The organism is Roseomonas acroporae, from assembly GCF_023223525.1.
Taxonomy (GTDB): domain Bacteria; phylum Pseudomonadota; class Alphaproteobacteria; order Acetobacterales; family Acetobacteraceae; genus Roseomonas_E; species Roseomonas_E acroporae.
This window is the reverse complement of the sequence record NZ_JALPRX010000006.1, coordinates 113,516-171,186: the sequence shown is the minus strand read 5'-3', so window position 1 is coordinate 171,186 and position 57,671 is coordinate 113,516. Positions and strand designations below refer to the sequence as shown.

Sequence of the window (57,671 nt, the reverse complement as noted above, 5' to 3'; positions counted from 1 at the left end):
CCTCTACCTCGCCTACGGCGTGCTGGGCGGGCTCGGCACCGGCATCGTCTATGTCGGCGTGGTCGGGCTGATGGTGCGCTGGTTCCCGGACCGGCGCGGCCTCGCGGCCGGCGTGGTGGCGGCGGGCTACGGCATGGGCGCGATCCTGACCACCTTCCCGATCGCCGCCACCATCGCCGCCAGCGGCTTCCGCCACGCGCTGATGGTGTTCGGCATCGTGCTCGGCGTGGTCGGCGTGATCGCGGCGCTCGGGCTGCGCCAGCCGCCGCCGGGCGGCACGCACCTGGTGCGCCCGGTGCCCACGGTGCGCGACACGCCGCCGGGCGCCATGCTGCGCACGCCGCTGTTCTGGCTGATGTTCGCGATGATGGCGATGATGTCCACCTCGGGGCTGATGGTCACCTCGCAGATGGCGAATTTCGCCGCCGACTACGGCCTCGGCAACGCCACCGTGCTCGGCCTCGCGGCGGTGCCGCTGGCGCTGACCGTGGACCGGCTGACCAACGGTCTGACGCGGCCCTTCTTCGGCTGGGTGTCGGACCGGATCGGGCGCGAGAACACCATGTTCATCGCCTTCGGCCTGGAGGGTCTGGCCATGCTGCTCTGGACGCAGCTGCTGCACGACCCGGTGGCCTTCGTGGTGCTCTCGGGCATCGTGTTCTTCGGCTGGGGCGAGATCTTCTCGCTCTTCCCCTCCACCCTGACCGACACCTTCGGCACCGGCCACGCCACCACCAATTACGGCTTCCTCTACATGGCCCAGGGCATCGGCTCGATCCTGGGCGGGCCGATGGCGTCGCTGCTGCACGACTGGACCGCGAGCTGGGTCTCCGTGTTCGGCGTGGCGATCGCGGCCGACCTGCTGACCGCGCTGCTCGCCATCGCCGTGCTGAAGCCGATGCGCCGGCAGTGGATGGCGGCGCGCGCCTGACTCCGGTCCGCACGGGTCCCGGCCCGTGCGGGCCGGCGCGAAACCGGCGTCGGCCGGCGCGGGTCGACGCCGGCGCGGAGCGGTGTCAGCCCCGCTCCGCCCGCCAGCGCGCCCAGGCCGAGATCTCCGGGATCCGCCGTGGCCCCGCCGCCGGGCCGGTGACGCGCAGTCCCAGGTCGGGGGCCGGGTCGGGCGGCGGCGACCCCTCGCCCCCTTCCCCCCCGCCGGGCCGCGCCGCGATCCGCAGGTCGAGCGCGCCGCGTCCGAGGTCGATCGTGCCGGACGCCGTCGCCGCCACCCCGCCCTCGCCCGTCAGCCGCGCCTCGGCCAGGGTGGCGCGACCATCCGCCAGCCGCGCCAGCAGATCGAGCGTGGCATAGGCTGTCTCGCCCTCGGTCAGGGCGCGCCGCAGCGCCGCCTCGGCCGCCGGCTGCTGCGGCAGCGCCGAGGCGGCGGCCGCCGCGCGCAGGTCCATCCCCGTCAGCACCCCGTCACGCGCCGAGAGGCGCAGCTCGCCGCCGAGCGTCGCCAGCAGCGCCGCCGTGCCGTGCCCCTCCGCCGCGGCCCGCAGCGTCACGTCGGCACGGCCGCCGGCGAGGTCGAGCGGCAGCCCGAACAGCGGTGCTGGCAGCGTCGCCCCCTCCAGCCGCCCGTCCAGCGCGAGGCGCGGCCGCGCCGCCGTGCCGTCGATCTGCAGCGATCCCTGCAACGCGCCGCCGCCGAGCTGGCCGCGCAGGTTGTCGAGCCGCAGCACGCCGCCCGCGAGGCGCAGCGACCCGGCCATGCCGGTGAGCGGCGCATCCTCGGCCAGGGCGATCTCGCCCGCCTCCAGCGCCAGCTCGGCGTCGAGCAGCCCGAGCCGGTCCAGGCCGAGCGGCTCGGCCGAGCGCCAGCGCCAGGGCGGCAGCGGCAGGCGTTCCGCCACGACCTTGCCCGTCAGTCGCGGGCGCTCGCCGCCCCAGCCCAGCGCAAGCTGCCCGCGCGCGCGCAGCCCGCCCGCCACCAGATCGAAATTCTCGGTCGCCAGGCCGTTGCTCGTGCCGCTCAGGCTGGCCACGAGCGACAGCGAGCCCTCGCCCAGCCAGCCTGCCACCCCCGGGCCGAGCATCGCCCCCAGCGCCCGGGGCGCGCCGGGATGGCGCAGCGTCAGCCGCCCGCTGCCGCGCCGCCCCGGCAGATCGAGCGTGGCGCCGCCCTCCAGCCGTGCCTCGCCCAGGTCCACCTCGGCCCGGAGCGCCAGCGCCTCCAGCCCGCCCGAGCCGCTGGCGCGCAGCGCCAGCGGCCCCGCCCCGCCTTCGGCGCCGGCATTCACCAGCCATCCCAGCCGCTCCCGCCAGGCGCCCGGCAGCAGCACCGCGAGCGGCGCCACGCTCGGGCCGCCCAGCTCCAGGCTGAGGTCGCTGAAGCGCGGGCTGGCGGCGAGCTGGGCCACGCCGGACAGGGCGAGATCGGCCCCCGCCACCCGCCCGGCCAGGCGGCGCAGGGTCAGCCGCCCGCGCTCCAGCGCCGCGTCCACCGAGGCGCGCTCCATCGTCGTGCCCTGCCAGGAGAGCGCGTCGGCGGCGAGGCGCAGGTTGGCGTCGAAGCCGCCCAGCCCCTGCGCCACCGCGCCCCAGTCCGAGGGCGCGGCCATCCAGGTGTCGAGCGCCAGCCGGTCCAGCGTCAGCCCCAGCCCCAGCGCCGGCCGCTCCCCGAAGCGCAGCACGCCGGCGCCGGAGAGGCGCGCCCCGTCCAGGCTGGCCTGCAGCTCGGCGACCGAGAGCTGGGTCTCCTCCAGCACCAGCCGCATCCGCCCGGTGGCGGCATGCGGCGGCGCCGGCCCGGCGGCCGGCAACGCGACCCCGAGGCCGCCCAGCGTCTCGCGCAGGTCCGGCGCGGTGAAGCGCAGGCCGATCTCCAGCCGCCCGCCGGCGGTGGCGCCGGCCAGTTCCACCTCCGCGTCGCCGGGCAGCAGCGCCGAGACGTCCGAGAGGGTGCGGCGCTCGCCTTCCAGGAAGACCCCGCCGCGCAGCCGGCGCAGCGTGATGCCGCGCAGCGTGGCGGCCTCCACCGACAGGTCGATGCCGGTGGGCGTCGCCGTCGCCGGGGCCTGCCGCAGCGCCCTGACCCAGGCGTCGAGATCGAGCCGCCCCGCGTTCAGCGTCACGTCGAGCCGCGCCGCCGGTGCGACGCGAAGCGTCAGCGCCCCGCGCGCCGGCACGCCGTTGAGGTCGAGCGCCAGCTCGTCGGCGGCCAGCAGGTCGGCGGAGGCGCTCAGCCGGCCGGTGGCGCGGAAGGGCCCGGAAGGGGCCGGCAGCAGCGCGCCGAGATCGCCCCCCGAGGCCTCCAGCCGGCCCTCGTAGCCGCCCTCCGGCAGCAGCGCGCCGCGCGCGGCGGCGGTGGCGCCGGCCGCCGCCACGGTGAGGTCGAGCGGCGCCACCATGTCGTAGCCCGCGCGCCCGAGCGTCGCCATGAAGCGCACGGGCTGATTGCGCCAGCGCAGCTCGCCCTCGGCGTGCAACGCGTCGGCCGGGCCGCCGGTGGAGAGACGCGCCGAGACGCCTTCCAGCGTCGCCGCGCCGATCGCCACCCGTGCCCGCTCCAGCCGCGCGTCGAGGCTGGTGAGCCAGGTGGGCGGGCGGGTCATCAGGTTGGGGCCGGGCGGCCAGGGCAGCCGCAGCTCGGCGCCCACCAGCGCCACCGCGCGCGGCTCCAGCCGCCCGGCCAGCAGGGCCGGCAGGCCGAGGCGCAGGCGCAGCGTCTCGGCGCGCACGAGCACCTCGTCGGCGGCCGCCGGCGTGCCGATCAGCACGCGGTCGGCCTCGATCACCGGCTGCGGCAGCAGCACCAGGTGGACCTTGCCCTGCAATTCGACCGGCAGGCCGAGCCGCTGCGCCGCGAGGTCGGCGAGGCGGTCGCGGTAATGGTCCCAGTCCAGCAGGCGCGGCACGTAGTACAGCGCGCCGCCGAGCAGGAGGCAGGAGGCGACCAGTCCCAGCGAGGCCCAGGCGGCAAGGCGACGCATCAGCGGGGGGTGGCGTCCGGAAGGCGGGGCGTGGCCGCCGGACGGGGAGGGCATAGCCCTCCCCGCTTGGGAGACAAGGTACGGGGAGGGCGTGGCCCTCCCCGGTGGAGGGACGGGGTACGGGGAGGGCGGGACGCGACGCTAGGCACCCGGCACCTTCTCCCAGCCGCCGCCGCCCGGCGTCTCCAGCACGAACACGTCGCCCGGTTGCAGCGTGGCGCGGCCGGAGCCGGCCAGCGCCTCGGTGGTGCCGTCCACCCGCTCCACCCATTGCCGGCCCGGCGCGCCGTCCGCCCCGCCGCGCAGCCCGTGCGGCGGCACGACGCGGCGGGAGGCGACGATCACCGCCTCCATCGGCCGCAGGAAGCGGATGCGCCGGCGCGAGCCGTCGCCGCCATGCCAGCGGCCGGCGCCGCCCGAGCCGCGGCGGATCGAGAATTCCTCCAGCCGCACCGGGTAGCGCAGTTCCAGCGTCTCCGGGTCGGTCATGCGGGTGTTGGTCATGTGGGTCTGCACCGCCGAGGCCCCGTCGAAGCCCGGGCCCGCCCCGACTCCGCCGCAAACCGTCTCGTAGTACTGGTACTGCGCATCCCCGAACAGAAGGTTGTTCATCGTGGCCTGCGCCGAGGCGCAGGCGCCGAGCGCCGCGAGCAGCGCGTTCACCGTCATCTGCGAGACCTCGGTGTTGCCCGCCACCACCGCCGCGCCCGGACGCGGCGAGAGGAAGGTGCCGGCGGGCAGCACGATGTCGAGCGGCCGCAGGCAGCCGTCGTTCAGCGGGATCGCCTCGCCCACCAGGCAGCGGAAGGCGTAGAGCACCACGGCGCGGCAGACGGCGGGCGGCGCGTTGAAATTGTCGGGCCGCTGCGGCCCGGTGCCGGTGAAGTCCACCGTGGCGCGGCGCGCGGCGCGGTCCACCCGCACGGCGACGCGCAGCGGCGTGCCGTCGTCGAGCGACGTCGCGAATTCGCCGTCGGCAAGCCGGTCGAGCACGCGGCGGACGCTCTCCTCGGCGTTGTCCATGACGTGGCGCATGTAGGCCTGCACGGTGGCGAGGCCGAACTCGGCCACCGTGCGTTGCAGCTCCTGCACGCCCTTCTCGTTGGCCGCGACCTGCGCCTTGATGTCGGCCACGTTCACGTCCGGCGAGCGGGCGGGGTAGGTGGCGCCGGCCAGCAGCGCCCGGAACTCCGCCTCCCGGAAGCGGCCCTGCTCGACGAGGAGGAAGTTGTCGATCACCACGCCCTCCTCCTCCAGCGTGCGCGAGCCGGGCGGGGTGGAGCCGGGCGTCAGCCCGCCGACATCGACGTGGTGGCCGCGCGAGCCGACGAAGAACAGGATCTCGCGGCCGGCCTCGTCGAAGACCGGGGTGATGACGGTGATGTCCGGCAGGTGGGTGCCGCCGTTGTAGGGGTTGTTCAGCGCCACCACGTCGCCCGGCCGCAGCGTGCCGCCGCGCAGCCGCAGCACGGTGCGCACGCTCTCGCCCATCGCACCCAGATGCACCGGGATATGCGGCGCGTTGGCGACGAGGTTCCCTTGCGCGTCGAACAAGGCGCAGGAGAAGTCCAGCCGCTCCTTGATGTTCACGCTCTGCGCCGTGTTCTGGAGCACGAGGCCGGTCTGCTCGGCGATGCTCATGAACAGGTTGTTGAACAGCTCCAGCATCACCGGGTCCGGCCGGTCGGCGGTGGCGGCGCGGGCGGCGGGGCGGGCCTCGGTGCGGCGCAGCACCAGGTGGTCGCGTTCGGTCACCTCGGCGGTCCAGCCGGGCTCGACCACGGTGGTGGCGTTGCTCTCGCGGATCAGCGCCGGGCCGGGCAGGCGGTCGCCGGCCAGCAGCGCCGTGCGGTCGTAGACTGGGGCGGCGTGCTCGGCGCCGCCGGTCCAGAGGGTGACGGTGTCGAGCACCGGCACGGCCTCGCCCGCGGGGCGGGGGGCGAGCGGCGCCTCCTCCACCGTCTCGCCGGCCGCCGTCACCTCGGCGACGGCGGCTTCCACGATCACCGGGCGCTCGGGCGTGGCGAAGCCGAAGCGGCGGCGATGCGCCTCGGTGAAGGCGGCCAGCACGTCCGCATGGCTGCCGAAGGGGATGGGCAGCGGCGTGTCGGTGCCGGCATAGCGCAGGTGCAGGCGAAGCGCGGCGCCGATGCGGCCGGCCTCCGCCCCCTGCGCGAGCAGGGATTCGCGGCCGGCGGCGGCGAGGGCGTCCAGCCGCTCCGCCAGCCCCGCCATGGCCTCCGGCGAGAGCGGCGCCTCCACCGCGGCCTCGCGGATCACGGTCTGGTCGGCCAGGCCCATGCCGTAGGCGGAGAGCACGCCGGCGAAGGGATGGACGAACACCGTCTCCATGCCCAGCTCGTCCGCCACCAGGCAGGCGTGCTGGCCGCCGGCGCCGCCGAAGCACTGCAGCGCGTAGCGGGTGGCGTCGTGGCCCTTCTGGATCGAGACCTGCTTGATCGCGTTGGCCATGCTGGCGACGGCGACGCGCAGGAAGCCCTCGGCCACGGCGCGCGGGTCCTGCGCCGGCTGGCCGGTGGCGGCCGCGATCCCGGCGGCCAGCGCCGCGAATTTCTCCCGCACCACGGCGTCGTCGAGCGGCTGGTCGGCGTCGGGGCCGAAGATCGCCGGGAAGTGGCGGGGCTGGATCTTGCCCACCATCACGTTGGCGTCCGTCACCGCGAGCGGCCCGCCGCGCCGGTAGCAGGCGGGGCCGGGATTGGCGCCGGCGCTCTCCGGGCCGGCGCGGAAGCGGGCGCCGTCGAAGCGCAGGATCGAGCCGCCGCCCGCCGCCACGGTGTTGATCGCCATCATCGGCGCGCGCATGCGCACGCCCGCCACCTCGGTCTCGAAGGCGCGCTCGAACTCGCCGGCGTAGAGGGCGACGTCGGTCGAGGTGCCGCCCATGTCGAAGCCGATGATGCGGTCGAAGCCGGCCATGCCGGCGGTGCGCGCCGCGCCGACGATGCCGCCCGCCGGGCCGGAGAGGATCGCGTCCTTGCCCTGGAAGGAGCGCGCCTCGGCCAGCCCGCCCGAGGACTGCATGAAGTAGAGCCGCACGCCGGGCAGGTCGCCCGCCACCTGCTCGACGTAGCGGCGCAGGATGGGCGAGAGATAGGCATCGACCACGGTGGTGTCGCCGCGCGGCACGATGCGCGGCAGCGGGCTCGCCTCGTGGCTCAGCGAGACCTGGGTGAAGCCGACCTCGCGCGCGATCGCGCCCACCCGCGCCTCGTGCCCGGGATGCGCCCAGGCGTGCATCAGCACCACGGCGACGGCGCGGATGCCGTCCGCGTAGGCGGCCTCCAGCGCCGCGCGGGCGCCGGCCTCGTCCAGCGCCTCCAGCTCGGCGCCGTCCGCGGCGACGCGGCCGCCGATCTCGGCCACGCGCTCGTGCAGCAGGTCGGGCAGGCGGATCGCCAGCTCGAACAGGCGCGGCCGCGCCTGGTTGCCGATGCGCGCGAGGTCGGCGAAGCCCTGGTTGACCAGCAGCAGCACGCGCTCGCCCTTGCGCTCCAGCAGCGCGTTGGTGGCGACGGTGGTGCCCATCTTCACCGCGTCGATCGTGCCGGGCGGGATCGGCGCGCCCTCGGCGACGCCCAGGATGCGGCGGATGCCGGCGACGGCGGCGTCGCGGTAGCGCTCGGGGTTCTCGGAGAGCAGCTTGGCGGTGGAGAGGCGCCCCTCTGGGTCGCGCGCCACGATGTCGGTGAAGGTGCCGCCGCGGTCGATCCAGAACTGCCACGCCGCCGCGTTGCCCGCCATCCGCCCGTCGGTCGCCTGATCCGCCATCGTCCGATCCCCGCTCTGCCTGTGATGCCGCCCCACCGGCCGCGCGGCAAGCGCGATCGCGGCGGGCACCGTCGTCGGGCGCTTCATTGACAAATCGACGACAAATCGTCAACGTTTTATCGGAATGGGGAGGCGGATGAATGCGACGCAGCCACGCTGGGGGAACCGCCGGCAGCCGGCCGGCCGGGACGCGGCAGCCGTTGCCCACGGGTGACGCGCCGATGGGTAAAGGGCTGGCGGGTAAAGGGCCGACGGGTAAAGGGCTGGCGGGCGGGACGCCGGTGGACGCCGCGCCGGCGGAAGCGGCGCCGTCCGGGGGCGACGGGCGGCGCGGTGCGGTCGTCTCCTCCGCCCATCTCGCCGCCGGTGCCTCGCCGGCGTTGTCGGAGGTGGAATACGGCCTCACCCTGGCGATGCACGGTTTCCAGCGCTGGGTGGTGCGCTGCATGGCCGCCGCCGGCATGGCCGGCCTGTCGCCGCTGGAGGTGCAGGTGCTGCACGTGGTGCGCCACCGCGACCGGCCGAAGCGGCTGGCCGACATCGCGCTGATGCTCGACATCGGCGACGCCCACCTGCTCACCTACGCGCTGCGCAAGCTGGAGGGCGCCGGGCTGGTCGCCACCAGCCGCGCCGGCAAGGAGAAGCTGGTGGCGGCGACGGCGGCGGGCGTCGCGCTCTGCACCCGCTACGGCGAGATACGCGAGCTGCTGCTGGTTCGCGCCCTGCGCGCCGGCACGGGCGGCGGGCCGGCCGGGCTCGCGGCGGTGCCGGGCGAGGCGGCGCTCTCGGACCTCGCGGCGCTGCTGCGCTCGCTCGCCGGGCTGTACGACCAGGCGTCGCGGGCGGCGGCGACCCTGTGATGCCGGCCCGCACAAGTCCTGACTTGTGCGGGCCGGTATCGCGCGCGGGGCGCGCCCGCCCGGCCGGCATGGCCAGCCCGAACCTCCTGCCCGGGGCTTCTGCCGGACCGGGCGCGGCGGGCAGCGGCGGGGCGGGCAGCGGCGGGGCGGCCGACCCGGCGGTGGGCCGCGGCCGGCGGTCAGTCGAACAGGTCGGGGTCGGAGCGGCAGACCGCGTCGTAGATCGGCTGGAAGTGCAGCCAGGCCATGAAGGGCGTGGCCAGGTGCTCGCGCGAGTGCAGGGCCGCCGCGCGCGGGATCAGCTTCAGCGGATGCCCGGTCGCCTCGGCCTTGAGCTGGATCTCGCAGGCGCGCTCGGCGGCGATGAACCACCACGCCGCCTCGTCCACGCTCTCGCGCCCGGCGCTGAACAGGCCGTGGTTCTGGTGGATGGCGATCTTGGCGCTGCCGAAGGCGGCGGCGACGTTGTGGCCCGCCTTGCGCTCCACCACCACCGCCCCCGCCTCGTCGGTGATCAGGGCCTGGTCCTCGTAGAAGCCGCAGGCGGTCTGGGTGATCGGGTCGAGCGGGCGGCCCAGCGCCGCCCAGGCCATGCCGTGCGTGGTATGGGCGTGGCAGGAGGCGAGGATGTCCGGATTCGCCTCGTGGATCGCGGCGTGCAGCACGAAGCCCGCGCGGTTCACCGCCCAGGAGCCTTCCAGCACCTTGCCGTCATGGTCCACCAGCAGCAGGTCGGAGACCCGCACCCGGCCGAAATCCATGGCGAAGGGGTTGGTCCAGTAGAGGTCGGGGCGCTCGGGGTCGCGCACCGTGATGTGGCCGGCGAAGCCGTACTCGTAGCCGTAGCGGGCGAAGACGCGGCAGGCGGCGGCGAGGCGCTGCTTGCGGTGCAGCCGCTCCTCGGCGGCGGTCGCGAACGCCGGCGGCGTCGGGAAGTGCAGGCCGGGCTGGTCCGGCTGGTAGACGGATCGTTTCCGGACGGCGACGTTCATCGGCTCGATCCCTTCCCGGCCCGCTTTCCCCGGCGGGCATCATGGCGGCGGGCCGCCGGCCGCGTCCACCCCGCATCTCGCCCTCCCCCGAGCGCGGCTCCCTTGAGCACGGCCCCTGGGGCGCGGACCCTGGGGCGCGGACCCTGGGGCGCGGATCCTGGGGCGCGGATCCTGGGGCGCGGATCCTGGCCGGGGTCCGGGAAGGGAACGGGGCATGCAAGCCCCTGCCCCGTTAACCGGCGCCATGCTATGTGCCTCGCGGAATTCAGGAGGTCCGGTTGGGCTACTGGGGCAAGATGATCGGCGGCTTCGCGGGCTTCATGGCCGGCGGACCCTTCGGCGCCGTGGTGGGCGCGGCCCTGGGGCACGCGGCCGACGAGGGCGCGCTGTCGATCATGCAGCGCGCCGGCATGCAGGGGCTGCTCTCCGGCAACGGCGCCGACATCGCGGCGATGCTCGGCTCGCGCGAGACGCTGTTCGCGATCTCGGTCGTGGTGCTCTCGGCCAAGCTCAGCAAGTGCGACGGGGCGGTGAAGCGCGAGGAGATCGACGCCTTCAAGCGCAGCTTCCGCATCCCGCCCGAGAACCAGGTCGAGGTCGGCCGGCTGTTCGACCAGGCGCGCAGCACCGCCGAGGGCTTCGAGCCCTTCGCCGAGCGCCTCGCCCAGGCCTTCGCCGACAACCGCGGCATGCTGGAGGACGTGCTGGCCGCGCTCTTCGCCATCGCCCGCGCCGACGGGCCGGTGAACCGGGCCGAGCTCTCCTTCCTCGCGGCCGTCCACACCCGCTTCGGCCTCGGCCCGGCCGCCTGGGAGCGGGTGCGCGGCGCCCGCTACTTCCGCGCCGAGGACACGGCCGGCGACCCCTACGCGCTGCTCGGCGTCAGCCGCGCCGCGACGGACGAGGAGGTGCGCCAGGCCTGGCGCAAGCTGATGCGCGAGAACCACCCGGACAGCCTCGCCGCGCGCGGCGTGCCGGCCGAGTTCGTGCAGCGCGCCACCGCCAAGGTGGCCGAGATCAACGCCGCCTGGGACCGGATCAAGCGCGAGCGCGGCCTGTGAGGGCGCCCCCGTGAGGGTCGGCGCGTGAGGACGGGTCGGCGGCGCCGGTGCCCGCCATGCTGATCCGCGACCTGCCGAGCCCCAACCACGATGCCCGCCCGGAGGGCGTGCCCGTGGACATGCTGATCCTGCACTACACCGGCATGCGGGACGCCCGCTCGGCGCTCGACCGGCTGCGCGACCCGGCGGCGCTGCCGAAGCCGGTCTCCTCACATTACGTGGTGGAGGAGGACGGCACGGTCTGGCGCCTCGTGCCGGAGGCGCGCCGCGCCTGGCACGCCGGCGTCTCGCACTGGCGCGGCCGCGAGGCGCTGAACGGCCGCTCCGTCGGCATCGAGATCGTCAACCCCGGCCACGAATTCGGCTACCGCCCCTTCCCCGTGCTGCAGATGGCGGCGGTGTGCGACCTCTGCCTGGAGATCCTCGGCCGCTACCCGATCGCGCCGATCGACGTGGTCGGCCACAGCGACGTGGCGCCGGACCGCAAGCAGGACCCGGGCGAGCTGTTCCCCTGGGAGGAACTGGCCGCCAACGGCGTCGGCCTCTGGCCGGCGGCGCTGCCGGCACCGCCCGCCCCGCCGGCCGGGGCCGCCCCCGCGGCCATGTGGCCGCGCGCCGCCGCGCTGCTCGGCCGCATCGGCTACCCGCTCGCCACGCCCTCCTCGGCGGCGCTGGCCCTGGTCGCCTTCCAGCGCCACTGGCGGCCGGAACGCGTCGACGGGATGCCCGATCCCGGCACCATGGCACGGCTCGAAGCCGTGGCGGACGCCGCCGGGGTGTAGGCCCACGGCGCCAGGGCCGCGCGCGAGACCGCCGGGGCCCATGCGAGAAAGGCGTGGTACGGGGCACCGGTCCCGCACGAGCATTCGTTTCCGGCCCCGATGCGCCTTGCCCCGATGCGCCTTGCCCCGGTGCCGCGACGGCCATGGCCGGGCCGCCGCCGTCCCCGCCCGCCCTCGCTTGCAGAGGCCATGGTGCATCGCAATATCGGCTGGGATGGCCCCTTCCCTGGACGGGCCCCCCTCCGCGGCGGCATCGCGCCATCGGCGCCCCGGCCCGCCCCAAGAGAGCCACGCCGATGATCCCGGAATCGTTCCATGCCGCGCGATGACACCGGCCCGGACGCCGCCCGCGCCGGCGCGTCCGACCAGCACCGGCCGGGGCCGCCGCCAGCCGGAGCCGTGTCGGACCGGTTGCCGCTGCTGCTCGGCGCCTCGGGCGGAGCCCTGGTCGCCAACATCTACTTCGCGCAGCCGCTGATCGCGCCGATCGGGCGCGACATCGGGCTCAGCCCGGCCACGGCAAGCCTGATCGTGACGCTGACGCAGCTCGGCTACGCCGGCGGGCTGCTGCTGCTCGTGCCGCTGGGCGACCGCCTCGACAGCCGGCGCCTGGTGCCCGGCACGGTGCTCGGCACCGCCGCCGCCGCCGCGCTCGCCGCCCTCGCGCCCGGCGAGGCGGTGTTCCTGCTCGCCTCCCTGCTGCTCGGCCTGTTCGCCGCCTCGGCGCAGATGCTGGTGCCGATCGCCGCGCGCAACGCCGGCGAGGCGGTGCGCGGCCGCGCGGTCGGCAACGTGGTCAGCGGCATCCTGATCGGCATCCTGCTGGCGCGGCCGGTCGCCAGCCTCGTCACCGACCTCGCCGGCTGGCGCGTGGTGTTCGGCCTCTCCGCCGCCGCCATGCTCGGCATCGCCGCCCTGCTGCGGCGCGGCCTGCCGCCGCACCGGCCGGTGGCGCAGGGCTCCTACGCCGCGCTGCTGCTCTCGCTCGTCCGGCTGTTCCGCCACTCCGCCGTGCTGCGCCGGCGCGCCTTCTACCAGGCGCTGCTCTTCGCCAGCTTCATCATGTTCTGGACCGCCGTGCCGCTGATGCTGGCCGATCTCGGGCTCAGCCAGCGCGGCATCGCGCTGTTCGCCCTGGCCGGCGCCGCCGGCGCGGTGGCCGCGCCCGTCGCCGGGCGACTCGCCGATCGCGGCTGGACGCAGCCGGGCAGCGCCGCCGCCATGCTCGCCGTGCTCGCCGGCTTCGGGCTGATGGGGCTGGGCGGCGACAGCATCCCGGTGCTCGTCGCGGCGGCGCTGCTGGTCGATATCGGCGTCACCGGCAACCTCGTGCTCGGGCAGCGGGTGATCCTCTCGCTCGGCGCGGCGCAGGCGAGTCGGATGAACGGCCTCTACATGGCGACCATCTTCGTGGGCGGCGCCAGCGGCGGCGCGCTGGCCGGGCTGATGCACACGCTCGGCGGCGCGGCGCCGGTGGCCTGGGCGGGCATCGCCCTCGCCCTGGTCGCGCTGCTCGCCTTCGCCATCGAATTCCTCAGCCGCCCGTCACGAGTCGCTTGACGGGGGGGCCGGCGCGGCGCATCTGGGCGCCGCGCCAGACGGCTGGACGGCCGCTGGCCCCGGAGCGATCCGGGGCTGGAGGAAAGTCCGGGCTCCACGGGAACACGGTGCCGGCCAACAGCCGGCGGGGGCGACCCCAGGGACAGTGCCACAGAGAACAGACCGCCCGGACTCGGCGGCCGGAAGCGATTCCGGCGCGGCCGCCTCCAGGCAAGGGTGAAACGGTGCGGCAAGAGCGCACCGCGCCCCCGGCAACGGGGGCGGCAGGGCAAACCCCACCGGGAGCAAGGCCGAATAGGGATGGCCGGCGAGGCCGCGCGAGGGGCGACCCGGAAACGGGAAATGCCGGCGCGCGGCGGACGCGGACGCGTTCCCGCGTCGCCGTCCGGGTTGGCCGCGTCAGGCCCGTCGCGAGACGGGTCGCAGAGGAATGGCCGTCCCGCCCCGCAAGGGGCGGACAGAACCCGGCTTACAGGCCGTCTGGCGCACCGTCCGGCCGCATCGCCGCGCCGGGAAACGGGGCCGCGCCGGCCCCGCGGGCATCGCCCCGGGCGCCCGTGCGGCGACCTCCGGACCGCCGCGGCGGCGGTTCGCCGACATTCCGATACCCCGAATGGAGGACGTGCCCGCCGATTGCCGGCGGGGGCGAATCGGCTGCTTCGAGTCGATTCGAGGTTCCTTCCTCAGCACTTTGATTTTTCGAGGTTCCCAGGGGGTCTGGTTGCGCTCGTTGGCCGGGATTTCCCTTGCTGTCCCAGATTGGCCCGTGATATCCCATGGCATCCCGTAAGGAACCGGATCGCGGGGGGCGACATGGTTCCATGACCGGGATGGTCGGGCGAGCCGGCGAGGTCGGGGGGCCTCGCCGGCGCGCTTAGCCGGAGCAGGGGACTGCGCCGAAGCCAGCGGTCGCCATACGTGGCGCCGCTGGTCCGGTGAGGTGGCCTAGGGGGGCTACGGCGGCGCGATGACCCGGTTCGTGGGCACGCATGTGAGCAAGCTGGATCGCAAGGGGCGGGTATCGATCCCTTCCCACTTCCGGCACGCGCTCGAAAGGTTGTCCAACAACCAGATCATCCTCAATCCCTCCTTCCTCGAACCCTGCGTCGACGCCTGGCCGCAGTACCTGTTCGAAGAGCTCGTCGACCGCGTGAACGAGATGGCGAAGTTCTCCGAGGAGCACGAGGACGCCTCCTTCACGCTGTTCGCCGAGGCGAACGAGCTCAGCGCCGACGCCGAGGGGCGCGTGGTGCTCACCGAGCCGCTGATCGGCCACGCCAACCTGACCGACTCCGTCGCCTTCATCGGCCGCGGCGACTATTTCCAGCTCTGGGAGCCGCTGGCGGCCAAGGCGCGCGCCCAGCTTGGCCGCGAGCGTTCGCGGCTGCGCGGCTTCACCCTGCCCGGCACGCCGCGCCCCGAGCGCAAGGCAGGCGAGGCATGAGCGGTCACCTTCCCGTGATGCTGGCCGAGGTGCTGGCCACCCTCGCCCCGCGCGACGGCGCCCGCTACTGCGACGGCACCTTCGGCGGCGGCGGCTACGCGGGCGCGATCCTCGATGCCGCGGACTGCACCCTCTGGGCGATCGACCGCGACCCGGACGCGATCGCGCGCGGCGCGGCGCTGGCCGCGCGCCATCCCGACCGGCTGCACCTCGTCGAGGGCCGCTTCGGCGACATGCTCTCGCTGCTCGCCGCGCGCGACGTCACCGCGCTGGACGGGGTGGTGCTCGACCTCGGCGTCTCCTCCTTCCAGCTCGACCAGGCCGAGCGCGGCTTCTCCTTCCGCGCCGACGGGCCGCTCGACATGCGCATGGAGCGCAGCGGCCCCTCCGCCGCCGACCTCGTGAACGGGCTGCCCGAGGGCGAGCTGGCCGGCCTGCTGGCGACGCTCGGCGAAGAGCGATTCGCCCGCCGCATCGCGCGGCGCATCGTCGAGGCGCGGGCCGAGGCGCGGATCGAGACCACGGCTCAGCTCGTCGGGATCATCCACCGCTCGGTGCCGCGCGATCCCTCCGGCATCGATTCCGCCACCCGCTCCTTCCAGGCGCTGCGCCTCTCGGTGAACGACGAGCTGGGCGAGGTGGAGCGCGGCCTGGCCGCCGCCGCCGCGCTGCTCGCCCCCGGCGGGCGGCTGGTGGTGGTGTCGTTCCACTCGCTGGAGGACCGCATCGTGAAGCGGTTCATGGCCGGCAAGGCCGGGCGCAACGCCGGCGCCTCGCGCCACGACCCGGCCTCCCTCGCCGGGCCGGCACCCGCCGCCGGCTTCCGGCTGATCACCCCGAAGGCGCTGCGCCCCGGCGACGCCGAGACCGCGACCAACCCCCGTGCCCGCTCCGCGCGGCTGCGGGCCATCGAACGTGTGAGCGAGGCCGCATGATCCGTCCGCTGACCCTGCTCTGCCTCGTCGCCGCCGGCGGGGCCGGCCTGTACCTCTACCAGGTCAAGCACCAGGTGGCGGTGCTGGAACGCGAGCTGCGCGACATCCACCATGCCACCGAGCAGGCGCGCGACCGCACCAAGGTGCTCGGCACCGAATGGGCCTGGCTGAACGAGCCCGGCCGGCTGCAGCAGATGGCGCAGCGCATGCTGCCGCTTGAGGTGATGCAGCCGGGCCAGTTCGTGCGCTTCTCGGACATGGCGCGCCGCCTGCCGGGCGCCGTCAGCTTCGCCGGCGCGCCCTCCCTGTTCGGCAGCGCCGGGACGGCGGTGGCATCCCGCGGCGCCGCGGAAGGGGCCGCCGCCGGATCGCCGGCAGGTGCCCCGGCGGAGGAGCAGCGGCCCGTCCTGGCGGCCGCGGCCCCGGCGGCCATGGCCCCGGCGACGCCAGCCCCGACGACGGTAGCCCCGGCCGCCGCGCCCGTCGCCGTCCGGCCGGCAGAGCCCGCCAACGGTCTCGCCGCCGCCGGTCCCGATGCCGCGCCGGCCGCGACCGCGCCGGCGGCGCAGGCGATGCCCCCCGCCCCGGCCGTGGCCGCGGCGCGCGAGCCGGCGCCGCATCCGCTGCCGCGCCCGACGCCGGCGGGGGCGCGCGAGGCCACCGCCGCCCTGGCTGCCACGGCCGCCCGGCCGCCGGTCATCCTCGCCACCGCCCAGGCCGCATCCCAGCTCCCCTCCGGCCGCGCCGCGCCGGCCGAGCCGCCGCGCCCGTCCCGGCGCGCCGCGCCGCGCCTGGTGCAGGAGCTGTCCTCCCCGCCGACGCCGCCCGCGCGCTCCGGCCAGTCCGGGCTGGTGCCCGGCAGCGCCCTGCCGACGCCGACCGTCCGGCCCGCCATCCACCTGCAGGCGCCGCCACGCCCTGCCGCGCCCGTCGCGCCGGCCGTCAGCGGCAGCCGCGCCGATCCCGCGCTGCTGGCCAGCGGCTCGGCGCTCGGCTCCGGCCAGGCGCTGCTGCCGCCGCCGGTGCCCTTCGGCGCCACCTCGCTGCGCTGAACCGAGCGGCATGACCACGACCCCGGACGATCCGAGCCCGCCGCCGCCGCCCGACGCGGTGCCCTTCCGCCGTGCCGCGGAGCCCGCGCCGCCCACCGTCTCGCGGCAGCGGGCGCTGGTGCGCGTGCCGCAGCCCGACCGGCTGCGCCAGGCGCAGCTCGAGCGCACCCGGAGCCGGCTGGTGCTGGCCTCGGGCGGCTTCCTGCTGCTCTTCGCCGCCGTCGCGGCGCGGCTGACCGTCGCCACGGTGATCTCGCCGGTCGAGTCGCGGCAGGCCTCGCTGCGACCGCCGCGCGCCGCCGCCACCACGCCGAGCAGCCAGGGCGTCGAGGGCCGCGCCGCCATCACGGACCGCAACGGCGAGATCCTGGCCGCCTCGCTGCCGATCACCGCGCTCTACGCCAACCCGAGCCAGATCGACGATCCGGCCGAGGCCGCCGACCGCCTCATCCGCGTGCTGCCGCAGCTCGACCGGGAGCGGGTGATCGCGCGCATGTCGGGCGAGGGGCGGCACTTCTCCTACATCGTCCGCGCCCTGACCCCGCGCGAGCAGCAGCGGGTGAACGACCTCGGCATCCCCGGCCTCTACTTCGAGGAGGCGGAGCGCCGCTACTATCCGCAGGGCCGCACCGCCGCGCACATCGTGGGCGGCGTGGACGTGGACGGGCACGGCGTGGCCGGCGTCGAGAGCCGCTTCGACGAGCGGCTGCGCACCGACGCGACGCCGCTGCGCCTCTCGCTCGACATCCGCATCCAGTCCGTGCTGCGCGAGGCGGTGCTCGCCGCGATCAACGACTTCCGCGGCATCGGCGGCGCCGGCATCGTGATGGACGTGGACACGGCCGAGGTGCTCGGCATGGTGTCCCTGCCCGACTACGACGCCAACGACGTGGGCGCGGCCACCGCCGAGGACCGCTTCAACCGCGCGACGGTGGGCGTCTACGAGCCCGGCTCGCAGTTCAAGCTGCTGACCACGGCGATGGCGCTCGATTCGGGGCGCATCAACCTGCGCTCGATGTTCGACGCGTCGCGCCCGATCCGCTTCGGCCGCTTCACCATCAACGACTTCGAGGGGCCGCGCCGCGCCATCCCGCTGGCGCAGGTGGCGCAGTACTCCTCCAACATCGCGGCGGCGCACGTGGCCGAGACGGTGGGCATCCAGGGCCACCGCGAATTCCTCCGCCGCATGGGCCTGTTCGGGCGGATGCAGATCGAGCTGCCGGAGACGGCGCGGCCGCTGATCCCCTCGCAGTCCACCTGGTCGGTGCTCAGCACCATGACCATCGCCTTCGGCCAGGGCATCGCGGTGACGCCGCTGCACGTCATCACCGCCACCTCGGCGCTGTTCAACGGCGGCATCCTGCGCCAGCCGACCATCGTCGCCGTGCCGCGCGGCGAGACGCGCGAGGGGGTGCGGGTGATCTCGCCGCAGATCTCGGCCGACCTGCGCCGCGTCGCCCGGCTCGTGGTCACCGACGGGGTGGGCAAGAACGCCGAGGCGCCGGGCTACTTCGTCGGCGGCAAGACCGGCACGGCGCAGAAGGCCGGGCCGCATGGCGCCTACATGCACGGCAAGCGCATCTCGGCCTTCGTCGGCGCCTTCCCGATGCAGGCGCCGCGCTACGCCGTCTACGTGATGGTGGACGAGCCGAAGCCGAACGCCCGTTCCTACGGCTACGCCACGGCGGGCTGGGTGGCGGCGCCGGCGGCGCGCACCGTGGTCTCGCGCATCGGGCCGATCCTCGGCATGGTGCCGGACATCGAGCGCGGCGCCGAGATCCAGGCCGGCCTCGCCATCCCGCCCTATTCCAGCCCCTGGCGGCCGCCCCGGCCGGCGCCGGGCGCCGCCACGCCCCCCGCCACCCCGATCGCCCAGCCGGCGACGCCGCGCGGCACCGCTCCCGCAGCCTCGGCCACGCCGGCGGTGCGGCCGGTCCCGGCGGCCGGGCCGGCCGGCGCGCCGCCTACCGCCCCGGTCAGCGCCCCTGCCGGCAGCGCCCCCGGCGGCAACCGCCCGCCGCCGCCGCGCAGCGCCGACAGCGCCGCGCCGGTGCGCACCACCGATGCCGCCTCTCCGCAACGCGAGGACCTGCTCGCCACGCCCATGCGGGAGGCTGCCCTTGCCCGCTGAGCCGCGCCCCGCCGGCCGCCGCGCCCCGGCCGCGAGCCTCCCGTGTCGCGGCGGGTCCGCCCGGCGGCATGCCGCCGCCGGGCATGCCGTCGGGCGCCCGGTGCCGCGCCGGACCGGCGGCGCGGCCTGATGGCGGGCGAGGCGCAGGCCCGCCGCGTGCTGCCGGGGCTGCCCGCGATCAGCGGGCTCGCCGTCGACAGCCGCGCCGTGCGGCCCGGCTTCCTGTTCGCCGCCCTGCCGGGCGCGCGGGCGGACGGGCGCGCCTTCATCGCCGAGGCCGTCGCGCGCGGCGCCGCCGCCGTGCTGGCCCCCGCCGGCACCGAATGGCCGCCGGACGTGCCGGCACGGCCGCTGCTGGCGGTGGCGGATCCGCGCCGCGTGCTCGCCGAATGCGCGGCCGCCTTCCACGGCGCGCAGCCGGAAACGGTGGTCGCGGTCACCGGCACCAACGGCAAGACCAGCACGGTCGACTTCCTGCGCCAGCTCTGGACGCAGGCCGGGGCGCGCGCCGCCTCGCTCGGCACGCTCGGGCTGGTGGCGCCGGGCTTCCCGCCCGGCCCCTCGCTCACCACGCCCGACCCGGTGGCGCTGCACGCGACGCTGGCGGCGCTGTCGGCGGCCGGGATCGACCGGGCCGCCATGGAGGCGTCGAGCCACGGGCTGGAGCAGCGCCGGCTGGACGGGGTGCGGCTCGCGGCGGCCGGGTTCTCCAACCTGACGCGCGACCATCTCGACTACCACGGCACGCTGGACCGCTACCGCGACGCCAAGCTGCGCCTGTTCGACGCGCTGCTGCCCGAGGGCGCCGCCGCCGTCGCCAATGCCGACATGGAGCCGGCGACGCTCGATGCCCTGCGCCGCATCGCGGCGCGGCGCGGGCTGCGGCTGCTCACGGTCGGCGAATCGGGCGAGACGCTGCGCCTCGTCCGGCACGCGCCGCTGCCGCACGGTCAGTCGCTCACTCTGCATGGCTGGGGTGCCGAGCACACGCTGGAGCTGCCGCTGCCCGGCCGCTTCCAGGCCGACAACGCGCTGATGGCCGCGCTGCTCGCCGTCGCCACCGGCATGGCGCCGGAGACGGCGCTGGCGCTGCTGCCGCGCCTGGCCGGCGTGCGCGGGCGGATGGAGCTGGCCGCGCGCCTGCCCAACGGCGCCGCCATCTACGTCGATTACGCCCACACGCCGGACGCGCTGGAGCGTCTGCTGCTGGCGCTGCGCCCCCATGTCGCGGGGACGCCCGGCGCGCGGCTGCACGTGCTGTTCGGCGCCGGCGGCGACCGCGACCCGGGCAAGCGGCCGCTGATGGGCGCCGCCGCCGCGCGCCTGGCCGACCGGGCGATCGTGACCGACGACAATCCCCGCTCCGAGGATCCGGCTGCTATACGCGCCGCGATCCGCGCCGCCTGCCCCGGAGCCGAGGAGATCGGCGACCGGGCGGCGGCGATCGCGTCGGCGGTCGGCTCGCTCGGCCCCGGCGACGTGCTGGCGGTGGCCGGGAAGGGCCACGAGGCCGGCCAAACCATTCGAGGTGTCACTCTGCCTTTCGACGACGTTTCCGTTGTGCGCGCGGCCGCGGGATGCGGCACGCACGACCAGTCCCGCCCGGATGGCCCAGGGGATGGCCTAAGGAATGGCGGCGCATGAGCGCGCTCTGGACCGCGCCCGAGCTGCGCGCCGCCACCGGCGGGACCCTTCCGGACGGGCCCGTGGTGACCGGCATCGCCATCGACAGCCGCGCCCTGCAACCCGGCGACCTGTTCGTCGCCCTGCGCGACGCGCGCGACGGGCATGAATTCGTGGCCGCCGCCCTGGCCGCCGGCGCCGCCGCCGCGCTGGTGGATCGTGATCCGCCGGGCGTGGCGACCGATGCGCCGCTGCTGCGCGTGGCCGACACGCTGGAGGGGCTGCGCGCCCTGGCCCGCGCCGCGCGCGCTCGCTCAACCGCGCGGGTGATCGGCGTCACCGGCAGCGTCGGCAAGACCTCCACCAAGGAGATGCTGCGCCACGCCCTGGGCGCCCTCGCCCCGACCCATGCTTCGGCCGCCAGCCACAACAACCACTGGGGCGTGCCGCTGACCCTCGCCCGCCTGCCGCGCGAGGCGGAGTACGCCATCGTCGAGATGGGCATGAACCATGCCGGCGAGATCGGGCCGCTTTCGCGGCTGGCAAGGCCCGACGTCGTGGTGATCACCACCGTCGCGCCGGCGCATATCGGCCTGCTCGGCTCGATCGAGGCGATCGCCGACGCCAAGGCGGAGATCCTGGAGGGACTGGCTCCCGGCGGCACCGCCGTGCTGCCGGCCGACAGCCCGCTCTACCCGCGCCTCGTCGCGGCGGCCGAGGCCGCCGGGGCCCGCGTGGTCGGCTTCGGTGCCGCCGAGGGCGCCGTGGCGCGGCTGCTCGACTATGCCGGCACCGCCGAGGGCGGCGAGGCCGAGGTCGCGCTGCACGGCAGGCGCCTGCGCTTCGCCATCGCGGCGCCGGGGCGGCACATGGCGCTGAACGCGCTGGCGGCGCTCGCCGCCGCCGAGGCGGCCGGGGCCGATCCGGCGCGCGTCGCCGCCGCCCTGGCCGGCTTCGGCGCCGGCGCCGGGCGCGGCCAGCGCGTGACGCTGCCGCTGCCCGGCGGCGGCACGGCGCTGCTGCTGGACGACAGCTACAACGCCTCCACCGCCTCGGTGCGCGCCGGGCTCGCCGTGCTGGCGGCGCAGCCGGCGAAGCGCCGCCTCGTGGCGCTCGGCGACATGCGCGAGCTGGGCGAGCACGGCCCGGCCCTGCACGCGGCGCTGGCGCCGGATGTGGCGGCGCAGGCCGACCTCGCCTTCTGCTGCGGCGAGCTGATGCGCCACCTGCACGACGCGTTGCCGGAAGGCCGGCGCGGCGCCTGGGCCGCGGACAGCGCCGCGCTGGCGCCGCGCCTCGCCGCGGCGATCCGCCCGGGCGACGCGGTGCTGGTGAAGGGCTCGCTCGGCAGCCGCATGGCCGTGGTGTTGCGGGCGCTGAAGGCGCTCGCCGCCGGGGATGCGGCCGTCGATGCCCCCCTGGCCGCCGGAGAGGCGGCATGATCTACAACCTCTTCACCCCCTACGCGGACGATTTCGCCCTCTTCAACCTCGTCCGCTACGTCACCTTCCGCTCGGGTGCCGCCTGCCTGACGGCGCTGGTGCTCTCGCTCGCCCTCGGGCCGCGCATCATCCGCTGGCTGCGCTCGGTGCAGCGCGGCGGCCAGCCGATCCGTGCCGACGGGCCGGAGCGCCACCTGCTGGAGAAGAAGGGCACGCCCACCATGGGCGGCGTGCTGATCCTGCTCGGCACGGTGCTCTCCACCCTGCTCTGGACCGACCTGCGCTCGGGCTTCGTCTGGGCGGTGCTGGCGCTGACCGTGGGCTACGGCGCGCTCGGCTTCGCCGACGACTGGCTGAAGGTGACCAAGCGCAACACCAAGGGCGTCTCGGCCCGCGCCAAGCTGGTGGTGCAGGCCGGGCTCGGCCTGCTGGTGGCGGTCTGGATCTACCTGCTGAGCCCGCCGGACCTCGCCGGCGTGCTGGCGGTGCCGGTGGTCAAGGACGCGCTGATCCCCTTCGGCCTGCTCTTCCCGCTGGTCGGCATGCTGGTGATGATGGGCGCCTCCAACGCGGTGAACCTGACCGACGGGCTGGACGGGCTGGCCATCGTCCCCTCGATGATCGCGGCCGGCGTCTTCGCGCTGATCGCCTACCTCGTCGGCAACCGCGTCTTCGCCGAGTACCTCCAGCTCAACGCCGTGCCCGGCGCGAGCGAGCTCGCGGTGTTCTGCGCCGCGCTGATCGGTTCGGGGCTCGGCTTCCTGTGGTTCAACGCGCCGCCGGCGGCGGTGTTCATGGGCGACACGGGCAGCCTCGCCCTCGGCGGCGCGCTCGGCGCCGTCGCGGTGGCGACCAAGCACGAGGTGGTGCTGGCGATCGTCGGCGGGCTGTTCGTGGTCGAGACCGTCTCGGTCATCATCCAGGTGTTCTGGTACAAGCGCACCGGAAGGCGCGTCTTCCTGATGGCGCCGCTGCACCACCACTTCGAGAAGAAGGGCTGGGCCGAGCCCACCATCGTGATCCGCTTCTGGATCATCGCCATGGTGCTGGCGCTGGTCGGCCTCTCCACGCTGAAGATCCGATGAGCGAACCCGCCGCCTTCCGCCCCTTCGCGGGGCAACGCATCGCCGTGGTGGGGCTCGGCAAGGCCGGGCTGCCGGCGGCGCTGCGCCTGCGCGACTGGGGCGCCGAGGTCGTCGCCTGGGACGACAAGGCGGCCGCGCGCGCGCCGGCCGAGGCCGCGGGGCTCACCGTTCATGATCCGTCCCCTGGGCAGTCCCCTGGGCCGTCCCGGGAGGCGTGGCGCTTCGACGCGCTGGTGCTCTCGCCCGGCATCCCGCACCACCGCCCCCGCGCGCATCCCGCCGCCGCCGCCGCGCTCGCGGCCGGCGCGCCGGTGCTCAGCGAGATCGAGATGCTGTACCGCGCCGTGCGCGCGAGCGGGTCACGTGCCCGCTTCGTGGGCATCACCGGCACCAACGGCAAGTCCACCACCACCGCCTTGATTCACCACGTGCTTCTCGCCGCCGGGAAGCGCTCCGAGGTGGGCGGCAACCTCGGCCCTGCCGCGCTGTCGCTCGAAATGCTGCCGGATGACGGCATCTACACGCTGGAAATGTCCTCCTACGGCCTTGAGCGCCTGCATTCGGTACGCTTCAACCAGGCGGTGATGCTGAACCTCACGCCCGACCACCTGGAACGGCACGGCGACATGGCCGGCTACGCGGCGGCCAAGCGCCAGGTCTTCGCGCGCCAGCAGCCGGAGGACCTCGCCGTGGTCGGCATCGACGACGCGCCGAGCCGCGCCATGCTGGCCGCGCTGCGCACGGCACCCGCGCGCCTGCTGGCGGTCTCGGGCGCCGCCGCCGCGCAGGCCGGCGAGCAGGCGGCGATCTGGGCCGAGGGCGGCGTGCTGCGCGACGCGGCGGGGCCGATCCTCGACCTCGCCACGGCGCGCGCCCTGCCGGGCGCGCACAACGCGCAGAACGCCGCCGCCGCCGCCGCCGTGGCGCTCGACCTCGGCGTGCCGCGCGACGTGCTGGCCGAGGCGCTGCGCACCTATCCCGGCCTGCCGCACCGGCTTGAGCGCGTCGGCGAGAGCGACGGCGTGCTGTTCGTCAACGACAGCAAGGCCACCAACGCCGACAGCACCGAGCGCGCGCTGCTCTCATTTGAACGCGTCGTTCTGATCGCCGGCGGCGTGCCCAAGGCCGGAGGCATCGCGCCGCTCGCGCCGCTGTTCGGCCGCATCGCGCAGGCCTTCCTGATCGGCGAGTGCGCCGAGGAATTCGCCGGCGTGCTCACCGCGCACGGCGTGCCGAACGCGGTGGCCGGCACGCTGGAGGCCGCCGTGCCGGCCGCCGCCGCCGCCGCGCGCGCCGGCGCGGCGCCGGTGGTGCTGCTCTCGCCGGCCTGCGCGAGCTGGGACCAGTTCACCGGCTTCGACGCGCGCGGCGACCGCTTCCGCGAGCTGGTGCGCGCCCAGTCCGCCACCCGCCGGCCGGGAATCCACGACCATCCGGGGCACGCCCCGGCCGGGGAGAAGCGCTGATGGCCCTCTCGCGCGCGGACAACTCGGTTCTCGGCCGGTGGTGGTGGACGGTGGACCGCTGGACGCTGGCGGCGCTGCTGATCCTGATCGGCTTCGGCTACGTGATGCTGCTGGCCGCCTCGCCGGCCGTCGCCGAGCGCATCGGCATGGCCTCGCGCTACGGTTTCATCTTCCGCCAGGTGACCTACCTGCTCATCGCGGCGGCGATCCTGTTCGGGACCTCGCTGCTCTCGGTCAGGGGCGTGCGCCGCGTCGCGCTGCTCGGCTGCGTCGTCGCCATCCTGTTCACCGGCCTCACCCTGGTGATGGGCGTCGAGATCAAGGGCGCGCGCCGCTGGCTGAACCTGCCGCTGCTCGGGTCGCTGCAACCGTCGGAGTTCCTCAAGCCCTGCTTCGCCGTCACCGCCGCCTGGCTGATCGCCGAGGGCAAGACGGCGGCGCTGCAGCGCGCCGCCGGGCTGCACGCCCGCTTTCCCGGCATCGCGCTCGCCATCGCGCTGTTCGGCCTCATCGCGCTGCTGCTGAAGTCGCAGCCCGACATCGGCATGCTGCTGGTGGTCTCGGCGGTGTTCCTGGCGCAGTTCTTCGTGGCCGGCCTGAACCTGTTCGTGGTCGGCATCGTCGCGGCGATGGGGGCGGCCGGCGCGGTCGGCGCCTACTTCCTGTTCTCGCACGTGCGCAGCCGCGTGGACCGCTTCCTCGATCCCTCGACCGGCGACAACTACCAGGTGATGCGCGCCATGGAGGCGTTCGGCCATGGCGGGCTGTTCGGCGCCGGTCCCGGCGAGGGCCGCGTCAAGAACGTGCTGCCCGACGCGCATGCCGACTTCGTCTTCGCCGTCGCCGGCGAGGAGTTCGGGCTGGTCGTCTGCCTCGTGATCCTGTCCCTGTTCGCCTTCGTGGTGATCCGCGGCCTGCTGCGGCTGCTGGCCGAGAACGACCTGTTCGTGGTGCTGGCCTCGGCCGGGCTGCTGACCCAGTTCGGGCTGCAGGCCTTCGTCAACATGGCCTCCTCGCTGCACCTGATCCCGACCAAGGGGATGACGCTGCCCTTCGTCTCCTACGGCGGCTCGTCGGTCTTCGCCATCGCCCTCGGCATGGGCATGCTGCTGGCGCTGACGCGCCGGCGCGGCGGCCGGCTGGCCGGGAACGAAGCATGAGGAGGCGCGCATGAGAGGCCCCAGCGTGCGCCCCGTGGTGATCGCCGCCGGCGGCACCGGCGGCCACCTCTTCCCCGCCGAGGCGCTAGCCGCCGAGCTGGTCGCGCGCGGCGAGCGCGTGGCGCTGATGACCGATGCCCGCTCCGGTGCCTTCGAGAGCCCGGCCTTCAGCAACGCCGAGCGCTTCGTGCTGCAGGGCGCGGGCCTCACCGGCCGCAGCCTCCTGCGCGCGGCGCGCGGCGTCGGCGCGCTCGCCGCCGGCACGGTCGCGGCGCGGCGGCACCTCGCCGGGCTCGATGCGGCCGCCGTGGTCGGCTTCGGCGGCTACCCGAGCGTGCCGCCCCTGCTGGCCGCGCGCCTGCTCCCGGCCCGGCGCCGGCCGGTCACGGTGCTGCACGAGCAGAATGCCGTGCTCGGCCGCGCCAACCGGTTGCTGGCGCGCACCGCCGACGCGCTGGCCCTCTCCTTCGCCGGCACGGCGCACCTGCCGCCGCCCGGCTCGGGCGGCCGGCCGGTGACGGTGGGCAACCCGGTGCGCCCGGCGCTGGCGGCGCTGGCCGGCGCGGGCTACGCCCCGCCCGCCGAGGGCGGCGCCTTCCGCCTGCTGGTGCTGGGCGGCTCGCTCGGCGCACGGGTCTTCTCGGACGTGGTGCCGGCCGCGGTCGCGTCGCTGCCGGCGGCGCTGCGCGCGCGCCTCGTGGTCTCGCAGCAGTGCCGGCCGGAGGACATCGCCCGGGTGCGGGACGCCTACGCCGAGACCGGGGTGCCGGCCGAGCTCGCCCCCTTCTTCCCGGACGTGGCGACCCGCCTCGCCACCACCCATCTCGTGATCGCCCGCGCCGGCGCCTCCACCGTGGCGGAGCTGGCCTGCGCCGGCCGCCCGGCCGTGCTGGTGCCGCTGCCGCACGCGATCGACGACCACCAGACCGCCAATGCGCGCGCCCTGGTCGAGGCGGAGGCCGCCTGGCTGCTGCCGCAGCCGCAATTCAGCGCGGCCGCGCTCGGCACGCTGCTCGCCCGCTTCGCCGGCGAGCCCGCCATCCTCCACGCCGCCGCCCGCGCCGCCAGCAGCCTCGCCCGCCCGGAGGCGGCGCGGCAGCTCGCCGATCTCGTCCTCTCGCTGGTCCAGGCCGCGCAGCGCGATGCCGCGGTGCCTGCACCTCACAAGGTTGCCCCCTGATGCGCGCCCTGCCCCTCTCCATCGGCACCATCCACTTCGTCGGCATCGGCGGCATCGGCATGTCGGGCATCGCCGAGGTGCTGCGCAACCTCGGCTACCGCGTGCAGGGCAGCGACATCGCCGAGGGCTACAACGTCGAGCGGCTGCGCCGCGCCGGCATCCCCGTCACCATCGGGCACGACGCGGCCAATCTCGGCGACGCGCAGGTAGTGGTGATCTCCTCGGCCGTGAAGCGCGACAACCCGGAGGTGCAGGCCGCCCGCAAGCGCCTGATCCCGGTGGTGCGCCGCGCCGAGATGCTGGCCGAGCTGATGCGGCTGAAATGGTCGATCGCGGTCGGCGGCACGCACGGCAAGACCACCACGACCAGCCTGATCGCGGCGGTGCTGGAGCAGGCGCGGCTCGACCCCACCGTGATCAACGGCGGCATCATCAACGCCTACGGCACCAACACCCGCCAGGGTGCCGGCGACTGGATGGTGGTGGAGGCGGACGAGAGCGACGGCTCCTTCCTGCGCCTGCCGGCGGTGGTGGCGGTCGTCACCAACATGGACCCCGAGCATCTCGACCACTGGGGCACCGCCGAGGCGATGAAGGAGGGCTACGCCCAGTTCGTCTCCAACACGCCCTTCTACGGCTTCGCCGTGCTCTGCGCCGACCACCCGGAGGTGCAGGCGATGATCCCGCGCCTCTCCGACCGGCGCCTGATCACCTACGGCTTCTCGCCCCAGGCCGATGTGCGCGCCGAGCGCCTCATCACCGACAAGCTCGGCGCCTCCTTCGAGGTGGTGGTGCAGGACCGCGCCACCGGCCGCGCCCGCACCATGAAGTCGTTCCGCCTGCCGATGCTCGGCCACCACAACGTGCAGAACGCGCTCGCCGCCATCGCCGTCGGCATCGAGATGGAGGTGGGCGAGCACGTGATCCGCGACGCGCTGGCCGCCTTCAAGGGCGTCAAGCGCCGCTTCACCCGGGTCGGCGAGGCGGGCGGCATCACCGTGATCGACGATTACGGCCACCACCCGGTGGAGATCGCGGCGACCCTGAAGGGCGCGCGCCAGGCCGGCGCCCGGGACGTGCTCGCCGTGGTGCAGCCGCACCGCTACTCGCGCCTCGAATCCCTGTTCGAGGATTTCTGCAAGTGCATGAACGACGCCGGCACGGTGATCGTGGCCGATGTCTACGCCGCCGGCGAGCAGCCCATCCCGGGCTTCGACCGCGACGCGCTGGTGGAGGGGCTGCGCGCCCGCGGCCACCGCTCCGTGGTGCCGCTGCCGGGCCCCGAGCACCTGGCCGAGATGGTGTTCGCGATCGCGCGGCCGGGCGACTACGTGGTCTGCCTCGGCGCCGGCTCGATCACCAACTGGGCGCAGGGGCTGCCGGCCCAGCTCGCGGAGCTGCAGGCCAAGGCGCAGGGCGCGCGGCCGAACGTGCAGCGCCTGCCGCAACGCGGCCTCGGTGCCGCATGAGCGCCCGCCCCGCGATGACGGGAGATCCCACGGGAGAGCCCGCGGGCAGCCTCGCCCCGCCGCCGATCCGCGGCCGCCTGACGCGCGACGCCCCGCTCGGCCCGACCAGCTGGTTCCGCGTCGGCGGCACGGCCGACTGGCTGGCGCGCCCGGCGGATGACGACGACCTCGTCGCGCTGCTGCGCGGCCTGCCGCCCGGCTGGCCGGTGACGGTGATCGGCGCCGCCTCCAACCTGATCATCCGCGACGGCGGCGTGCGCGGCCTCGTGATCCGCCTCGCGCGCGGCTTCACCGCGATCGAGACGGCGCCGGACGGCGTGGTGGCCGGGGCCGGCGCGCTGGACGCGACGGTCGCCGAGCACGCCGCCGCCGCCGGGCTCGCCGGCCTCGAATTCCTCTCCGGCATCCCGGGCAGCGTCGGCGGCGCCGTCGCGATGAATGCCGGTGCCTATGGCGGCGACGTGGCCGCGGTGCTGGACTGGGCCGAGGTGGCGACGGCGGACGGCGTGCGGCGTCTGCCCGCCGCGGCGCTCGGCCTGTCCTACCGCCACGCCGCGCTGCCGCCCGGCGGCGTGGTGGTGCGCGCCCGCTTCCGCGCCAGCCCGGGCGACCGCGACGCCATCGCCGCGCGCATGGCCGGGATACGCGCCTCCCGCGAGGCGACGCAGCCCGTGCGCGCGCGCACGGGCGGCTCCACCTTCCGCAACCCGGAGGGCGAGAAGGCCTGGGCGCTGATCGATGCGGCGGGCTGTCGCGGTCTGCGTCACGGTGGTGCCATGGTCTCCGAGAAGCATTGCAACTTCCTTATCAACACCGGCGAGGCCACCGCCGCCGAGCTGGAGGCGCTCGGCGAGACGGTGCGCGACCGCGTGCGGGCGCGCAGCGGCATCGAGCTGCACTGGGAGATCCGCCGCGTCGGCGAGCCGGCGGCCGCTCCGGGCACGGCCTTCACGGGAGGCGCCGCATGAGCAAGCGCGTCGTCGTCCTGCAGGGCGGGCTTTCCGCCGAGCGCGAGGTGAGCCTCGCCTCCGCCGCCCAGATCGTGCCGGCGCTGCGCGAGGCCGGCTACCACGTCACGCCGGTCGATCCCACGCGCGACCTCGGCGCGCTGGCCGAGGCGCTGCGCGCGGCGCGGCCGGACGCGGTGTTCAACGCGCTGCACGGCCGCTTCGGCGAGGATGGCTGCATCCAGGGCGTGCTGGACTGGCTGGAGATCCCCTATACCCATTCCGGCGTGCGCGCCTCGGCGCTGGCCATGGACAAGCAGGCGGCCAAGGCGGTGTTCCGCGCCGCCGGCCTGCCGGTCGCCGACCACCGCCTGCTCTCGCCCGCGGAACTGGCCGCCGCCGATCCCTTCCCGCGCCCCTACGTGCTCAAGCCGGTGAACGAGGGCTCCTCGGTCGGCGTCACGATCATGCGAGAGGGCGACAACCGGCGCACCGCGATCGCCGCCGAATGGCGCTTCGGCGAGGCGATCATGGCCGAGCCCTACATCCCCGGCCGCGAGCTGACCGTCGCGGTGATGGGCGACCGCCCGCTCGCCGTCACGGACATCGCGACCCATCTCGCCTTCTACGACTACGAGGCGAAATACGCGGAAGGCGGCTCGCACCATGTGCTGCCGGCGCGCGTGCATCCGGCGATCGCCGAGCAGGCGATGCGCGTGGCGCTCGACGCGCATCGCGCGCTCGGTTGCCGTGGCGTGTCGCGCGCGGATTTCCGCTATGACGATACGGCAGGGGAACCGGGGCGAATCGTGCTGCTCGAGGTGAACACACAACCTGGCATGACGCGCACCTCGCTGGTGCCCGAGCAGGCTGCGCATCTCGGCATCGGCTTCCCCGCGCTCTGCGCCTGGATGGTGGAGCAGGCACGGCATGGCCCGTAGTCGCGCCGACGCCCGGATCCCGGATCGGCCGAGCCCCGTCCGGCTCTGGCTGCGGCGCAACCGCGCGCTGCTGCGCCCGGCCGGCTACGGCGTCGCCGCGCTGGCGGCGCTCGGCGTGCTCGGCTTCGGCCTGTACGCGCTGGCGCCCGCCGAACGCCTCGCGGCGGCGACCGACGGCATCGCCGCGGCCGGCGCGCGGCTCGGCCTCACCGTGCGCGAGATCGCGGTCGAGGGCCGCCGCTACACCGCGATGGATCTCGTGCGCACCGCCGTCGGCGCCAACCGCGGCGATCCGCTGCTCGACTTCTCGCCGGCGACGGCGCGCGAGCGGCTGGAGCTGCTCGACTGGGTGGAGAGCGCCACGGTGGAGCGCCACCTCAACGGCACCATCGTGGTCCGCCTCGTCGAGCGCACGCCCTTCGCGATCTGGCAGCACCAGGGCCGCTTCGCCATCCTCGACGCGCAGGGCAAGGTCGTCACCGCCGAGGGCATCGGCAATTACGGCCCGCTGCCGCTGGTGGTGGGCGCCGGCGCCGACCGTGCCGCCGTGCCGCTGATCGCCCAGCTGCGGACGCGCCCCGAGATCATGGTGCGCACCCAGGCGATGGTGCGCATCTCCGAGCGCCGCTGGAACCTGCGCCTGCACAACGGCACCGACGTGCTGCTGCCCGAGGGGCAGGAGGCCGCCGCCCTGTCGCGGCTGGCCGAGCTGCAGGCGGGCCAGGCGCTGCTCGACCGGCCGCTGGCCGCGATCGACATGCGCCTGCCCGACAAGCTGGTGCTGCGCCAGCAGGGCCAGCCCCCGGCCCAGGACGCCAACCCCGCCCCGCGCGGAAGGAGCAGCCGCGGATGAGCGTCATGGCCAGGCTGCCCCGCCGCTCCGCGCGCGTGCCCAGGGATGGCGGGAGCGCGGGCGACAGGAACCGGAACGACAGGGCCGGGACCGACAGGACCGGGGAGGACAGGGCGCCCCGGTCCGGGACCGAGCGCGCGCCCGACCGGCCGCCGCCCACGCCGCCGGACCGCGAATCGCCGCCCGAGCGCCGCCGCGGCCGCCAGGGCCCGTTCTGCGTGCTCGACATCGGCACCAGCAAGGTGGTGTGCATCATCGCCCGCATGGAGCCGACGCCGGAGGCGGGCCCGCAGCCGCGCGTGCTCGGCTTCGGCTGGCAGCGCTCGCGCGGCGTCCGCGCCGGCTCCATCGTGGAGCTGGAGGAGGCCGAGCGCGCGATCCGCGCCGCCGTCGGCCAGGCCGAGGACATGGCCGACACGCAGGTGCGCGGCGCCATCGTCAACCTCTCCTGCGGCCAGCCGGCGAGCCAGGGGCAGAACATCCAGTGGCCGATCGGCGGCCGCGCCGTCACCGACGCCGACCTCAACGCCATCCTCAGCGAGGGCCGCCGCCGCTCCGCCGAGGACGGGCGCGAGACGGTGCACGCCTTCCCGCTCGGCTTCACCGTGGACGCGACGCCGCACGTCGTCGACCCGCGCGGCATGATCTGCGAGATGCTCGGCGCGCGGCTGCACCTCGTGGACGCGGCGCAGGCCTCGCTGCGCAACCTCGGCGCCTGCCTGATGCGCTGCGACCTGGAGGTGGAGGAGCTGGTCTCCGCCCCCTACGCCGCCGGCCTCGCCTCGCTGGTCGAGGACGAGAAGCAGCTCGGCGCCACGGTGATCGACATGGGCGGCGGCACCACCTCCGTCGCCGTCTTCGCCGAGGGGACCCTGCTGCACACGGCGCAGATCCCGGTCGGCGGCTGGCAGGTGACCAACGACCTCGCCCGCGTCCTCTCCACGCCCATCGCCTACGCCGAGCGGCTCAAGACGCTGCACGGCGGCGTGCAGGGCACCGCCGAGGACGAGCGCGACTGGCTGCCCGTGCCGCTGGTGGGCGAGGAGGACGGCCACATCTCCCGCGTCAACCGCGCCCACGTGCTCGGCATCATCCGCCCGCGCCTGGAGGAGACGTTCGAGCTGGTGCGCGACCGGATCGAGGCCGCCGGCCTCGGCCGCGCCGGCAGCGGGCGCGTGGTGCTGACAGGCGGCGCGAGCCAGCTCGTCGGCGTGCGCGACCTCGCCGCGCGCGTGCTGGACCGCCAGGTCCGGCTCGGCCGCCCGCACCCGCTGGCCGGCCTGCCCGAGCCCGCGACCGGCGCCGCCTTCGCCGCCGCCACCGGCCTGCTGCTCTGGGGCGGCGGCGAGGGGCGGCCGCTGATCACCCTCACCCCCGGCGCCGACCACACGCGCGGCGTCTTCCGCCGCTTCGTCAACTGGCTGCGCGACCGTGTCTGAAGCCCCCCGCCGCCGGTCGCGCCGGCCCCCGCCACGACCGATCCCGCCCCGGCCCTGCCGGCGGTCGCCGATCGGATCCCCGCAACCCCGTCCCCGGCCGGCCGCCCCGGCCGCAACACCGCCGTCGCCACAGGAGGCGCCTCCATGACCCTGAACCTGACGATCCCGGCCCAGCAGCACACCGACTTCAGCCCGCGGATCACCGTGATCGGCGTCGGCGGCGGCGGCACCAACGCGGTCAACAACATGATCGCGATGAACCTCGACGGCGTGGACTTCGTGATCGCCAACACCGACGCACAGTCGCTGATGCACAGCCGCGCGGAGCGGCGCGTGCAGCTCGGCCCGCACCTCACCCAGGGTCTCGGCGCCGGCGCCAAGCCCGAGATCGGCCGGGCGGCGGCCGAGGAGGCGACGGACGAGCTGGCACGCCACATGGACGGCGTGCACATGGTGTTCGTCACGGCGGGCATGGGCGGCGGCACCGGCACGGGGGCGGCGCCGGTGATCGCGCGCATGGCGCGCGAGCGCGGCATCCTGACCGTCGGCGTCGTCACCAAGCCCTTCGACTTCGAGGGCCCCAAGCGCAAGCGCTCGGCCGACCAGGGCATCGAGGAGCTGCAGCAGTTCGTGGACACGCTGATCGTGATCCCGAACCAGAACCTGTTCAGGCTGGCCAACGAGCGCACCACCTTCGCCGAGGCGTTCAAGCTGGCCGACAACGTCCTCTACATGGGCGTGCGCGGCGTGACCGACCTGATGGTCAACCCCGGCCTCGTGAACCTCGACTTCGCCGACATCCGCACCGTGATGGCCGAGATGGGCAAGGCGATGATGGGCACCGGCGAGGCCGAGGGCGACGACCGCGCCGTCAAGGCCTCCGAGGCCGCGATCAGCAACCCGCTCCTGGAGGACATCTCCATGCGCGGCGCCCGCGGCGTGCTGATCAACATCACCGGCGGCTACGACATGACGCTGTTCGAGGTGGACGAGGCCGCGAACCGCATCCGCAAGGAGGTGGACGAGGAGGCCAACATCATCTTCGGCTCCTCGATCGACGAGACGATGAACGGCCGCATCCGCGTCTCCGTCGTCGCCACCGGCATCGACGTCGAGACGAAGAAGGAGCAGGCGGCGCAGGAGGAGCGGCTGCGCCTCGTCGCCGTGGGCGGCGGCGCGGCGCAGCCGGCGCGCGGCCCGGGCGGCCCCGCCCAGGGCGCGGCGCCGACCGTGGCGCAGGGCGGCGCCCCGGCCGGCCAGCCGGGCCAGGGCGGCATCGGCCACGCCGGCGGCACGCCGCCGCACGCCTCGCATCACGCCTCGCATCACGCTGGGCATCACGCCGGCCCGATCGGCGCGCCGGTGCTGTCCGCCATGCCGATGGGGGCCCGTCGCTCCGTGCTCGGCGCCCCCGCCGTGGCGCTGCCGGCCGAGCCGGTGCAGGCGCCGGTGGCCCAGGCGTCGGAGCCGGTGGCGCCGCATCTGCCGGCCCAGGCCCCGATCGGCGCCGTCGATCCCGCCGCCCGGCCCGCCCCGGTCGCCTCCCGCCCCGCCCCGGCCGCGCGCACCGGCAGCAGCCTGTTCGGCCTGGCCACCGGGCTCATCAAGCGCACCCTGCCCGAGACCGCCCACGCCGCTCCCGCCCCGGCGCCGGCCGCGCCGCGCACCGAGCCGCAGGCCCCGGCGGCCCGCCCGGCCGTCCGCCCGGCCCAGCAGGAGGAGGCCGCGCTCGACATCCCGACCTTCTTGCGCCGCCAGAGCAACGGCGGCTGAGGCAGCCCGGGCTGCGCCCGCGCGGCGCGGCCCTGGCACGGCCCCGCAAGGGGACCCGCCGCGGGATTCGCCCGCCGATACGGGCCGGACGTCGTTGCAGAACGGCGTTCCGGCCCGTTTTTGTAATGGAATTTCCCAATCAAATCAGACACTTGCGACGAAATATTGAGAAATAAGCGTTGACTGGCCTTCGGCCCGCGAGCGTTGCACACCAGCCTCAGGGGGAGGCAGCCGCTTCGCTGCCCCAGTGCAGGTTTCCAGGGGCACGCATGGACGGTTCCATCTCGATCGATCTGCCGCAGCGCCGGACGCTCAAGGCGTCCATCGGCTGCGTCGGCGTCGGTCTGCACAGCGGCCGGCGCGTCGCGCTGACGCTGCGCCCGGCCGCCGCCGGCACCGGCATCGTGTTCCGCCGCACCGATCTCGGCATCGAGATCCCCGCCCTCTACGACCACGTGGTGGAAACCCGCCTCTGCACCATGCTCGGCCTGCCGGGCGACCGGCGCGCCACGGTCGGCACCGTCGAGCACGTCATGGCGGCCCTCGCGGGCTGCGGCGTCGCCGACGCGATCATCGAGCTGGACGGGCCGGAGGTGCCGATCCTGGACGGCTCGGCCGCTCCCTTCGTCTTCCTGCTCGACTGCGCCGGCCTGATCGGCCGCCCCGCGCCGATGCGCGCGATCGAGGTGCTGCGCCCGGTCCGCGTCAGCGAGGGCGGCGGCGCCGGCGCCGCCTGGGCCGAGCTGCGCCCCGCCACCGGCCCGCACTTCGACGCCGAGATCGAGATCGACTTCCCCGGCACCGCCATCGGCCGGCAGTCGGCCGCGCTGCGCCTGACGCCCGCCGCCTTCCGCGAGGAGGTGGCGCGCTGCCGCACCTTCACCCTGGCCGAGGAGGTGGCCCGCCTGCGCGCCGCCGGGCTGTGCCAGGGCGGCTCGCTGGCCAACGCGGTGGTGGTGGACGGCCCGCTGATCCTGAACCCCGGCGGGCTGCGCTGCCCGGAGGAGTTCGCCGGCCACAAGCTGCTGGACGTGGTGGGCGACCTCGCCCTGGCCGGCGCGCCGATCCGCGGCCACTTCATCGGCCACCGCTCCGGCCACGCGCTGAACAACCGCCTGCTGCGCGCGCTGTTCGCCGACCGCGACGCCTGGCGCGTCGTCGAGGACGAGGACGTGATGGCGGTCGGCGGCGCGATGCCGTCCTATGCCGCCGCGGCGGCGCCGAGCTTCGCCTGAGCCCGGCCGGCGGCAGGCCGGCTTCCCGCGCCGCCGGTTGCGGCCCTGCCATCCGTTCCCGGTGGCACTCCCGGGTGGCACTCCCGGCGCTTCTCCTTCCAGGCCGACGGTCGCGGCCGCCCAGGCCGTTCCCGGCAGCGGACCTTCCGGCTCCCGCTCCCGCGGCGCATCCCGGCGGGCCACGCACGGGGTAGCGCGGCCGCGCCGGAAGTGGCATCGGTGCGCGGCCTTCTCCCTCGCCGGATGCCGGACCAAAGTCGGATGACACTGCCGCCCATGAAGCGCACCCCGCAGCGCCTTGTCCTGCCCCTGCTGCTGCTCGCCCTGACGCCGGGCTGCGAGACCCTGCGGGAATGGCGCGGGGATACGACCCGGCCGACCAGCCGCGAGGCGATGCGCGACCGCTCGCCGGAGAGCCTCTACGCCGACGGCATCGACGCGCTCCAGGCCAAGCGCTACCAGCAGGCGGTGGACCTGTTCGACACGATAGAGCGCGAGCACCCCTATTCCACCTGGGCGACCAACGCGACGCTGATGGGCGCCTATGCCGACTACCAGCGCAACCGCTACACCGAGGCGATCGGCGCCCTGGACCGCTTCATCCAGCTCCATCCCGCGCATCGCGACATCGCCTACGCCTACTACCTGCGCGCCCTCTCGCAGTACGAGCAGATCTCCGACGCGCAGCGCGACCAGCGCGCCACGGAGCAGGCCATCGCCGCGTTGCAGGACGTGGTGAACCGCTTCCCCGACAGCGCCTACGCCCGCGACGCGCGCCTCAAGATCGACCTCGGCCGCGACCACCTCGCGGGCAAGGAGATGGTGATCGGCCGCTTCTACGAGCGCCAGCGCCTCTACGGCGCCGCGATCAACCGCTTCCGCCGCGTCGTGGACGACTACCAGACCACCAACCACACGCCCGAGGCGCTGTTCCGGCTGGTCGAGAGCTACACCGCCCTCGGCATGACCGACGAGGCGCGCCGCACCGCCGCCGTGCTCGGCAGCAACTTCCCCGGCAGCCCCTGGTACCAGGACGCCTACGCCCTGCTGACCCCCGGCGCGCCGCGCGCCGCGCAGGACCGGCCCGGCTTCGTGCGGCGTGCCTGGAACTGGGTGTTCTGAACGGCGGGGCGTCGCCTCGTCCCCACGGTGTCGTTCGCCGACCCGCCCCGGCCTCCGCCCCGGCCCCCGCGAAGGGGGCGCAGCCTCTCCGGAGCCCCCCCGTTCCGCAGGCGGGCCGGGGAATCCCGCTGCCTCGCTCCCATCCCGGGCGCCACGAGGGGGCCGGGGACCTTCGCCCCGTCACCGGGGACGCGCCGCGCCTTTTCCGGGCCCGCCTGCCCTGCGGGACGCCGCCCGCCGTGTCGTCCCGGCCACGCGGAACGTTCGTTCCTGCGTGAACCCGCCACGACGGTGTTGGCGGCGCCTCGCGTTCCCACTATGTTCCGGATACCCCTTGGGACCGGACCAGATTGCATGCTCGCCTCGCTCGCGATTCGGGACGTGGTGCTGATCGAGCGGCTGGACCTCTGCTTCGGCGCCGGCCTGTCGGTGCTGACCGGAGAGACCGGCGCCGGCAAGTCGATCCTGCTCGACAGCCTGGGCCTCGCCCTCGGCCAGCGCGCCGAGGCCGGCATGGTCCGCGCTGGCCAGAACCAGGCCTCCGTCACCGCCGCCTTCCAGCCCGCCGAGGGCCACCCCGTCTTCGCGCTGATGCAGGAGCAGGGGCTGGCGGCCGAGGAGGCGGAGGTGGTGCTGCGGCGCGTGGTCACGGCCGATGGCCGCTCGCGCGCCTTCGTGAACGACCAGCCGGTCGGCGTGGGCCTGCTGCGCCGGGTCGGCGCCACGCTGGTCGAGGTGCAGGGCCAGCACGACCAGGTGGGCCTCGCCGACCCCGCCACCCACCCCTCCCTGCTCGATGCCTTCGGCGGGCTGGAGCCGCGTCGCAGCGCCGTCGCCGCCACCTGGAAGGCATGGCGCGACGCCGCGCGCCGGCTGGCCGAGGCGCGCGAGGCCATCGCCGCCGCCCAGCGCGACGAGGAGTGGCTGCGCCACGCCGTGGGCGAGCTCTCCGACCTCGACCCGGTGGAGGGCGAGGAGGCGGAACTCGCCCAGGAGCGGCAGGGGCTGCAGCAGGGCGAACGGATCCGCGAGGCGATCGCCGCGGCGGCCTCCGAGCTGCGCCCGCGCGACCGGCGCGGCGGCGGCTCGGCGGCGCATGCGCTGCGCGGCGCGGTGCGGGCGCTGGAGCGCCTGCCCGCCCAGGCCGGCGAGGCCGCCCAGCCCGCCCTCGCCGCCCTCGCCCAGGCCGAGGAATCGCTGGCCGAGGCGGAAACCCTGCTGGAGCGCCTCGGCAACGAGAGCGGCCCCGACCCGCGCCGCATGGAGCAGGTCGAGGAACGCCTCTTCGCGCTGCGCGCCGCCGCCCGCAAGCACAGCGTCGCCGTGGTGGAGCTGCCCGGCCTGCTGGTCGAGCTGCGCGAGCGGCTCGCGGCGCTCGATGCGGGCACCGGCCGGCTCGCCGCGCTGGAGTCGGCCACCCGCGAGGCGCGCGACGCCTATCTCGCCGCCGGCCACGCCCTGACCGAATCCCGCCAGACCGCCGCCGCGCGGCTGGAGAAGGCGGTGGGCAAGGAGCTGCCCCCGCTCAAGCTGGACCGCACCCGCTTCGTGATCGAGCTGGCCCCGCGCGAGGAGGCGGCCTGGGGCGCCGACGGCATGGACCGCGTCACCTTCCTGGTCGCCACCAACCCCGGCCAGACGCCGGGGCAGCTCGCGAAGATCGCCTCGGGCGGCGAGCTGTCGCGGCTGATGCTGGCGCTGAAGGTGGTGCTGGCGCGCGGCTCGCCGGTGCCCACGCTGATCTTCGACGAGGTGGACAGCGGCATCGGCGGCGCCACCGCCGCCGCCGTCGGCGACCGGCTCGCCCGCGTGGCGGAACGACTGCAGGTGCTGGTCGTCACCCACTCGCCGCAGGTCGCGGCGCGCGGCGGCAACCATTTCCGCGTCAGCAAGACCACCCGCGCCGAGCGTGCGGCGACGGTGGTGGAGGCGCTGCCCGAGCCGCAGCGGCGCGAGGAGATCGCCCGCATGCTGGCCGGCGAGCGCGTGACCGAGGCCGCCCGGGCGGCGGCCGACAGCCTGCTCGCCGGCAACGGCTGAGCAGCGGCGGCGGCGCGGGCATGCCCCCCGAACCGCGCCGCCCCGCCCGCGCGGGGCGCCCCCTCCGCAGGCAGCTCCCGGCGCGCCCCCTCGCGCCGGGCAGCGGCGGCGCGCCGAGCGCGCCCGGCGGAACGGGGCGCCCCGCGCCCCCTCTCCCACGCCCGATGCTTCCCTCGGACGACTCATGGTGACGGTGCGCCCCGCGCGGGACGCGGACGCGGCCGCCGTGCTGGTGCTGGTCGCGCTGCTGAGCGAGGCCGAGCATGGCGAGCCGCCGCGCCTCGACGCCGCGACGCTCGCGCGCGACTTCCTCGGCCCCGACCCGGCGGGCCTGCTGCTGGTGGCCGAGGAGGCTGCATCCGGCCGCCTGCTCGGCTATGCCACGGCGCATGGCACCTACGAATCCCATCACGCCGAGCGCGGCTGCTACGTGGGCGACCTGTTCGTGCGGCCGGAGGCCCGCCGGCTCGGCCTGGGGCGGGCGCTGATGGCCGGCGTCGCCGCCGCCGCGCGCCGCCGGGGCGCGGCGCATCTCTGGTGGACGGCGCAGGCCGGCAACCAGGCCGCGCACGCCTTCTACCGGCGCCTCGGCGGCCGGGGCGAGCCGGTGGTGGCCTTCGCCTGCGTCACCGGGGATTTCCACAAGCTGGCGGACGAGGCCGAGGCCGCGCCGCCACCCGCCCCGGGGGCCGGCCAGGGGTCCGGCCAGGGGTCTGGGCCGTGAACGCCCCGCCCGCCCCCGACGCGCTGCGCCGCCGCCCGGTCGAATCGCTCACCGAGGAGGAGGCCGCCGCCGAGCTGGCCGCCCTCGCCGACGAGATCGCCGCGCACAACCGCGCCTACTACGAGGAGGACGCGCCCACCCTCCCCGATTCCGAGTACGACGCGCTGTTCCGCCGCAACGGCGCCATCGAGGCCCGCTTCCCGGAGCTGGTGCGCGCCGACAGCCCCTCGCTGCGCCCCGGCGGCGCGCCCGCCGCCGCCTTCGGCAAGCTGCGGCACGGCACGCCGATGCTGTCGCTGAACAACGCCTTCGGCGCCGAGGACTTTTCCGAATTCTGCGCCTCCGTCCGCCGCTTCCTCGGCCTGCCGGCGGAGGAGGCGCTGCGCTTCGTGGGCGAGCCGAAGATCGACGGGCTCTCGGTCAACCTGCTCTACGAGGGCGGCCACTTCGTGCGGGGCGCCACGCGCGGCGACGGCACGGTGGGCGAGGACATCACCGCCAACCTGAGGACGCTGAAGGACCTGCCGCTGCGCCTGCGCGGCGAGCACCCCGAGCGGATCGAGATCCGCGGCGAGGTGTTCATGGACAAGGAGGAGTTCCTCGCCTTCAACGCCGCCCAGGCCGAGCGCATCGCCGAGGGCGCCAAGGGCGAGCGCATCTTCGCCAACCCGCGCAACGCCGCCGCCGGCTCGCTGCGCCAGCTCGACCCCGGCATCACCGCCCGCCGGCCGCTGAAGCTGTTCGCCTACGCGCAGGGCGAGTCGAGCGAGCCCGTCGCCACGACCCACGCCGAATACCTCGAACGCCTGCGCGGCTGGGGCTTCCGGGTGAATCCGCTCTCCCGCCTGCTGCCCGACGAGGCCGCCGTCGCCGCCTTCCAGGCCGAGCTGGCCGCGGAGCGCGCCGGCCTCGCCTACGACATCGACGGCGTGGTCTACAAGCTGGACCGGCTGGACTGGCAGTCCCGCCTCGGCTTCGTCGGCCGCGCGCCGCGCTGGGCCATCGCCTGGAAATTCCCCGCGACGCAAGCCACCACCACGCTGCTGGAGATCCAGATCCAGGTCGGCCGCACCGGCGCGCTGACGCCGCGCGCCGTGATGGAGCCGGTGAACGTCGGCGGCGTCATCGTGCAGCACGCGACGCTGCACAACGAGGACGAGATCGCCCGCAAGGACGTGCGCATCGGCGACACGGTGATCCTGCAGCGCGCCGGCGACGTCATCCCGCAGATCGTCGGCATCGTGCCGGAAAAGCGGCCCGAGGGCAGCGTGCCCTTCGAATTCCCGCAGATCTGCCCCGCCTGCGGCAGCCACGCCGTGCGCGACAACGGCGACGTGGTGCGCCGCTGCACCGGCGGGCTGATCTGCCCGGCGCAGACGGTGGAGCGCCTCAGGCACTTCGTCGCGCGCAACGCGATGGACATCGAGGGGCTGGGCATCGAGAACATCCAGAAGCTCCACGACGAGGGCCTGGTCCGCGCCCCCGCCGACCTGTTCCGCCTCGCCCCGCACGCCGAGCGGATGCGCGGCTGGGAGGGCTGGGGCGCAAAGTCCAAGGGCGAGGCGCGGAAGGTGCCCAACCTCCTCGCCGCCATCGAGGCGCGCCGCCGCGTACCGCTGGACCGCTTCGTCTTCGCCCTCGGCATCCGCCGCATCGGCGAGCAGAACGCCCGCCTGCTGGCCCGCCACTACGGCACCTACGCCGAGTGGCGCCGGCGCATGCAGGAGGCGACGGTGATCGGCTCCGAGGCGCGCGAGGAGCTCGGCAGCATCCAGGGCATCGGCCCCGCCATCGCGACCGAACTCGCCGACTTCTTCGCCGAGCCGCACAACCGCGCGGCCCTCGACGACCTCGCGCGCGAGGTGACGGCCGAGCCGATGGCGTCGATCGGCGAGGAGAACCCGCTCACCGGCCGCACCATCGTCTTCACCGGCTCGCTGGAGACCATGACGCGCGCCGAGGCCGAGGCGCGGGCCGAGCTGCTCGGCGCCAAGGTGACCAAGAGCGTGTCGAGGAAGACCGACTTCGTGGTGCTCGGCGCCGATGCCGGCTCGAAGGCGGCGAAGGCGGCGGAACTCGGCGTGACCACGCTGGACGAGGCGGCATGGCGCGCGATGGCGGGGTTCACGGAGGGGTAGGGGCCGCCGCCTTCACGGGGAAGGCGCTGCCTTCCCCGGACCCCATCCGGCAGGATGGGCGAAGCCCTCCCGCACCTCCGTTCGTTTTGCACCCGGGTGTCGAAACACCCCGGCCGCCTTCCCCGAACGGGGGTTCCAAGGGGGCTTCGCCCCTTGGCGGGAGGATACCCAAGGAGGGCAGCGCCCTCCTTGGTTGGGGTCGCAGGGGCGAAGCCCCCGCCCCCCGCCTCAGCTCCCCGCCTCGCCCATCCGCCGCGACAGCCCCTCGAATTCCCGCCGCAGCACCGTGCCCCCGAACGGCACCAGCACCGGCGGCCGCGCCGTCAGCACCGCGCCCACGTCCCGCCCGCCGTTGCGCATCATCCCGGCCACGTCGAGCGCCAGGGTCGCCGTGCGCGCCGTGTTGTCGGCCACCTGGCGTGCCGCGCGGGTGCGCTCCAGCGCCGTCGCCAGCCCGTTGCGCTGGTCCTGCAGGTAGCGCCGGTACAGGCCGGTGGCGCGCAGCGTCAGCTCGTGCGCGCGCAGGTTGGCCTCCAGCGCCGCCCGCAGCGGCGCCTCGCGCGCGTCGCGCAGCAGCGTCTGCGCCTCGCCGCGCAACGCCGCCGTGTCGCGGTCGATCGCCTCCAGGCGCGGCCGGTACACGGTGTCGATGCGCGAGAGCGTCTCCTCCTGCACCGTCTCCAGCACCGCCAGCAGCGTCGCGTGCAGCGCGTAGTAGCGGCGCACCAGCGCCTCGTTGTCCTGCGCCTCGGCCACCGCCTCGCGCAGCTCGCCCTCCAGCCGCTCGATGTTGCCGTAGGCGCCGAGCAGCGCCACCACCTCGTCGCCGTTCACCGAGACGGCGAGGTTCTCCGCCGCCTCGCGCGAGACGTTGACGCCGATCCCGCCCAGGCGCTGCGTGAAGGCGTCGGCGCGGCCGGAAAGCTCGGCCTCGGCGGCGGCGAGGCGGCTCTCGGTGTCGGCCGCCTGCGCGTCCCCGGCCAGGCGCTGCCGGGCGAGCTGCTCGCGCAGCGCCGTCCGTTGCAGCCGCGCCGCCTGCATGGCGCGCAGCTCGCCCAGCGCCTCGCTGCCGGCCAGGGTGGCGGCGGCCTCGCGCAGCAGCGCCTCCACCCGGGCCCGCGCCGCGCCCTTGGCCGGCGCCTCGGCCTCCGGGCTGGCGTCGCGCCGCCCGGCGGCGGGCGGGGCGTCCTGCGCCGCGGCGAACAGGTCACGCCGCGCCGCGGCCGCCCGCTCGACCGCCGCCAGCGCCTCGGCGCGGTCGGGCGCCGCCTCGTCGGCACGGGCGGCGATGGTGCCCGGGCGCTGGGCGAAGGCGTTGCCCAGCCCCGCCAGCCGCTCGTTCACGGCGGCGAGGCCGGATTCCACGCCCGCCACCCAGTCGGGGCGCTGATAGGCGAGAAGCGCGACCAGCGCGCCGATGGGGAGAAGCAGCGCACGCATCCTGCACATCCGGCATCCGGGGGGACCCGCATCCTCGCGCGGCGCGGCGCTCCTGGCGAGACCGCTTTCGCACCGGCAACGGGCAGCCCCGGCCGCTCCCCGCCGGTCCGGCCCCCGCTTGCCGAGCCCCGCGCCGGCCGCTACGGGAAGCCGACGGGCCGCCTCCCCCGAGGTCCGAGACGTCCGAGGTCCGAGACGATGGAGCGCGCCGATGCCAGGCCCCGTGCCACGCCGCGCCCCGCGCGCGAACCGCCCGCCCCGCCACCCGTCCCTTCCCCGGGCGGGCCGCGCCGCATGAGCCTGTTCGGCCTGCTGCCGGACGAGGCCGGGCCCGGCCGGCCGAACATCCCGGTCCTGCCCGGCCGCCGGCTGCGCGAATGCCCGCACTGCGGCAAGCTGCTGCACCTGCGGCCGCTGCCGCCGGACACCGATGCGCGCTGCCCGCGCTGCGACGCCGTGCTCCGGCGCAACCGCAGCGCGCCGCTGACGGCGCCCCTGGCGCTCGGCTGCGCCGCCTTCGCGCTCTACCTCGTCACCATGATGCTGCCCTTCCTGGAGCTGCACCTCCTCGGCCGGCCGCGCCTCGTCTGGGTGGCCAGCGGCGCCGATTCGCTGACGCAGGAGGGCTACTGGGCGCTCGGGGCGCTGGTGCTGGCGACGCTGGTGCTGGTGCCGCTGCTGAAGCTGCTGCTGCTGCTGACGGTGCTGGTCGGCCTGCGCCTGCCCAGGCCCCCGCGCTGGCTGCACCTGCCCTTCCGCTGGTACCGCCACATCGCGCCCTGGGCGATGCTGGAGGTGTTCCTGTTCGGCGCGCTGGTCTCCTACACGCGACTGGTGGACCTCGCCGACGTGCAGATCGGCGCCGCCGCCATCGCCCTGGGCGCCCTGTCGCTGCTGCTGGTCGCGACCGATTCCGCCCTGGACCCGGAGGCGATCTGGGAGATGGTCTCGCGCCGGCACCTCGACGAGGACCCGGCCCTCGTCGACGACACCCGGCCGGGCGCCGCGGCGACCGCCGCGCCGGCGGTTCCCGCCGCGCCCGGCCCGCGCGCCGCGCGCGCGCCGCTGATCGGCTGCCACTGCTGCCATCTGGTCAGCCGGGGCCGGGACGGCGACCACTGCCCGCGCTGCGGCAGCCGGCTGCACCGGCGCAAGCCGAACAGCATCGCCCGCACCTGGGCGCTGATCACCGCGGCGGTGGTGCTCTACGTGCCGGCCAACTACTACCCGGTCATGAACGTCATCACCCTCGGGCAGGGCGGCCCGCACACCATCCTGGGCGGGGTGGAGGAGTTCATCGAGAGCGGCTTCTGGCCGCTGGCGCTGATCGTCTTCCTGGCCAGCGTCGCCGTGCCGATGCTTAAGCTGCTCGGGCTGCTGTCGATGCTGCTCGGCGTCCACGCGCGCTCCGACCTGCGCCTGCGCGACCGCACCCGGCTCTACCGGGTGGTGGACGCGATCGGGCGCTGGTCGATGATCGACGTGTTCGTGGTCTCGGTGCTGGTCTCGGTGGTGCATTTCGGCCGGCTGGCCAACATCGTCGCCGAGAACGGCGCGCTCTGCTTCGCCGGCGTGGTGATCCTCACCATGTTCGCCGCCGAAGCCTTCGACCCCCGCCTGATGTGGGACGCCGTGCCGCCGCACCGGCGCGACCGGGCGGGTCAGGATCGGGCGGGTCAGGATCGGGCCGACGCCTACCGCGCTGGACGATACCGGGCGGACCGGGACGGAACCGGGCCGGGCGAGGCGGCGGGGAACGCGGCGCGGCCCGCCCCCGCCGGGCACGGCGCGGCGGAGCGCCGCGCATGAGCGAGCCGGGAAGCGGCGCGCCGACGCCGCACGATCCGGCCCGCGCACCGGCCCCCGGCGCGCCCCCTTCCACGGGGGGGACCGCAGGGGGCGCCGCGCCCGGTTCGGCCCCGCACGACCCGGCCCCGCACGACCGGACGCTGCACGACGAGGCGCCGGAGGCCGTGCGGGCGCACCACCGGCGCTTCTCGATGATCTGGCTGATCCCGATCGCGGCGGTGCTGGTGGCCGGCTATCTCGGCTACCGCACCCTCAGCGCCCGCGGGCCGCTGATCACCGTCACCTTCCGCAACGCCGAGGGGCTCACCGCCGGCCAGACGCCGGTGCGCTACAAGGCCGTGCAGGTCGGCACGGTCGAGACCATCGCGCTCACCGACGACCTCCAGCGCGTCCGCGTCCGCATGCGCATGGCGCGCGAGGTGGTGGACCGGCTGACCGCCCCGGCCCGCTTCTGGGTGGTGCGGCCGCGACTCAGCGCCAGCAGCGTCTCGGGCCTGGAGACCATCGTCTCCGGCAGCTACATCGAATTCGACCCCGGCGCGCCGGAGGCCGAGGCAAGACGCGAATTCACCGGCCTCGAGGACCCGCCCGGCGTCCGCGCCGACCAGCCGGGCCGGCTGATCCGCCTCCAGGCGCACCGCATCGGCTCGCTCGACCGCGGCTCGCCGGTCTTCTTCCGCGACATCGCGGTGGGCGAGATCCTGAGCTACGACCGCCCGGGCCTCGACGGCAACATCACCCTGCACGCCTTCGTGCGCGACCCCTACGCGCAGTATCTCCGCGCCGGCTCGCGCTTCTGGAACGTCTCCGGCGTCAGCCTCGACATCGGCGCGCAGGGCATCCGGCTGGAGCTGGAGAGCCTGCGCGCCCTGCTCGCCGGCGGCGTCGCCTTCGACACGCCGCCCGAGGCGCGCGGCACACCGGAGGCGAAGGACGACGCCGAGTTCCCGCTCTACCCCGACATCGCCGCCGCCGCCGCCGCCACCTCGCGCGACCGGCTCAGCTTCCTGGTCTACTTCGACGGCTCGGTGCGCGGCCTCGCCGCCGGCTCGCCGGTCGAGATGCGCGGCATCCGCATCGGCAGCGTGACGGACGTGCATCTGGAATACGACCGCGAGACCCATGCGTTCCGCACCCCGGTGCACCTCGCGGTGGAGCCGGGCAACATCTCCTACCCTGCCGGGCGGGAGCAGTACGAGGTGCTGGAGCTGACGCGGCGCATGGTCGCGCGCGGCCTGCGCGCGCAGCTCGCCACCGGCAACATCCTGATCGGGCAGAAGATCGTGACCCTGGATTTCCAGGAGAACCCGCCACCCGCCGAGGTGCGGATGGAAGGCGACGAGATCGTGCTGCCGGCCATGCCCGGCGGCGACGACATCATGGCGACGGTCAGCGCCATCGCCGGGCGGCTGCAACGCTTCCCGATCGACGAGATCGGCCGCAACCTCAACGGCGCGCTCGCCTCGGTGAACGGGCTGGTGGGCGGGCCGGAGGTGCGCAACGCGGTGGGCGCGCTGAGCGCCGCGCTGGCGCAGGTGCAGCAGCTCGTGCGCGAGGCCGATCGCGGCCTCGCCCCGCTGCTGCGGCGCCTGCCCGGCATCGCCGGCAACCTCGACCAGGCGGTAGCGCGCGCGAACAGCGCGATCGGTTCCGTCGAGCGCGGCTACGGCGGCGATTCCGACGTGCAGCGGCAGCTCCAGCGCACGCTCGGGCAGGTCTCCGACGCGGCGCGCGCCGTGCGCATCCTGGCCGACTTCCTCGACCGCCACCCGGAGGCGCTGATCCGCGGCCGTGCCCTGCAGGGGGGCGAGCGATGAACCCCACCGCCCGGCCACGCCCCCGCCTCGCCCGCCGCGCCGCGCTGCTGCTGGCGCTGGCCGGCTGCGCCTCGCCCGAGGCGGCCTTCTTCACCCTGGCCGCCGTGCCCGGCACGCCGCGCCCCGCCGCCGCGCGGAGCCTGGAGGTGCGGCGCGTGACCCTCGCGGGCTACCTGGACCGCCCGGGCATCGTGCGCGGCAATGCCGGCTACCGGCTCGACATCGCCTCGAACGAGCGCTGGGGCGAGCCGCTCGGCGACATGATCGGCCGCGTGCTGGTCGAGAACCTGACGCAGCGCCTTCCGGGCGGCAGCGTCGTCGCCGAGGGCGGCGCCCTCTCCACCGACACCGCGCTGATCGCCGAGGTCGACGTGCAGCGCTTCGACGCCGAGGCGGGCCGCGTGCTGCTGCTGGCCCAGATGGCGGTGCGCCCCCGCCAGGGAAGGCTGCCCGGCACGGCGCGCACCCTGCGCATCGAGGTGCCGATCGGTGGCGCCGGCACCGCCGCGCAGGTGGCGGCGATGAGCGCGGCGCTCGGGCAGCTCGCGGACGCGATCGCGGCGGCGGCCTGAGGACGGGATACGTTCCCACCGCCTCTGCGGGAGGGCGTCGCCTTTCCCGGCTCCCATCCGGCAAAAGGACGAAGCCCTCCCGGACCGCCATTCGCCCGGTCCCCGTCGTTCGAACGCCCCGCCCGCCTTTCCCGGGACGGGGGCCAGGGGGCGGGGCGCCTCGGCGGGAGGACGACCCAGGGCGGGCAGCGCCCTCCCTCGGAAAGGCCCGGTGCCGCGGCCTTCAGCGCAGCCGCGCCGCCACCGCCTCCACCCCTTCCCAGGCCGGCCTGTCGGGCGCGAAGCGCCGCCGCAGGAAGGCCGCGAGCTCCGCCACCTGCGCGTCGCTCAGGCTGTCGCGGAAGCCCGGCATGTGGCCCAGCGCGTCCCGCGCCGGGTTCTGGATGCCGTCCAGGATGACGCGGATCAGGTTGTCCGGCCGCGCCGCGTGGATGCTGGTGTTCAGCGGCATCGAGACATGCGCGCCGAGCACCGCCGGGCCGTTGCCGTCATGGTGGCAGGCGCCGCAGGCGCCCTGGAAGAGACGCGCGCCCGGCGAGGCGTCGCCGCCCAGGTCGCGCCAGGCGGCGGCTTCCACCTCGCGCGCGCGCAGCGCCGCGGCGGCGGGGTCGGGGGCGCCGCCCAGCGAGGCGAGGTAGTGCGCCATGGCGCGGATGTCGGCGTCGGGCAGTTGCGTCAGCTCCGCCACCACCGGCGCCATCGGCCCGGCGGCGACGCCGTGCTCGGGCGAGTGGCCGGTGCGCAGGTAGTCGAACAGCGACCGCTCGGTCCAGGGCACGGGCGCGGCCGCCAGCGTGCCGAAGGCCGGCGCGTCCCACCCTTCCGCCTCGCCGCCGGCGAGGTAGGCACCGCGCCGCTCGGCGCCCAGCGCGTTGCGCGGCGTGTGGCAGGCGCCGCAATGGCCGAGCGCGTTGACGAGGTAGTTGCCGCGGTTCCACTCGGCGGAGCGCGACGGGTCCGGCTCCTGGGCGCCCGGGCGATGGAAGAGAAGGTTCCAGCCGGCCAGCAGCGGTCGGATGCCGTAGGGGAAGGCGAGCTTCGTCTCCGGCGGCACGTTGCGCACGGCGGGGCGCGACATGAGGTAGGCGTAGAGGGCCAGCAGGTCCGCGTCCGTCATGCGCGTGAAGGACGTGTAGGGAAAGGCCGGGTAGAGGTTGCGGCCGTCGCGCGAGATGCCCTCGCGCATGGCGCGCTGGAAGGCGGCGAAGGACCAAGCGCCGATGCCGGTCTCCACGTCCGGCGTCAGGTTGGTGCCGAACACCGTGCCGAAGGGGGTTTCCAGCGCATGGCCGCCGGCATAGGCCACGCCGCCCGGCGCGGTGTGGCAGACGGCGCAGTCGCCGGCCGCGGCGAGCAGCCGGCCGCGCTCGATCAGCGTGGCCGAATAGACGTCCGGCCCGGGCGGCGCGGCCGGCGGGATGGCGGCGTGCAGGCCGAGCAGCCCGGCGCCGGCCGTCGCCAGCGCCGTGCCGATCCCGGCCAGCGCGCCGAGCCAGCGGCGGCGCCTCGGCGGGGCGGGCGGCGTGGGGGCGGCGTCGTCCAGCCCCGCCAGGATCACGTCGGCGGTGAAGGGCGGGCTGCGGAAGCGCACGCCGGTCGCGTCGTAGATCGCGTTGGCGATGGCGGCGGCGCCGGGCACGGAGGCGGATTCGCCGCCGCCCAGCGGCGGCTCCGACTGGCGCGGCATCAGCAGCACGTCGATCTCGGGGACCTCGCGGAAGGTCATGATCGGGTAGCCGCCCCATTCGCGGCTGCTGACCAGGGAGCGCTCGTCGAAGGTCACGCGCTCCTTCAGCGCGCGGCTGGTGGCCTGGACGACGTTGCCGTGGACCTGGTGCCGCACCCCGGCCGGGTTGATCATCTGGCCGGTGTCCTGGCCGACCGTGATGCGGCCGACCGTGACCTCGCCGGTGCGCCGGTTCACCTCCACCTCGGCCACCCAGGCCGCCCAGGCGGCGCCGAAGCCGGGGAACTTGCTGTGGACGTAGAGCGCGTAGGCGAAGCCCTGGCCGCGCAGGATGTCGCCCTCGCCACGCAGCCGGGCGCCGGTGCGCGGCTCCCACTTCGCGCGCTCGGCCACGGCGCGGACGAGGTCGGCGGCGCGCCGGTCCGGCAGGTGGCGCAGGCGGAATTCCACCGGGTCGGCGCCGGCCTCGACCGCCAGCTCGTCGATGAAGCATTCGTGCGCGAAGCTGTTGGGCAGGGCCGAGACGCCGCGCAGCCAGGCGGCGCGCACCAGCGGCGGCATGTCCTCGCACACCACGCGCATCGCCTTGTAGTCGTAGGGCGGGATGGCGGTGCGGTCGCCCATCTGCACCGTGGCGGGCACCGGCGGCACCACGCCGGTCAGCAGCAGCGGCAGCATCGGCGCGAGGTTGGAAGGGTAGCGCACGGTGAAGTCGTAGGCGGCGAGCCCGCCTTCGGCATCGAGGCCGCCGGCCACGTCGCAGAGCTGCGCGGCGCCCTTCGGCTCCCAGGCATGCTCCTGCTCGCGGGTGAGCTGCACGCGCACCGGCCGGCCGACGGCGCGCGAGAGCAGCGCCGCATCGCCGGAGACGTCGTCGGCGCAGTTGCGGCCGTAGCAGCCGGCCGCCTCCAGCCGCACCACCTCCACCTCGTGCTCGCCCATGCCGAGCAGCCGCGCGAGATCGCCGCGCAGCACGTGCGGGTTCTGCGTGCCGGACCAGACGACGAGCCGCCCCGGCGCGTGGTCCGCTACCGCGCAGGAGGGGCCGATCGAGGCGTGCATCTGGTAGGGCCAGGCGTAGCTGCGCCGCAGGGACTTCGCGGCGCCGGCCAGGGCCTGGTCCACGTCGCCCGTATCGGCCAGCACCCGGCGCGTCGAGGGGTTCAGGCGCAGCGCGCGGTCGATGTCGCGCAGGTCCACGGTGGGCGCGAAGGGCTTCCATTCGACGCGCAGCGCCCGCATGGCGCGGTCCGCGTTCTCCTCGCGCGTCGCCACCACGCCGACGAAGTCGCCGATGGTGACGACGGCGACGAGGCCGTCGATGTGCGCCACCGAGGATTCGTCCACCGAGAGCAGCGAGCGGCCGACGAAGTCGCCGCCGTCATGGCCGAGATAGGGCGGCCGCACCACGCGCCCGTGCAGCATGCCCGGCACGCGCAGGTCGTGGACATAGGAGAAGGCGCCGGTGGCCTTGGCCGGGATGTCGACGCGCGGCACGGGCTGGCCGACCACGCGGTACGCGGCCACCGGCTTCAGCGGCGCCGCGCCGTCCAGCTCGGCGCGCAGCGCGCGGCCGTGCAGCAGGGCGGCGTAGTCGATGCGCCGCGCGGGATCCTCGGCGACGCGCACCGTGCCGTCCTCGACGGCGAGCGCCTCGACGGGCGCGCCGAGCCGCGCGGCGGCCTCGCCCAGCAGCAGCCAGCGCGCCTGCGCGGCGGCGCGGCGCAGCGGCTCGGCGGTGATCTGGATGGTCTCGCTGGCGATGGTGGCGCCCTGGTTGGGCGCGCGCTCCGTGTCGCCCAGCACCATGGTCACGCGGTCGAGGGCGACGTCCAGCTCCTCGGCCACGATCTGGGCGAGGGCGGTGCGGATGCCGGTGCCGAGATCGACATGGCCGTTGAAGCCGAGCACCGAGCCGTCGTCGAGCACGGCGACGTAGATGTCGGGCTCGCCGTCGCGGTTGGAGCCGGCGGTGGCGGAACTGGTGGGCGGTTCGGCGGCTCCGGCGGGGGGCGGCGGCGCGTGCGGGTCGGGGGCGGCGGCGGAGCGGGTGATGAGCAGCGTGCCGGGCCGCTCCAGCAATCCCTGGCGGGTGGGCGGGGATTCGGTCATGGGCGGTTCCTCAGCCGCGCTCGTCGGCGGCGCGGCGGGCGGCGCGCAGGATCTCGACATGCGTGCCGCAGCGGCAGAGGTTGTGCGACAGGGCGGCGCGTATCTGCGCCTCGTCGGGGCGCGGATGGCGCCGCAGCAGCGCCTCGGTGGCCATGATCATGCCGTTGAGGCAGTAGCCGCACTGCGCCGCCTGCTCGGCGATGAAGGCGCGCTGCACCGGGCCGGGCGCGCCCTGCGCGGTGCCGTCCGCGGTCAGCCCTTCCAGCGTGGTGACCTCGCGCCCCTCGCAGGCGCCGACGGGGATGGAGCAGGAGCGCGCGGCGGCGCCGTCCAGCAGCACGGTGCAGGCGCCGCACTCGCCGAGGCCGCAGCCGAATTTCGGGCCGTTCAGCGCCAGGTCGTTGCGGAGCACGTAGAGAAGGCGCGTGTCGCGCGGCACCGCGAGGCGGTGCGCCGTGCCGTTGACCCGCAGCGTCACGGGTCCGTCTCGTTCCTGCATGCCCCTACCGATACGCGCCGCGCCGGCCGGTGGCGAGGCACCGGCGGGACCGCCATGTTGCAAGAGCCATGCCCGGCGGCGGCGGAGGCGTGTGGCGTGGCAGGATTGCCACGCGGCTAGGGGCCGGGGCGGCCGGTTGCCTCTTTCAGCGGCAATGCGTGGCAACCGCCACCGATCAGGGGGCAGTCGCGGCGTGCCGGGACGGGGTTGGCGGGGACGGGACCGGCACGCCGCGACTGCCCGCCGCACCCCGTCAGACGAAGGCGTTGTGGTAGGCGTTCAGCGCCGGCGCGCCGCCGAGATGCACGTAGAGCACCCGGCTGCCCTTCGGGATCTCGCCCGACTTCGCCATGGCGATCAGCCCGGCCATCGACTTCCCCTCGTAGACCGGGTCGGTCAGCATCGCCTCCAGCGAGGCGGCGGTGCGGATCGCGGCGATGGTCGCGTCGTCCGGCAGGCCGTAGTCGGGGCCGGCGAAGCGCGGGTCGATCTCGATCTCCTCGTCGCGGATCTCGCGGTTGAGGCCGATCAGCTCGGCGGTGGCGCGGGCGATCTTGGTCACGGCCGCGCGGGTCATGGCCGCATCCGCCGCCGTGTCGATGCCGAGCAGGCGGCGGCGCCGGTCCTGCGCGCCGAAGCCCACCACCATGCCGGCCTGGGTGGAGCCGGTGCAGGTCGCCGTCACCACCGTGTCGAAGAAGAGGCCCTGTGCCGCCTCCTGCGCCGCCACCTCGTCGGCGAAGTGCGCGTAGCCGAGGCCGCCGAGCGGGTGGTCGGAGGCGCCGGCCGGGATGGCGTAGGGCCTGCCGCCCTCGCGCCGCACCTGCTCCAGCGCGCGCTCCCAGGTCTCCTTGACGGCGGTGGAGTAGCCCTCGCCCTCCAGGATCGTCTCGGCGCCCATCAGGCGGGAGAGCAGGATGTTGCCGACCTTGTCGTAGGCCGGGTCCTCCCAGCGGGTCCATTCCTCCTGCACCAGCTTGCACTTCATCCCCAGCACGGCGGCGACGGCGGCCACCTGCCGCGTGTGGTTCGACTGGATGTTGCCGATCGAGACCAGCGTGTCGCAGCCCTGGGCGATGGCGTCGGCGGCCAGCCATTCCAGCTTGCGCACCTTGTTGCCGCCGAAGGCGAGGCCGGAGGCGATGTCGTCGCGCTTGGCCCAGACCTCGACGCCGATCGCTTCGGAGAGCCGCGGCAGCGGATGGATCGGCGAAGGCCAGAAGGCGAGCTTGCGGCGGGGGAACTTGGCTTCGAGGTCGAGGGGCATGGGCGAGGCTCCGCGCGTCGTGCAGGTGGCGCGATCCTAGCCGGGGAGAGGATGGAGGTGCTTCGTATCTGGGAGCGGATTCTATACTGAATCCAGGATCTCGACCGGGAATTCCTTTTGGTTCTTCTGATTTCCGGTCACTAATCCGAAGATCCTTCGCATGACCGACGATTCCCCCGCCAACGAGCTGAACCCCCTCGACCGCCGCCTCCTCCGCGCCCTGCAGCGCGACAGCCGCATCACCAATGCCGAGCTGGCGCGCGAGGTCGGGCTCAGCCCCGCCGCCTGCTGGACCCACACGAAGCGCCTGTTCGAGCGCGGCGTGATCCGCGGCGTGCGCGCCCTGGTGGCCCCCGAGGCGGTGGGGCGCGGCACGCTGGTGCTGGTGGGGGTGGTGCTGGACCGCTCGACGCCGGAGAGCTTCGCCGCCTTCGAGGCCGCGGTGCGCGGCATGGAGCAGGTGCTGGAATGCGTGCTGGTGGCGGGCGAGGTGGACTACTTCCTGCGCATCCGCGTCCGCGACCTCGCCGCCTTCAACCGGCTGCACAGCGAGCGGATCATCGCCCTGCCCGGGGTGCGGCAGGTGCGCACCTTCTTCGTGATGAACGAGATCAAGACCGACGGGCCGCTGCCGATCTGACGGACGGGGCGGCGGCCGGCCGCCGCGCGCCGCGGGGACAGACCCGGCAGCGAGGCAGCGGCGCGCCGCTGCCGCGCTGCCGGGTCTGTCCCCGCGGCGCGCGGCGGCCGGCCGCCGCGCGCCGCGGGGGCAGACCCGGCAGCGAGGCCGCGGCGCGCCGCTGCCACCTTGCCCACCCGTCTCGCCCACCCGTCCGGCCGCCTGTATCATGCGGCATGGCCGCGCGCCGCCCGACCTCTCCCCCCGCCGATCCCTTCCCCCCCGACGACCTGTTCGGCCCGGCGGAACCCCCCGCCCCCCGTCCGGCCCCCCGTCCGGCCGACGGGCATCCGGGGCCGCGCCCGCTCGCCGACCGGCTGCGGCCGCGCACGCTGGAGGAGGTGGTGGGCCAGGACCACCTGCTCGGCCCGGCCGGCGCGCTGACCGGCATGCTGGCGCGCGGCAGCCTCGCCTCGCTGGTGCTGTGGGGGCCGCCGGGGGTGGGCAAGACCACCATCGCCCGGCTGCTGGCCGAGCGCGCGGGGCTGGTCTTCGTCTCCCTCTCGGCGGTGTTCTCCGGCGTCGCCGACCTCAAGCGCGCCTTCGACGAGGCGCGGCAGCGGCGGCGGCTGAAGCAGGGCACGCTGCTCTTCGTGGACGAGATCCACCGCTTCAACCGCGCCCAGCAGGACGGCTTCCTGCCGGTGGTGGAGGACGGCACCGTCACCCTGGTCGGCGCCACCACCGAGAATCCGAGCTTCGCGCTGAACGGCGCGCTGCTCTCGCGCTGCCAGGTGCTGGTGCTGCGCCGGCTGGACGATCCGGCGCTGGAATTGCTGCTCGCCCGCGCCGAGGAGGAGGCGGGCCGGACCCTGCCGCTCGACGAGGCCGCGCGCACCGCGCTGCGCGCCATGGCGGATGGCGACGGGCGCTACCTGCTGAACCTCGCCGAGCAATTGCTGGCGCTGCCGCCGGAACGCGCGCCGCTCGACCCGGCCGGCCTCGCCGCGCTGCTGGCGAAGCGCGCCGCGCTCTACGACAAGGACCGCGAGGAGCACTACAACCTCATCTCGGCGCTGCACAAGTCGATGCGCGGCTCCGATCCGGACGCGGCGCTGTACTGGTTCGCGCGCATGCTCACCGGCGGCGAGGACCCGCGCTACCTCGCCCGCCGGCTGACCCGCTTCGCCGCCGAGGATGTCGGCGCCGCCGACCCCACCGCCCTGCCGCTCGCCATCGCCGCCTGGGAGACCTACGAGCGCCTGGGCAGCCCGGAGGGCGAGCTGGCGCTGGCGCAGCTCGTCGTGCACCTCGCCGCGGCGCCCAAGTCGAACGCGGTCTACGTCGCCTTCAAGGCGGCGATGCGCGCGGCGAAGGAGACGGGCAGCCTGATGCCGCCCGCCCACATCCTGAACGCCCCCACCGGGCTGATGCGGGACCTCGGCTACGGCGCCGGCTACAGCTACGACCACGACGAGGAGGAAGCGTTCAGCGGCCAGAACTACTTCCCCGACGGCATGCCGCGCCCCGAATTCTACCGCCCCGCCGGGCGCGGCGCCGAGGCGGCGGTGGCCGAGCGCCTGCGCCGCTGGGCCGCGCTGCGGGCCGGGCGCGCCGCCGGGCCGGAGGAGAGGCGCGACGACGGGCCGGACCGGGACCGGGGACGCTCGTGAGGGAAACGCCACGGGCCGTGCGTGCGGGTGCCTTCCTGCTGCTCGCCCTGCCGGCCATGGCGATGGCCGCGCCGGCCCCGTCGCCCCTGCCCCACGCCCCGTCGCCCCCCTCGTCGGTCTCGGGGGGGCGCCCCGCCACCTCGGGCCGGGTCGAGCCGCGCCCGGCCGCCCGGCCCGGCGGCAGCACCGAGCTGCTGCGCCGGATCAACGCGGTGGCGACGCAGGAAAGCGTCCTGGATCAGTCGCTGCTCGCCCGCGCGCTCGACATCCGCTTCGTCCCCGCGCCGGGTGGCGGGCTGCGGGGGGAAGGCGCCTGGCTGGCCGCCTGGGGCGCCACGGTGAGCTGGGCGGCGGAACCGGGCGGCGGCGTCGGGGAATCGCTGCGCGCCCTGCTGCGCCTGCGCCTCGGCGACCGCGCCGCCTGCGTCACGCCCGAGGAGGTGGAGGCCGCGTTCGGCCGCAACTGGCGGCCACGCTGGGTCCCGGGCACGCCGCTGGGCATGCCGCGCATGGTGTTCCGCCTGCGGCAGCGTCCGCCCCTGGCGCCGGGCTTCCCGGAGCGGGTCATCACGCTGGAGGTGGCGTTCCGGCAGGGGCTGTGCGTGGGCGAGTTCGCGCTCGGCGAGAACCAGCGCCGGGACCGCTGATGCGACGGAGTCCCGGCCGGGCCTCCCCCTACGACCTGCCGCCGCCGGGCTCCGCCATGCCGCGATGCATCTCGGCGGTCATGCCGGCCGGCAGCACGTTGGCGATGGCGCTCATCATCCTGTTCTTCCAGCCGCTCACCACGTCGCCCTCGCCCTTCATCATCGCCGCGAAGCCGGTCTCGGCCACCATGGCGGGATCGTCCTTCTTCTGCGTTCCCACCTTGGTGTCCATCATGTCGGCGCGCTCGAAGAACTCGGTTTCCGTGGCGCCGGGCATCAGGCAGGTGACGGTGACGCCGCTGTCCTTCAGCTCGGCGCGCAGCGCGAAGCTGAAGCTGTCGAGGAACGCCTTGGTGCCGTTGTAGACGGCCTGGAAGGTGCCGGGCATGAAGCCGGCGATCGAGCCGGTGATCAGGATCCTCCCCTGCCCGCGCGCGCGCATGCCGCGGCCGACCTGCTGGATCAGGTAGAGCGTGCCGGTGACGTTGGTCTCCACGACGTCGCGGATCTCGCCGAAATCCTGGTCGAGGAAGGCACGCCCGAGGCCGCGGCCGGCATTGGCGAGCAGCGCGTCCACCGGCCGCCCCCGGAGCACGGCGAGGAGCCTGTCGTTGCCCTCGATGGTGGCGAGGTCGGCCTGCACGCTTTCCACCTGGGCGCCGAGGCCGCGGAATTCCGCGGCGGCCGCCTCGATCCTCGCCTCGTCGGCCGCGACGATCAGGTCGAAGCCGTTGCTGGCGCAGCATCTCGCCAGCGCGTGGCCGATGCCGGTGGAGGCGCCGGTGACGATGGCGAGGGGCTTGCCTGTGCTGGCCATGGCGGGATTCCCTGTGGCCGGCGCCATTCTGCCGGGCGCCGCGCCTCTGCCTGCGTGAACGGGGGCCGGGGAGCGCCTCCCCGACGGCTCGCGGGCGCCGGACGGGGCACCCGCGCGTCTCTCAGGGCTTCATCACCACCTTGATGCAGCCGTCCTTCTTGTCGCGGAAGGTCTTGTACAGCTCCGGGCCTTCCTCGAGCGAGGCACGGTGGGTGATGACGAAGGAAGGATCGATCTCGCCCTTCTCGATGCGCTCCAGCAGCTTCGGCAGGTAGTGCTGCACGGGCGTCTGGGCCATGCGGAAGGTCAGGCCGCGGTTGATGGCCGAGCCCATCGGGATCTTGTCCACGAAGCCGCCATAGACGCCGACGATCGAGACCGTGCCGAAGTTGCGGCAGCAGTGGATGGCCTGGCGCAGCACGTGCGGCCGGTCGGTGCCCATGAAGGTCGCGCCCTTGATGCGGTCGATCACCGCGTCGAAGCCGGAGCCGGTGTCGGGCTCCGTGCCCACCGCGTCGATGCAGGCATCGGCGCCGCGGCCGCCGGTCAGCTCCTGGATGCGGTCGTAGACATCCTCGTCCCGGAAGTCGATCGTGATGGCGCCGCCCTGCTTTGCCATCGCCAGGCGCTCCGGCACCGTGTCGATCGCGATCACGCGCTCGGCGCCGAGCAGGAAGGCGGAGCGGATGGCGAACTGCCCGACCGGGCCGCAGCCCCAGATGGCGATGGTCTCCCCGCCCCTGATGTCGCAGAACTCGGCGCCCATGTAGCCGGTGGGGAAGATGTCGGAGAGGAACAGCACCTGCTCGTCGGAGAGCCCTTGCGGCACCTTGACCGGCCCGACATCGGCATAGGGCACGCGCAGGTATTCCGCCTGCCCGCCGGCGTAGCCGCCGAGCAGGTGGGAGTAGCCGAACAGCCCGGCCGGCGAGTGGCCCCACAGCTTCGCGGCCATCGCGTGGTTCGGGTTGGAACGCTCGCAGCCGGAGAAGTAGCCCTTCCTGCAGAAGAAGCATTCGCCGCAGGAGATGGTGAACGGCACCACCACGCGGTCGCCGGGCTTCAGCCTGCCCTTCGCCTCCGGCCCGACCTCGACCACCTCGCCCATGGTCTCGTGGCCGATCACGTCGCCCCGCTCCATGCTCGGGATCACGCCGTCGAAGAGGTGCAGGTCGGAACCGCAGATGGCGCAGGCCGTGACCTTGATGATCGCGTCGCGCGGATGTTCGATCCTCGGATCGGGCACGCTCTCGCACCGCATGTCACCCTTGCCGTGCCACGTCAGCGCCTTCATCCCCGCCTCCCGCATCCTGCGCCAAGCTGAACCGGCGCGACGGGCATGCCGTTCCGTCGGCCCGCCTCATAAGCGCGAGATGAGGCAACGCGTAACGTTCCGGACCGCGACGCGCCGCCGGCGGCACCGCAGCCGGCCGCCATGCGCCGGGCGCCGGACGGCTGCCGCGTTCCCCGGCCTGACCGCAGCGGCCGATTCGCGCTAGGTTGCCTTCCTCCATGACCGTCCAGCTCCGCA

The 57,671-nt window shown here is 75.3% G+C and carries 42 protein-coding genes and 1 other RNA gene (2 of these 43 running past the window's edge); 34 read left to right on the top strand and 9 right to left on the bottom strand.

Going from position 1 to position 57,671, the window contains the following annotated elements:
- A protein-coding gene (oxlT, locus tag M0638_RS01850; RefSeq protein WP_248665239.1) for an oxalate/formate MFS antiporter crosses the window boundary here: on the top strand, positions 1 to 931 show its 3' portion. It extends 335 nt beyond the left edge of the window; 931 of the gene's 1,266 nt are visible here — the last part of the coding sequence; its start codon lies beyond the left edge, outside the window; the stop codon is at positions 929 to 931.
- Positions 932 to 1,016: 85 nt separating this feature from the next.
- Here oxlT and M0638_RS28690 read toward each other — a convergent pair whose 3' ends face one another.
- On the bottom strand, positions 1,017 to 3,935 hold the full coding sequence (locus M0638_RS28690; protein WP_282571777.1) for an AsmA family protein: 2,919 nt from the start codon (positions 3,933 to 3,935) through the stop codon (positions 1,017 to 1,019).
- Positions 3,936 to 4,076: 141 nt separating this feature from the next.
- Positions 4,077 to 7,727 (bottom strand): hydantoinase B/oxoprolinase family protein, encoded by a 3,651-nt coding sequence (locus tag M0638_RS01835; RefSeq protein ID WP_248665238.1) that lies wholly within the window; start codon positions 7,725 to 7,727, stop codon positions 4,077 to 4,079.
- Between the two features lie 281 nt (positions 7,728 to 8,008).
- Between M0638_RS01835 and M0638_RS01830 the strand changes: the two genes are divergently transcribed.
- A complete protein-coding gene (locus M0638_RS01830; RefSeq protein WP_248665237.1) occupies positions 8,009 to 8,587 on the top strand; it encodes a winged helix DNA-binding protein in 579 nt (192 codons plus the stop codon).
- Positions 8,588 to 8,766: 179 nt separating this feature from the next.
- On the opposite strand, the gene M0638_RS01825 is transcribed toward M0638_RS01830, so the two are convergent.
- Positions 8,767 to 9,579 (bottom strand): class II aldolase/adducin family protein, encoded by an 813-nt coding sequence (locus M0638_RS01825; protein WP_248665236.1) that lies wholly within the window; start codon positions 9,577 to 9,579, stop codon positions 8,767 to 8,769.
- 278 nt (positions 9,580 to 9,857) lie between these two features.
- Between M0638_RS01825 and M0638_RS01820 the strand changes: the two genes are divergently transcribed.
- The 25 genes from M0638_RS01820 (at position 9,858) to ligA (ending at position 41,181) form a co-directional block, all read left to right on the top strand.
- Positions 9,858 to 10,640 (top strand): TerB family tellurite resistance protein, encoded by a 783-nt coding sequence (locus tag M0638_RS01820; protein WP_248665235.1) that lies wholly within the window; start codon positions 9,858 to 9,860, stop codon positions 10,638 to 10,640.
- A gap of 56 nt (positions 10,641 to 10,696) precedes the next feature.
- Positions 10,697 to 11,422, top strand: coding sequence for an N-acetylmuramoyl-L-alanine amidase (locus tag M0638_RS01815; protein WP_248665234.1), 726 nt, complete (start codon positions 10,697 to 10,699; stop codon positions 11,420 to 11,422).
- A gap of 315 nt (positions 11,423 to 11,737) precedes the next feature.
- Entirely contained in the window at positions 11,738 to 12,982 is a 1,245-nt protein-coding gene (locus tag M0638_RS01810; protein ID WP_248665233.1) for an MFS transporter, read from the top strand.
- Positions 12,983 to 13,016: 34 nt separating this feature from the next.
- Positions 13,017 to 13,470: RNase P RNA component class A (rnpB, locus tag M0638_RS01805), an RNA gene on the top strand.
- A gap of 479 nt (positions 13,471 to 13,949) precedes the next feature.
- Positions 13,950 to 14,426, top strand: a complete 477-nt coding sequence (locus tag M0638_RS01800; RefSeq protein ID WP_248665232.1) for a division/cell wall cluster transcriptional repressor MraZ — start codon at positions 13,950 to 13,952, stop codon at positions 14,424 to 14,426.
- A complete protein-coding gene (gene rsmH / locus M0638_RS01795; RefSeq protein WP_248665231.1) occupies positions 14,423 to 15,361 on the top strand; it encodes a 16S rRNA (cytosine(1402)-N(4))-methyltransferase RsmH in 939 nt (312 codons plus the stop codon). The genes M0638_RS01800 and rsmH overlap by 4 nt, the downstream gene beginning before the upstream one ends.
- Positions 15,358 to 16,413: a cell division protein FtsL gene (gene ftsL, locus M0638_RS01790; protein WP_248665230.1), complete on the top strand. Its 1,056-nt coding sequence runs from the start codon at positions 15,358 to 15,360 to the stop codon at positions 16,411 to 16,413. Before rsmH ends, ftsL begins: the two co-directional genes overlap by 4 nt.
- Positions 16,414 to 16,423: 10 nt before the next feature.
- Positions 16,424 to 18,544, top strand: coding sequence for a peptidoglycan D,D-transpeptidase FtsI family protein (locus M0638_RS01785; RefSeq protein ID WP_248665229.1), 2,121 nt, complete (start codon positions 16,424 to 16,426; stop codon positions 18,542 to 18,544).
- Positions 18,545 to 18,673: 129 nt separating this feature from the next.
- A complete protein-coding gene (locus tag M0638_RS01780) occupies positions 18,674 to 20,188 on the top strand; it encodes a UDP-N-acetylmuramoyl-L-alanyl-D-glutamate--2,6-diaminopimelate ligase (protein ID WP_248665228.1) in 1,515 nt (504 codons plus the stop codon).
- The gene (locus M0638_RS01775) at positions 20,185 to 21,609 is read left to right on the top strand and encodes a UDP-N-acetylmuramoyl-tripeptide--D-alanyl-D-alanine ligase (protein ID WP_248665227.1); all 1,425 of its coding nucleotides are present in this window, start codon (positions 20,185 to 20,187) and stop codon (positions 21,607 to 21,609) included. Before M0638_RS01780 ends, M0638_RS01775 begins: the two co-directional genes overlap by 4 nt.
- Complete coding sequence (mraY, locus tag M0638_RS01770) at positions 21,606 to 22,694, top strand: phospho-N-acetylmuramoyl-pentapeptide-transferase (RefSeq protein WP_248665226.1); 1,089 nt, start codon at positions 21,606 to 21,608, stop codon at positions 22,692 to 22,694. Before M0638_RS01775 ends, mraY begins: the two co-directional genes overlap by 4 nt.
- Positions 22,691 to 24,160, top strand: coding sequence for a UDP-N-acetylmuramoyl-L-alanine--D-glutamate ligase (gene murD, locus M0638_RS01765; protein WP_248665225.1), 1,470 nt, complete (start codon positions 22,691 to 22,693; stop codon positions 24,158 to 24,160). The genes mraY and murD overlap by 4 nt, the downstream gene beginning before the upstream one ends.
- Positions 24,157 to 25,320 carry an FtsW/RodA/SpoVE family cell cycle protein gene (locus M0638_RS01760; RefSeq protein ID WP_248665261.1) on the top strand — a complete coding sequence of 388 codons (1,164 nt, stop codon included), beginning with the start codon at positions 24,157 to 24,159 and terminating at the stop codon, positions 25,318 to 25,320. Before murD ends, M0638_RS01760 begins: the two co-directional genes overlap by 4 nt.
- A 10-nt stretch (positions 25,321 to 25,330) precedes the next feature.
- On the top strand, positions 25,331 to 26,500 hold the full coding sequence (murG, locus tag M0638_RS01755; RefSeq protein ID WP_248665224.1) for an undecaprenyldiphospho-muramoylpentapeptide beta-N-acetylglucosaminyltransferase: 1,170 nt from the start codon (positions 25,331 to 25,333) through the stop codon (positions 26,498 to 26,500).
- Positions 26,500 to 27,969 (top strand): UDP-N-acetylmuramate--L-alanine ligase, encoded by a 1,470-nt coding sequence (murC, locus tag M0638_RS01750; protein ID WP_248665223.1) that lies wholly within the window; start codon positions 26,500 to 26,502, stop codon positions 27,967 to 27,969. The genes murG and murC overlap by 1 nt, the downstream gene beginning before the upstream one ends.
- Positions 27,970 to 27,983: 14 nt before the next feature.
- Positions 27,984 to 28,937: a UDP-N-acetylmuramate dehydrogenase gene (murB, locus tag M0638_RS01745; RefSeq protein WP_248665260.1), complete on the top strand. Its 954-nt coding sequence runs from the start codon at positions 27,984 to 27,986 to the stop codon at positions 28,935 to 28,937.
- Positions 28,934 to 29,857, top strand: a complete 924-nt coding sequence (locus M0638_RS01740) for a D-alanine--D-alanine ligase (RefSeq protein WP_248665222.1) — start codon at positions 28,934 to 28,936, stop codon at positions 29,855 to 29,857. The genes murB and M0638_RS01740 overlap by 4 nt, the downstream gene beginning before the upstream one ends.
- Positions 29,847 to 30,710 (top strand): cell division protein FtsQ/DivIB, encoded by an 864-nt coding sequence (locus M0638_RS01735; protein ID WP_248665221.1) that lies wholly within the window; start codon positions 29,847 to 29,849, stop codon positions 30,708 to 30,710. Before M0638_RS01740 ends, M0638_RS01735 begins: the two co-directional genes overlap by 11 nt.
- 5 nt (positions 30,711 to 30,715) lie before the next feature.
- Positions 30,716 to 32,149 carry a cell division protein FtsA gene (ftsA, locus tag M0638_RS01730; RefSeq protein WP_248665220.1) on the top strand — a complete coding sequence of 478 codons (1,434 nt, stop codon included), beginning with the start codon at positions 30,716 to 30,718 and terminating at the stop codon, positions 32,147 to 32,149.
- A 144-nt stretch (positions 32,150 to 32,293) separates the two neighbouring features.
- The gene (ftsZ, locus tag M0638_RS01725; RefSeq protein WP_248665219.1) at positions 32,294 to 33,922 is read left to right on the top strand and encodes a cell division protein FtsZ; all 1,629 of its coding nucleotides are present in this window, start codon (positions 32,294 to 32,296) and stop codon (positions 33,920 to 33,922) included.
- A 269-nt stretch (positions 33,923 to 34,191) separates the two neighbouring features.
- Positions 34,192 to 35,157, top strand: a complete 966-nt coding sequence (gene lpxC, locus M0638_RS01720) for a UDP-3-O-acyl-N-acetylglucosamine deacetylase (RefSeq protein WP_248665218.1) — start codon at positions 34,192 to 34,194, stop codon at positions 35,155 to 35,157.
- Positions 35,158 to 35,433: 276 nt separating this feature from the next.
- Positions 35,434 to 36,279, top strand: coding sequence for an outer membrane protein assembly factor BamD (locus M0638_RS01715; RefSeq protein WP_248665217.1), 846 nt, complete (start codon positions 35,434 to 35,436; stop codon positions 36,277 to 36,279).
- Positions 36,280 to 36,633: 354 nt separating this feature from the next.
- On the top strand, positions 36,634 to 38,319 hold the full coding sequence (gene recN / locus M0638_RS01710) for a DNA repair protein RecN (RefSeq protein WP_248665216.1): 1,686 nt from the start codon (positions 36,634 to 36,636) through the stop codon (positions 38,317 to 38,319).
- 184 nt (positions 38,320 to 38,503) lie between these two features.
- Positions 38,504 to 39,043 carry a GNAT family N-acetyltransferase gene (locus M0638_RS01705; RefSeq protein WP_248665215.1) on the top strand — a complete coding sequence of 180 codons (540 nt, stop codon included), beginning with the start codon at positions 38,504 to 38,506 and terminating at the stop codon, positions 39,041 to 39,043.
- Positions 39,044 to 39,066: 23 nt separating this feature from the next.
- Complete coding sequence (ligA, locus tag M0638_RS01700; RefSeq protein ID WP_248665259.1) at positions 39,067 to 41,181, top strand: NAD-dependent DNA ligase LigA; 2,115 nt, start codon at positions 39,067 to 39,069, stop codon at positions 41,179 to 41,181.
- Positions 41,182 to 41,409: 228 nt separating this feature from the next.
- Here ligA and M0638_RS01695 read toward each other — a convergent pair whose 3' ends face one another.
- Positions 41,410 to 42,621, bottom strand: coding sequence for a coiled-coil domain-containing protein (locus M0638_RS01695; protein WP_248665214.1), 1,212 nt, complete (start codon positions 42,619 to 42,621; stop codon positions 41,410 to 41,412).
- 294 nt (positions 42,622 to 42,915) lie between these two features.
- Between M0638_RS01695 and M0638_RS01690 the strand changes: the two genes are divergently transcribed.
- The 3 genes from M0638_RS01690 to M0638_RS01680 are packed head-to-tail and all read left to right on the top strand — an operon-like array spanning position 42,916 to position 46,819.
- Positions 42,916 to 44,430, top strand: coding sequence for a paraquat-inducible protein A (locus M0638_RS01690; protein ID WP_248665213.1), 1,515 nt, complete (start codon positions 42,916 to 42,918; stop codon positions 44,428 to 44,430).
- A complete protein-coding gene (locus M0638_RS01685; RefSeq protein WP_248665212.1) occupies positions 44,427 to 46,247 on the top strand; it encodes a PqiB family protein in 1,821 nt (606 codons plus the stop codon). The genes M0638_RS01690 and M0638_RS01685 overlap by 4 nt, the downstream gene beginning before the upstream one ends.
- On the top strand, positions 46,244 to 46,819 hold the full coding sequence (locus M0638_RS01680; protein WP_248665211.1) for a PqiC family protein: 576 nt from the start codon (positions 46,244 to 46,246) through the stop codon (positions 46,817 to 46,819). The genes M0638_RS01685 and M0638_RS01680 overlap by 4 nt, the downstream gene beginning before the upstream one ends.
- Before the next feature lie 223 nt (positions 46,820 to 47,042).
- Here the strand turns inward: M0638_RS01680 and M0638_RS01675 are convergent, their stop codons facing one another.
- The 3 genes from M0638_RS01675 to M0638_RS01665 form a co-directional block, all read right to left on the bottom strand.
- Entirely contained in the window at positions 47,043 to 50,618 is a 3,576-nt protein-coding gene (locus M0638_RS01675) for a molybdopterin cofactor-binding domain-containing protein (RefSeq protein WP_248665210.1), read from the bottom strand.
- A gap of 10 nt (positions 50,619 to 50,628) precedes the next feature.
- Positions 50,629 to 51,117, bottom strand: a complete 489-nt coding sequence (locus M0638_RS01670) for a (2Fe-2S)-binding protein (protein WP_408902704.1) — start codon at positions 51,115 to 51,117, stop codon at positions 50,629 to 50,631.
- A gap of 253 nt (positions 51,118 to 51,370) precedes the next feature.
- Positions 51,371 to 52,384 carry a 1-aminocyclopropane-1-carboxylate deaminase gene (locus tag M0638_RS01665; protein WP_248665208.1) on the bottom strand — a complete coding sequence of 338 codons (1,014 nt, stop codon included), beginning with the start codon at positions 52,382 to 52,384 and terminating at the stop codon, positions 51,371 to 51,373.
- A gap of 160 nt (positions 52,385 to 52,544) precedes the next feature.
- Here M0638_RS01665 and M0638_RS01660 point away from each other — a divergent pair, with 160 nt between their 5' ends.
- The 3 genes from M0638_RS01660 (at position 52,545) to M0638_RS01650 (ending at position 55,323) form a co-directional block, all read left to right on the top strand.
- A complete protein-coding gene (locus M0638_RS01660; RefSeq protein ID WP_248665207.1) occupies positions 52,545 to 53,024 on the top strand; it encodes an Lrp/AsnC family transcriptional regulator in 480 nt (159 codons plus the stop codon).
- Between the two features lie 215 nt (positions 53,025 to 53,239).
- Positions 53,240 to 54,676, top strand: a complete 1,437-nt coding sequence (locus M0638_RS01655) for a replication-associated recombination protein A (protein WP_248665206.1) — start codon at positions 53,240 to 53,242, stop codon at positions 54,674 to 54,676.
- A 17-nt stretch (positions 54,677 to 54,693) separates the two neighbouring features.
- Complete coding sequence (locus M0638_RS01650) at positions 54,694 to 55,323, top strand: hypothetical protein (RefSeq protein WP_248665205.1); 630 nt, start codon at positions 54,694 to 54,696, stop codon at positions 55,321 to 55,323.
- Between the two features lie 28 nt (positions 55,324 to 55,351).
- Here the strand turns inward: M0638_RS01650 and M0638_RS01645 are convergent, their stop codons facing one another.
- A complete protein-coding gene (locus tag M0638_RS01645) occupies positions 55,352 to 56,140 on the bottom strand; it encodes an SDR family NAD(P)-dependent oxidoreductase (RefSeq protein WP_248665204.1) in 789 nt (262 codons plus the stop codon).
- Positions 56,141 to 56,261: 121 nt separating this feature from the next.
- On the bottom strand, positions 56,262 to 57,434 hold the full coding sequence (locus M0638_RS01640; protein ID WP_248665203.1) for a zinc-dependent alcohol dehydrogenase: 1,173 nt from the start codon (positions 57,432 to 57,434) through the stop codon (positions 56,262 to 56,264).
- A gap of 218 nt (positions 57,435 to 57,652) precedes the next feature.
- Here M0638_RS01640 and M0638_RS01635 point away from each other — a divergent pair, with 218 nt between their 5' ends.
- Positions 57,653 to 57,671 carry the start of an RluA family pseudouridine synthase gene (locus M0638_RS01635; protein WP_248665202.1) on the top strand. Its footprint extends 959 nt past the window's final position, so the window shows 19 of its 978 coding nt (coding positions 1-19); its start codon is at positions 57,653 to 57,655; the stop codon falls past the right edge of the window.

Coding starts and splice junctions, on each gene's coding strand:
- M0638_RS28690 (WP_282571777.1), bottom strand. CDS start 3,935: ATGCGTCGCCTTGCCGCCTGGGCCTCGCTGGGACTGGTCGCCTCCTGC.
- M0638_RS01835 (WP_248665238.1), bottom strand. CDS start 7,727: ATGGCGGATCAGGCGACCGACGGGCGGATGGCGGGCAACGCGGCGGCG.
- M0638_RS01825 (WP_248665236.1), bottom strand. CDS start 9,579: ATGAACGTCGCCGTCCGGAAACGATCCGTCTACCAGCCGGACCAGCCC.
- M0638_RS01815 (WP_248665234.1), top strand. CDS start 10,697: ATGCTGATCCGCGACCTGCCGAGCCCCAACCACGATGCCCGCCCGGAG.
- M0638_RS01810 (WP_248665233.1), top strand. CDS start 11,738: ATGCCGCGCGATGACACCGGCCCGGACGCCGCCCGCGCCGGCGCGTCC.
- M0638_RS01800 (WP_248665232.1), top strand. CDS start 13,950: ATGACCCGGTTCGTGGGCACGCATGTGAGCAAGCTGGATCGCAAGGGG.
- rsmH (WP_248665231.1), top strand. CDS start 14,423: ATGAGCGGTCACCTTCCCGTGATGCTGGCCGAGGTGCTGGCCACCCTC.
- ftsL (WP_248665230.1), top strand. CDS start 15,358: ATGATCCGTCCGCTGACCCTGCTCTGCCTCGTCGCCGCCGGCGGGGCC.
- M0638_RS01785 (WP_248665229.1), top strand. CDS start 16,424: ATGACCACGACCCCGGACGATCCGAGCCCGCCGCCGCCGCCCGACGCG.
- M0638_RS01780 (WP_248665228.1), top strand. CDS start 18,674: ATGGCGGGCGAGGCGCAGGCCCGCCGCGTGCTGCCGGGGCTGCCCGCG.
- M0638_RS01775 (WP_248665227.1), top strand. CDS start 20,185: ATGAGCGCGCTCTGGACCGCGCCCGAGCTGCGCGCCGCCACCGGCGGG.
- mraY (WP_248665226.1), top strand. CDS start 21,606: ATGATCTACAACCTCTTCACCCCCTACGCGGACGATTTCGCCCTCTTC.
- murD (WP_248665225.1), top strand. CDS start 22,691: ATGAGCGAACCCGCCGCCTTCCGCCCCTTCGCGGGGCAACGCATCGCC.
- murG (WP_248665224.1), top strand. CDS start 25,331: ATGAGAGGCCCCAGCGTGCGCCCCGTGGTGATCGCCGCCGGCGGCACC.
- murC (WP_248665223.1), top strand. CDS start 26,500: ATGCGCGCCCTGCCCCTCTCCATCGGCACCATCCACTTCGTCGGCATC.
- murB (WP_248665260.1), top strand. CDS start 27,984: ATGACGGGAGATCCCACGGGAGAGCCCGCGGGCAGCCTCGCCCCGCCG.
- M0638_RS01740 (WP_248665222.1), top strand. CDS start 28,934: ATGAGCAAGCGCGTCGTCGTCCTGCAGGGCGGGCTTTCCGCCGAGCGC.
- M0638_RS01735 (WP_248665221.1), top strand. CDS start 29,847: ATGGCCCGTAGTCGCGCCGACGCCCGGATCCCGGATCGGCCGAGCCCC.
- ftsA (WP_248665220.1), top strand. CDS start 30,716: ATGGCCAGGCTGCCCCGCCGCTCCGCGCGCGTGCCCAGGGATGGCGGG.
- ftsZ (WP_248665219.1), top strand. CDS start 32,294: ATGACCCTGAACCTGACGATCCCGGCCCAGCAGCACACCGACTTCAGC.
- lpxC (WP_248665218.1), top strand. CDS start 34,192: ATGGACGGTTCCATCTCGATCGATCTGCCGCAGCGCCGGACGCTCAAG.
- M0638_RS01715 (WP_248665217.1), top strand. CDS start 35,434: ATGAAGCGCACCCCGCAGCGCCTTGTCCTGCCCCTGCTGCTGCTCGCC.
- recN (WP_248665216.1), top strand. CDS start 36,634: ATGCTCGCCTCGCTCGCGATTCGGGACGTGGTGCTGATCGAGCGGCTG.
- M0638_RS01705 (WP_248665215.1), top strand. CDS start 38,504: ATGGTGACGGTGCGCCCCGCGCGGGACGCGGACGCGGCCGCCGTGCTG.
- M0638_RS01695 (WP_248665214.1), bottom strand. CDS start 42,621: ATGCGTGCGCTGCTTCTCCCCATCGGCGCGCTGGTCGCGCTTCTCGCC.
- M0638_RS01690 (WP_248665213.1), top strand. CDS start 42,916: ATGAGCCTGTTCGGCCTGCTGCCGGACGAGGCCGGGCCCGGCCGGCCG.
- M0638_RS01685 (WP_248665212.1), top strand. CDS start 44,427: ATGAGCGAGCCGGGAAGCGGCGCGCCGACGCCGCACGATCCGGCCCGC.
- M0638_RS01680 (WP_248665211.1), top strand. CDS start 46,244: ATGAACCCCACCGCCCGGCCACGCCCCCGCCTCGCCCGCCGCGCCGCG.
- M0638_RS01675 (WP_248665210.1), bottom strand. CDS start 50,618: ATGACCGAATCCCCGCCCACCCGCCAGGGATTGCTGGAGCGGCCCGGC.
- M0638_RS01670 (WP_408902704.1), bottom strand. CDS start 51,117: ATGCAGGAACGAGACGGACCCGTGACGCTGCGGGTCAACGGCACGGCG.
- M0638_RS01665 (WP_248665208.1), bottom strand. CDS start 52,384: ATGCCCCTCGACCTCGAAGCCAAGTTCCCCCGCCGCAAGCTCGCCTTC.
- M0638_RS01660 (WP_248665207.1), top strand. CDS start 52,545: ATGACCGACGATTCCCCCGCCAACGAGCTGAACCCCCTCGACCGCCGC.
- M0638_RS01655 (WP_248665206.1), top strand. CDS start 53,240: ATGGCCGCGCGCCGCCCGACCTCTCCCCCCGCCGATCCCTTCCCCCCC.
- M0638_RS01645 (WP_248665204.1), bottom strand. CDS start 56,140: ATGGCCAGCACAGGCAAGCCCCTCGCCATCGTCACCGGCGCCTCCACC.
- M0638_RS01640 (WP_248665203.1), bottom strand. CDS start 57,434: ATGAAGGCGCTGACGTGGCACGGCAAGGGTGACATGCGGTGCGAGAGC.